56 protein-coding genes and 3 pseudogenes (2 of these 59 cut by a window edge) are annotated in these 54,760 nt (G+C 59.9%); 28 read left to right on the forward strand and 31 right to left on the reverse strand.

Features of this window, described 5'->3' with window-relative positions:
- Window positions 1–195 carry the 5' end (the start) of a TonB system transport protein ExbD gene (gene exbD, locus ASD95_RS01070; RefSeq protein ID WP_007975187.1) on the reverse strand. It extends 234 nt beyond the left edge of the window, so the window shows 195 of its 429 coding nt (coding positions 1–195); the start codon lies at window positions 193–195; the stop codon falls past the left edge of the window.
- A gap of 6 nt (window positions 196–201) precedes the next feature.
- The gene (exbB, locus tag ASD95_RS01075; RefSeq protein ID WP_056726846.1) at window positions 202–1,173 is read right to left on the reverse strand and encodes a tonB-system energizer ExbB; all 972 of its coding nucleotides are present in this window, start codon (window positions 1,171–1,173) and stop codon (window positions 202–204) included.
- A 188-nt stretch (window positions 1,174–1,361) separates the two neighbouring features.
- Between exbB and ASD95_RS01080 the strand changes: the two genes are divergently transcribed.
- Entirely contained in the window at window positions 1,362–2,219 is an 858-nt protein-coding gene (locus tag ASD95_RS01080; RefSeq protein WP_056726847.1) for an SDR family oxidoreductase, read from the forward strand.
- Window positions 2,220–2,307: 88 nt separating this feature from the next.
- Here ASD95_RS01080 and ASD95_RS01085 read toward each other — a convergent pair whose 3' ends face one another.
- The 6 genes from ASD95_RS01085 to ASD95_RS01110 all read right to left on the reverse strand — a co-directional run bounded on the left by ASD95_RS01085 (window position 2,308) and on the right by ASD95_RS01110 (window position 7,627).
- Entirely contained in the window at window positions 2,308–3,048 is a 741-nt protein-coding gene (locus ASD95_RS01085; protein ID WP_056726848.1) for a hypothetical protein, read from the reverse strand.
- Window positions 3,049–3,117: 69 nt separating this feature from the next.
- Window positions 3,118–3,498 carry a RidA family protein gene (locus ASD95_RS01090; RefSeq protein ID WP_003229509.1) on the reverse strand — a complete coding sequence of 127 codons (381 nt, stop codon included), beginning with the start codon at window positions 3,496–3,498 and terminating at the stop codon, window positions 3,118–3,120.
- Window positions 3,499–3,535: 37 nt separating this feature from the next.
- A complete protein-coding gene (spoT, locus tag ASD95_RS01095; protein ID WP_056726849.1) occupies window positions 3,536–5,641 on the reverse strand; it encodes a bifunctional GTP diphosphokinase/guanosine-3',5'-bis pyrophosphate 3'-pyrophosphohydrolase in 2,106 nt (701 codons plus the stop codon).
- A gap of 57 nt (window positions 5,642–5,698) precedes the next feature.
- Window positions 5,699–5,962, reverse strand: a complete 264-nt coding sequence (gene rpoZ / locus ASD95_RS01100; RefSeq protein WP_007921129.1) for a DNA-directed RNA polymerase subunit omega — start codon at window positions 5,960–5,962, stop codon at window positions 5,699–5,701.
- A gap of 167 nt (window positions 5,963–6,129) precedes the next feature.
- The gene (gmk, locus tag ASD95_RS01105; RefSeq protein WP_046038947.1) at window positions 6,130–6,750 is read right to left on the reverse strand and encodes a guanylate kinase; all 621 of its coding nucleotides are present in this window, start codon (window positions 6,748–6,750) and stop codon (window positions 6,130–6,132) included.
- Between the two features lie 13 nt (window positions 6,751–6,763).
- On the reverse strand, window positions 6,764–7,627 hold the full coding sequence (locus ASD95_RS01110) for a YicC/YloC family endoribonuclease (protein WP_056727032.1): 864 nt from the start codon (window positions 7,625–7,627) through the stop codon (window positions 6,764–6,766).
- A 267-nt stretch (window positions 7,628–7,894) separates the two neighbouring features.
- On the opposite strand from ASD95_RS01110, the gene rph reads away from it, so the two are divergent.
- The 3 genes from rph (at window position 7,895) to gltS (ending at window position 10,603) form a co-directional block, all read left to right on the forward strand.
- Complete coding sequence (gene rph, locus ASD95_RS01115) at window positions 7,895–8,617, forward strand: ribonuclease PH (protein WP_056726850.1); 723 nt, start codon at window positions 7,895–7,897, stop codon at window positions 8,615–8,617.
- Between the two features lie 28 nt (window positions 8,618–8,645).
- Window positions 8,646–9,014, forward strand: coding sequence for a DUF4870 domain-containing protein (locus ASD95_RS01120; RefSeq protein ID WP_056726851.1), 369 nt, complete (start codon window positions 8,646–8,648; stop codon window positions 9,012–9,014).
- 383 nt (window positions 9,015–9,397) lie between these two features.
- A complete protein-coding gene (gltS, locus tag ASD95_RS01125; RefSeq protein ID WP_056726852.1) occupies window positions 9,398–10,603 on the forward strand; it encodes a sodium/glutamate symporter in 1,206 nt (401 codons plus the stop codon).
- 105 nt (window positions 10,604–10,708) lie between these two features.
- On the opposite strand, the gene ASD95_RS01130 is transcribed toward gltS, so the two are convergent.
- The gene (locus ASD95_RS01130; RefSeq protein WP_003176915.1) at window positions 10,709–11,488 is read right to left on the reverse strand and encodes an exodeoxyribonuclease III; all 780 of its coding nucleotides are present in this window, start codon (window positions 11,486–11,488) and stop codon (window positions 10,709–10,711) included.
- 80 nt (window positions 11,489–11,568) lie between these two features.
- Here ASD95_RS01130 and pyrE point away from each other — a divergent pair, with 80 nt between their 5' ends.
- Window positions 11,569–12,213: an orotate phosphoribosyltransferase gene (pyrE, locus tag ASD95_RS01135; RefSeq protein WP_011336558.1), complete on the forward strand. Its 645-nt coding sequence runs from the start codon at window positions 11,569–11,571 to the stop codon at window positions 12,211–12,213.
- 184 nt (window positions 12,214–12,397) lie between these two features.
- Here pyrE and argB read toward each other — a convergent pair whose 3' ends face one another.
- The 4 genes and pseudogenes from argB to coaBC all read right to left on the reverse strand — a co-directional run bounded on the left by argB (window position 12,398) and on the right by coaBC (window position 16,631).
- Window positions 12,398–13,303, reverse strand: coding sequence for an acetylglutamate kinase (argB, locus tag ASD95_RS01140; protein ID WP_056726853.1), 906 nt, complete (start codon window positions 13,301–13,303; stop codon window positions 12,398–12,400).
- Window positions 13,304–13,320: 17 nt separating this feature from the next.
- Window positions 13,321–14,697 (reverse strand): annotated as a pseudogene (locus ASD95_RS01145) (phosphomannomutase/phosphoglucomutase); the annotation flags it as partial.
- 264 nt (window positions 14,698–14,961) lie between these two features.
- Entirely contained in the window at window positions 14,962–15,417 is a 456-nt protein-coding gene (gene dut, locus ASD95_RS01150) for a dUTP diphosphatase (RefSeq protein WP_007975171.1), read from the reverse strand.
- 5 nt (window positions 15,418–15,422) lie between these two features.
- Window positions 15,423–16,631 (reverse strand): bifunctional phosphopantothenoylcysteine decarboxylase/phosphopantothenate--cysteine ligase CoaBC, encoded by a 1,209-nt coding sequence (coaBC, locus tag ASD95_RS01155; RefSeq protein WP_056726854.1) that lies wholly within the window; start codon window positions 16,629–16,631, stop codon window positions 15,423–15,425.
- A 135-nt stretch (window positions 16,632–16,766) separates the two neighbouring features.
- On the opposite strand from coaBC, the gene radC reads away from it, so the two are divergent.
- Window positions 16,767–17,441: a RadC family protein gene (gene radC, locus ASD95_RS01160; protein WP_056726855.1), complete on the forward strand. Its 675-nt coding sequence runs from the start codon at window positions 16,767–16,769 to the stop codon at window positions 17,439–17,441.
- Between the two features lie 147 nt (window positions 17,442–17,588).
- Here radC and ASD95_RS01165 read toward each other — a convergent pair whose 3' ends face one another.
- Window positions 17,589–19,175, reverse strand: coding sequence for an ABC transporter substrate-binding protein (locus tag ASD95_RS01165; RefSeq protein ID WP_056726856.1), 1,587 nt, complete (start codon window positions 19,173–19,175; stop codon window positions 17,589–17,591).
- Window positions 19,176–19,620: 445 nt separating this feature from the next.
- On the opposite strand from ASD95_RS01165, the gene rpmB reads away from it, so the two are divergent.
- On the forward strand, window positions 19,621–19,854 hold the full coding sequence (gene rpmB, locus ASD95_RS01170; RefSeq protein WP_007975166.1) for a 50S ribosomal protein L28: 234 nt from the start codon (window positions 19,621–19,623) through the stop codon (window positions 19,852–19,854).
- An 11-nt stretch (window positions 19,855–19,865) separates the two neighbouring features.
- Window positions 19,866–20,021: a 50S ribosomal protein L33 gene (gene rpmG, locus ASD95_RS01175; protein ID WP_003177274.1), complete on the forward strand. Its 156-nt coding sequence runs from the start codon at window positions 19,866–19,868 to the stop codon at window positions 20,019–20,021.
- A gap of 111 nt (window positions 20,022–20,132) precedes the next feature.
- Here the strand turns inward: rpmG and ASD95_RS01180 are convergent, their stop codons facing one another.
- The gene (locus tag ASD95_RS01180; RefSeq protein WP_056726857.1) at window positions 20,133–20,495 is read right to left on the reverse strand and encodes a cupin domain-containing protein; all 363 of its coding nucleotides are present in this window, start codon (window positions 20,493–20,495) and stop codon (window positions 20,133–20,135) included.
- A 224-nt stretch (window positions 20,496–20,719) separates the two neighbouring features.
- Between ASD95_RS01180 and ASD95_RS01185 the strand changes: the two genes are divergently transcribed.
- A complete protein-coding gene (locus ASD95_RS01185) occupies window positions 20,720–22,213 on the forward strand; it encodes an aldehyde dehydrogenase (protein WP_056726858.1) in 1,494 nt (497 codons plus the stop codon).
- A gap of 189 nt (window positions 22,214–22,402) precedes the next feature.
- Complete coding sequence (locus ASD95_RS01190) at window positions 22,403–23,545, forward strand: MFS transporter (protein ID WP_056726859.1); 1,143 nt, start codon at window positions 22,403–22,405, stop codon at window positions 23,543–23,545.
- Between the two features lie 30 nt (window positions 23,546–23,575).
- Here ASD95_RS01190 and ASD95_RS01195 read toward each other — a convergent pair whose 3' ends face one another.
- Window positions 23,576–25,150, reverse strand: a complete 1,575-nt coding sequence (locus ASD95_RS01195; protein ID WP_056726860.1) for a phospholipase D family protein — start codon at window positions 25,148–25,150, stop codon at window positions 23,576–23,578.
- Between the two features lie 60 nt (window positions 25,151–25,210).
- Complete coding sequence (locus ASD95_RS01200; protein ID WP_056726861.1) at window positions 25,211–26,644, reverse strand: aminotransferase-like domain-containing protein; 1,434 nt, start codon at window positions 26,642–26,644, stop codon at window positions 25,211–25,213.
- Window positions 26,645–26,823: 179 nt separating this feature from the next.
- Here ASD95_RS01200 and ASD95_RS01205 point away from each other — a divergent pair, with 179 nt between their 5' ends.
- Entirely contained in the window at window positions 26,824–27,069 is a 246-nt protein-coding gene (locus ASD95_RS01205) for a DUF1127 domain-containing protein (RefSeq protein ID WP_056726862.1), read from the forward strand.
- Between the two features lie 127 nt (window positions 27,070–27,196).
- Here the strand turns inward: ASD95_RS01205 and ASD95_RS01210 are convergent, their stop codons facing one another.
- Window positions 27,197–28,504 carry an NAD(P)/FAD-dependent oxidoreductase gene (locus ASD95_RS01210; RefSeq protein ID WP_056726863.1) on the reverse strand — a complete coding sequence of 436 codons (1,308 nt, stop codon included), beginning with the start codon at window positions 28,502–28,504 and terminating at the stop codon, window positions 27,197–27,199.
- Window positions 28,505–28,651: 147 nt separating this feature from the next.
- Here ASD95_RS01210 and ASD95_RS01215 point away from each other — a divergent pair, with 147 nt between their 5' ends.
- Window positions 28,652–29,005 carry a YkgJ family cysteine cluster protein gene (locus ASD95_RS01215; protein ID WP_056726864.1) on the forward strand — a complete coding sequence of 118 codons (354 nt, stop codon included), beginning with the start codon at window positions 28,652–28,654 and terminating at the stop codon, window positions 29,003–29,005.
- Window positions 29,006–29,085: 80 nt separating this feature from the next.
- Here ASD95_RS01215 and ASD95_RS01220 read toward each other — a convergent pair whose 3' ends face one another.
- Window positions 29,086–29,574, reverse strand: a complete 489-nt coding sequence (locus tag ASD95_RS01220) for an Lrp/AsnC ligand binding domain-containing protein (RefSeq protein ID WP_007975155.1) — start codon at window positions 29,572–29,574, stop codon at window positions 29,086–29,088.
- A 157-nt stretch (window positions 29,575–29,731) separates the two neighbouring features.
- Between ASD95_RS01220 and ASD95_RS29010 the strand changes: the two genes are divergently transcribed.
- The 8 genes and pseudogenes from ASD95_RS29010 to ASD95_RS01250 all read left to right on the forward strand — a co-directional run.
- Window positions 29,732–29,929: FAD-dependent oxidoreductase (locus ASD95_RS29010; protein ID WP_156407392.1), on the forward strand; the 198-nt coding region annotated here is incomplete at its 3' end.
- A gap of 19 nt (window positions 29,930–29,948) precedes the next feature.
- A pseudogene (locus tag ASD95_RS29015) lies at window positions 29,949–30,247 on the forward strand (D-amino acid dehydrogenase); the annotation flags it as partial.
- Window position 30,248: 1 nt separating this feature from the next.
- Window positions 30,249–31,316 (forward strand): annotated as a pseudogene (gene dadA, locus ASD95_RS01225) (D-amino acid dehydrogenase); the annotation flags it as partial.
- Window positions 31,288–31,641: a RidA family protein gene (locus ASD95_RS01230; protein ID WP_056726340.1), complete on the forward strand. Its 354-nt coding sequence runs from the start codon at window positions 31,288–31,290 to the stop codon at window positions 31,639–31,641. The pseudogene dadA and the gene ASD95_RS01230, both read left to right, overlap by 29 nt.
- 99 nt (window positions 31,642–31,740) lie before the next feature.
- Window positions 31,741–32,814 carry an alanine racemase gene (alr, locus tag ASD95_RS01235; protein WP_056726341.1) on the forward strand — a complete coding sequence of 358 codons (1,074 nt, stop codon included), beginning with the start codon at window positions 31,741–31,743 and terminating at the stop codon, window positions 32,812–32,814.
- Between the two features lie 127 nt (window positions 32,815–32,941).
- Window positions 32,942–33,490 carry a cupin domain-containing protein gene (locus ASD95_RS01240; RefSeq protein WP_008023455.1) on the forward strand — a complete coding sequence of 183 codons (549 nt, stop codon included), beginning with the start codon at window positions 32,942–32,944 and terminating at the stop codon, window positions 33,488–33,490.
- Between the two features lie 182 nt (window positions 33,491–33,672).
- Window positions 33,673–34,095 (forward strand): c-type cytochrome, encoded by a 423-nt coding sequence (locus tag ASD95_RS01245; RefSeq protein WP_033047925.1) that lies wholly within the window; start codon window positions 33,673–33,675, stop codon window positions 34,093–34,095.
- Window positions 34,096–34,233: 138 nt separating this feature from the next.
- A complete protein-coding gene (locus ASD95_RS01250) occupies window positions 34,234–36,156 on the forward strand; it encodes an acetyl-CoA hydrolase/transferase C-terminal domain-containing protein (RefSeq protein WP_056726342.1) in 1,923 nt (640 codons plus the stop codon).
- 131 nt (window positions 36,157–36,287) lie between these two features.
- Here the strand turns inward: ASD95_RS01250 and ASD95_RS01255 are convergent, their stop codons facing one another.
- The gene (locus tag ASD95_RS01255) at window positions 36,288–36,860 is read right to left on the reverse strand and encodes a xanthine phosphoribosyltransferase (protein ID WP_046038985.1); all 573 of its coding nucleotides are present in this window, start codon (window positions 36,858–36,860) and stop codon (window positions 36,288–36,290) included.
- A gap of 195 nt (window positions 36,861–37,055) precedes the next feature.
- Window positions 37,056–39,065 carry a DNA helicase Rep gene (gene rep, locus ASD95_RS01260; RefSeq protein ID WP_056726343.1) on the reverse strand — a complete coding sequence of 670 codons (2,010 nt, stop codon included), beginning with the start codon at window positions 39,063–39,065 and terminating at the stop codon, window positions 37,056–37,058.
- Between the two features lie 264 nt (window positions 39,066–39,329).
- Here rep and ASD95_RS01265 point away from each other — a divergent pair, with 264 nt between their 5' ends.
- Window positions 39,330–41,003, forward strand: coding sequence for a putative bifunctional diguanylate cyclase/phosphodiesterase (locus ASD95_RS01265; RefSeq protein ID WP_056726344.1), 1,674 nt, complete (start codon window positions 39,330–39,332; stop codon window positions 41,001–41,003).
- A 139-nt stretch (window positions 41,004–41,142) separates the two neighbouring features.
- On the opposite strand, the gene ASD95_RS01270 is transcribed toward ASD95_RS01265, so the two are convergent.
- Window positions 41,143–42,540: a NorM family multidrug efflux MATE transporter gene (locus ASD95_RS01270; protein ID WP_056726672.1), complete on the reverse strand. Its 1,398-nt coding sequence runs from the start codon at window positions 42,538–42,540 to the stop codon at window positions 41,143–41,145.
- A 158-nt stretch (window positions 42,541–42,698) separates the two neighbouring features.
- On the opposite strand from ASD95_RS01270, the gene ASD95_RS01275 reads away from it, so the two are divergent.
- Together ASD95_RS01275 and ASD95_RS01280 are read left to right on the forward strand one after the other, a co-directional pair.
- A complete protein-coding gene (locus ASD95_RS01275) occupies window positions 42,699–43,619 on the forward strand; it encodes a LysR substrate-binding domain-containing protein (protein ID WP_056726345.1) in 921 nt (306 codons plus the stop codon).
- 141 nt (window positions 43,620–43,760) lie between these two features.
- Window positions 43,761–44,975, forward strand: coding sequence for an aldose 1-epimerase family protein (locus tag ASD95_RS01280; RefSeq protein WP_056726346.1), 1,215 nt, complete (start codon window positions 43,761–43,763; stop codon window positions 44,973–44,975).
- A 58-nt stretch (window positions 44,976–45,033) separates the two neighbouring features.
- On the opposite strand, the gene ASD95_RS01285 is transcribed toward ASD95_RS01280, so the two are convergent.
- From ASD95_RS01285 to ASD95_RS01290, 3 genes are all read right to left on the reverse strand, one after another.
- A complete protein-coding gene (locus ASD95_RS01285; RefSeq protein WP_056726347.1) occupies window positions 45,034–46,527 on the reverse strand; it encodes a YifB family Mg chelatase-like AAA ATPase in 1,494 nt (497 codons plus the stop codon).
- Window positions 46,528–46,700: 173 nt separating this feature from the next.
- Entirely contained in the window at window positions 46,701–46,871 is a 171-nt protein-coding gene (locus ASD95_RS29395) for a hypothetical protein (RefSeq protein WP_177336484.1), read from the reverse strand.
- Window positions 46,872–46,907: 36 nt separating this feature from the next.
- A complete protein-coding gene (locus ASD95_RS01290; RefSeq protein WP_056726348.1) occupies window positions 46,908–47,441 on the reverse strand; it encodes a hypothetical protein in 534 nt (177 codons plus the stop codon).
- 192 nt (window positions 47,442–47,633) lie between these two features.
- On the opposite strand from ASD95_RS01290, the gene ASD95_RS01295 reads away from it, so the two are divergent.
- Window positions 47,634–47,897 (forward strand): HigA family addiction module antitoxin, encoded by a 264-nt coding sequence (locus ASD95_RS01295; protein ID WP_056726349.1) that lies wholly within the window; start codon window positions 47,634–47,636, stop codon window positions 47,895–47,897.
- 11 nt (window positions 47,898–47,908) lie between these two features.
- On the opposite strand, the gene ASD95_RS01300 is transcribed toward ASD95_RS01295, so the two are convergent.
- Both ASD95_RS01300 and ASD95_RS01305 read right to left on the reverse strand, forming a co-directional pair.
- Window positions 47,909–48,433, reverse strand: coding sequence for a BRO-N domain-containing protein (locus ASD95_RS01300; protein WP_056726350.1), 525 nt, complete (start codon window positions 48,431–48,433; stop codon window positions 47,909–47,911).
- Window positions 48,434–48,836: 403 nt separating this feature from the next.
- Window positions 48,837–49,097 (reverse strand): accessory factor UbiK family protein, encoded by a 261-nt coding sequence (locus ASD95_RS01305; protein ID WP_046038993.1) that lies wholly within the window; start codon window positions 49,095–49,097, stop codon window positions 48,837–48,839.
- A 408-nt stretch (window positions 49,098–49,505) separates the two neighbouring features.
- Here ASD95_RS01305 and glnK point away from each other — a divergent pair, with 408 nt between their 5' ends.
- The 4 genes from glnK to sutA all read left to right on the forward strand — a co-directional run bounded on the left by glnK (window position 49,506) and on the right by sutA (window position 52,281).
- Entirely contained in the window at window positions 49,506–49,844 is a 339-nt protein-coding gene (glnK, locus tag ASD95_RS01310) for a P-II family nitrogen regulator (RefSeq protein ID WP_002555808.1), read from the forward strand.
- A gap of 35 nt (window positions 49,845–49,879) precedes the next feature.
- Complete coding sequence (locus tag ASD95_RS01315; protein ID WP_056726351.1) at window positions 49,880–51,217, forward strand: ammonium transporter; 1,338 nt, start codon at window positions 49,880–49,882, stop codon at window positions 51,215–51,217.
- A 213-nt stretch (window positions 51,218–51,430) separates the two neighbouring features.
- Entirely contained in the window at window positions 51,431–51,856 is a 426-nt protein-coding gene (locus tag ASD95_RS01320; RefSeq protein ID WP_056726352.1) for a secondary thiamine-phosphate synthase enzyme YjbQ, read from the forward strand.
- A 101-nt stretch (window positions 51,857–51,957) separates the two neighbouring features.
- Window positions 51,958–52,281: a transcriptional regulator SutA gene (gene sutA / locus ASD95_RS01325; protein WP_056726353.1), complete on the forward strand. Its 324-nt coding sequence runs from the start codon at window positions 51,958–51,960 to the stop codon at window positions 52,279–52,281.
- A gap of 126 nt (window positions 52,282–52,407) precedes the next feature.
- Here the strand turns inward: sutA and ASD95_RS01330 are convergent, their stop codons facing one another.
- The 4 genes in view from ASD95_RS01330 to dapF are tightly spaced (at most 13 nt apart) and all read right to left on the reverse strand, a layout consistent with a single transcriptional unit that may run on beyond the window.
- Entirely contained in the window at window positions 52,408–53,115 is a 708-nt protein-coding gene (locus tag ASD95_RS01330; RefSeq protein WP_056726354.1) for an HAD family hydrolase, read from the reverse strand.
- Window positions 53,112–54,011: a tyrosine recombinase XerC gene (xerC, locus tag ASD95_RS01335; protein ID WP_056726355.1), complete on the reverse strand. Its 900-nt coding sequence runs from the start codon at window positions 54,009–54,011 to the stop codon at window positions 53,112–53,114. Before xerC ends, ASD95_RS01330 begins: the two co-directional genes overlap by 4 nt.
- A 2-nt stretch (window positions 54,012–54,013) precedes the next feature.
- Window positions 54,014–54,739: a DUF484 family protein gene (locus tag ASD95_RS01340; RefSeq protein ID WP_056726356.1), complete on the reverse strand. Its 726-nt coding sequence runs from the start codon at window positions 54,737–54,739 to the stop codon at window positions 54,014–54,016.
- 13 nt (window positions 54,740–54,752) lie between these two features.
- Window positions 54,753–54,760: the final stretch of a diaminopimelate epimerase gene (dapF, locus tag ASD95_RS01345; protein ID WP_056726357.1), read on the reverse strand. The gene runs 823 nt beyond the window's last position; 8 of the gene's 831 nt are visible here — the last part of the coding sequence; the start codon falls outside the window, past its right edge; its stop codon occupies window positions 54,753–54,755.

Here is a 54,760-nt window from a genome sequence, read left to right on the forward strand (position 1 = left end):
CACCGGTTTCTCTGGCCGCGGCGCCGGTTTGGCGGTGGACGCAGGCAGGTCGACCTTGATGTCCACGGTGGCCAGCGGGGCCGCCACCATGAAGATGATCAACAGCACCAACATCACGTCGATGAACGGCGTTACGTTGATTTCGTGGTTTTCGGACAGATCGTCGTCTGCCCCTTCTTTCAAATGCAGGCCCATGGCCGATTACCCCACTTTCACCATGTGCGGTTGCGAGCTGCGCTCAGGCTGGTGGTCGAGGTCGCGGCTGACCAGCAGCAGGACCTGTGCCGACGCGTCGGACACCTGAGCCTTGTAACCGGCGATGGAGCGGGCAAAGACGTTGTAGATCACGACCGCCGGGATCGCTGCAACCAGGCCCAGCGCGGTAGCCAGCAGGGCTTCGGCGATGCCGGGGGCGACGACGGCAAGGTTGGTGGTCTGGGTCTTGGCGATGCCGATGAAGCTGTTCATGATGCCCCATACGGTGCCGAACAGGCCGACAAACGGGGCGGTGGAACCGATGGTGGCCAGCACGCCGGTGCCGCTGCTCATGTTGCGACCGCAGGCCGCGACCAGGCGCTCAAGACGGAAGCTGACGCGTTCCTTGATGCCTTCTTTCTCACGGCTGTTGACCGACAGGCGCATCTCTTCGAGAGCATCATGTACCAGCAGGTTGGCCAGGGTGCCTTCCTTCGCCGCGGTAGCGCTGGCTTCCTTGAGGGAGGCGGATTTTTTCAGTTGGGCGATTTCACCGCGCAGACGACGCTTGGCACCCATCAGCTCAAGCCCCTTGGCGATCCAGATAGTCCAGGTGATGATCGAGGCGATGGCCAGGCCGATCATCACGATTTTCACGATGATGTCGGCATTCTTGTACATGCCCCATGGCGACAGGTCGTGGGCCATGCCCAGGGTGTTGTCGGCTTCGAGGACTTCAGGGACGTCTTCACCCAGTGTTTCTGCCGGTGCGGCCAGGGCCGGATCGGTCGCAACCGGAGCTACGGCCGGGGCGGCGTGATCGGCCGGAGCCGGCGCGGTGGTGGCAGGTGTGGCTGGCGCCTGGGCATCGGCGAAAGCGGCGACTGGCGCGAGCATCAGGCTGAGGAGCAGGGCGGCCACTGCGCTCCAGGCGCGAGGTCGTTTGGTTGGCGAAGCGGAGAATTGATTGCGTGTCATGCTGGCCGGACCTGAGAGAAAAAACGGGTGATGTTCTTCCAGGCCTCGAAGGCCGAGAACAAAAGTGGGGAGGCATTATTGCAATTAATTCTTGTTAACAAAAGTAATAGCGTCTCTTTTTTTCCTGCATTGCTAGCCGCCTGTCTATTGCCGGCGCTAGTCTGTGGCTTTGCGATGGGAGTTTTCTGATGTCTGCGCCTACTGTTTTGATCGCCGGCTGCGGTGATGTCGGCAGCCGCCTGGCTACACAATTGCTGGCGGCGGGGTGGGAGGTCCATGGCCTTCGACGCGACGTTTCACGCCTGCCCAAGGGCGTCATCGGCGTGGCCGGTGACCTGTTCAACAAAGACTGCCCGGACACTTGGCCAATCGGCGCCGTGGATTACCTGGTGTATTGCGCGGCGGCCACCGATCACGACGAAGCCGGTTACCGCGCTGCGTATGTCCAGGGCCTGGAGCATGTGCTGGAGTGGCTGGACGACTACGGGCAGGTGCCCAACCGCCTGTTGTTCGTGTCCAGCAGCAGTGTCTACGGTCAGCAGAACGGCGAATGGGTCGACGAGGCCTCACCGGCCGTGGCGGCGGGCTATTCCGGGCGTGTGATGCTCGAAGCCGAGCAACTTGCCCTCAAAAGCGGCATTCCGGCGAGCATCGTGCGTCTGACCGGCATTTATGGTCCGGGCCGTGAGTGGCTGCTGACACAGGTTCGTCGGGGGTATCGCGTGGTAACCGATCCGCCGTTGTATGCCAATCGGATTCATGCCGACGACGCCGCGGGATTGATGGCATGCCTGCTTGAGGCGGATCGGCGTGGCGTAGCGCTGGATGATGTCTACATCGGCGTCGATGACGCGCCGGCAGCGCTGGCGGATGTGGTGGGCTGGTTGCGTGAGTATCTGGGTGTGACCGAGTGGGCCGATGACGACAGCGTGCGTCGCACCGGCAGCAAACGCTGCAGCAATGCACGGGCAAAAGCGTTGGGCTGGACGCCGAAGTACCCGAGTTTCCGCGAGGGGTATGCGGCGATTCTTGAGGGGCGCTGCTGATAGCAAAAGATCGCAGCCTGCGGCAGCTCCTACAGGTGTACATATAACCTTTGTAGGAGCTGCCGAAGGCTGCGATCTTTTCAGGGATTTATTGCTTTTCCAGCAGCCACTTGCGCTCACCCGGGGTGAACGAGGGCATCTCGTCCGCCTGCGCCGTGTTCACGGTCTGGAAAATCTCCAGCTCCTTGCCCTTGCGTGCAAAGATCCAGGCGTTGCCCTGGCCATTGAGTTGCAGCCACATGTTGTCATTGCCGCCACTCATGGATGCGCAATCGCCGGCCAGGCACAACGCATAGCGGTCGCTGCCTGGCAGGCCGGTCACCTGGCCGTCGGCCTGGAATTGAACCGTGTTGCCTTCGCCCGGGCCGTTCACGATTGTCCAGCCGCCGCCCATGTAGGCGGAATACAGCGCACGTTCGAAGCTGGCGCCCATGGGTGCGCCATCCGGTACCTGGATCTGTACGCGGTCGAAGACTTGCTCGGGCTCGTTGTCGCTTGCGGACTGGCTCAGTTGCTTGCCGTCACGCTTCAGCTCACTGGCCGAGCTGCCATAAAAGTCGACTTTCCAGGCGCCGGACTGTTCACCCAGCAGCTTGCCGTCGACATTTTCAAAACCGTTGGTGTAGCGGGCCTGACCGGCCTTGGTGTTGATGTCCCATTCCAGGTTCGGGCCATAGGCCTGGAGCGCTTCACGCAGGGGGACGCCTTTGGCGGCAGCATCGATCGCCACCTGGTTGATCCAGGTGCCGCTGATGTCGCGGTCGGCAGGGTTGCTGGCACATCCGCCCAGGAACAGGGCGAGCAGCGAGAGAGCAAGCGCGTTGCGCATGGGTGGAATCCTTTCAAGCATTCTTTTACAGCAGAGCAGTCGGCGCAGCCCGTGGCTGCGCCGTACGCTTTACTCGATGACCAGGATGGCATCCATTTCAACCTGCGAACCCTTTGGCAGGGCTGCTACGCCGATGGCGGCGCGGGCAGGGTAAGGCTGGTCGAAGTACTTGCCCATGATCTCGTTGACCTTGGCGAAGTGGCTCAGGTCGGTGAGGAAGATGTTCAGCTTGACGATGTCCTTGAACGAACCGCCAGCAGCTTCAGCCACGGCCTTGAGGTTCTCGAACACCTGGACGGTCTGGGCTTCGAAGCCTTCGACCAGTTCCATGGTTTTTGGGTCCAGGGGAATCTGACCCGACATGTAAACGGTGTTGCCAGCCTTGATCGCCTGGGAGTAAGTACCGATGGCGGCCGGGGCCTTGTCGCTGGTGATAACAGTCTTGGTCATTGATGACTCCTTGTAATGAGGTGGCTACGTTTGCGAGCTATGCACGCATGCGGGTGATGCGAATCACCCCGGTCAGGGCGCGCAGTTTCTTGATCACGCGGGCCAGGTGCACACGGTCGTGTACGCTGACCACCAACTGGACCACGCTGATGCGACCATCGCGTTCGTCCATGCTGATTTTCTCGATGTTGCCGTCGGCGGCGTTGACGCTGCTGGCCAACAGGGCGATCAGGCCGCGCTGGTGTTCCAGCTCGACGCGCAGTTCGACGTTGAATTCGCCGGTGACATCCTTGGCCCACGAGAGCTGGATGCATTTTTCCGGGTTGTGGCGGATTTCGCTGATGTTGCGGCAGTTGTCCAGGTGCACGACCATGCCTTTGCCGGCGGACAGGTGGCCGACAATCGGGTCGCCCGGGATCGGCGTGCAGCACTTGGCGTAGCTGAGCACCAGGCCTTCGGTTCCGCGAATCGCCAGCGGGCCTTCTGCACTTGGCAACTGTTCGCCTTCGCCCAGCAACCGGCGGGCCACCACATAGGCCATGCGATTGCCCAGGCCGATGTCTTCGAGCAAATCTTCGATCAGTTCCAGGCGGTACTCGACGAGCATGGCCTTGACGCGTTCGGCCGGGATTTTCTCCAGCGAGCTGTCGAAGCCGTTGAGGACCTTGTTCAGCAGGCGCTCGCCGAGGCTGATGGATTCGGAGCGGCGTTGCAGTTTCAGGGCATGGCGAATGTGCGTGCGCGCCTTGCCGGTGACCACGAAGTTGAGCCAGGCCGGGTTCGGCCGCGCGCCGGGAGCGCTGACGATCTCGACCGTGGAGCCGCTTTGCAGCGGTTCGGACAGCGGCGCGAGACGACGATTGATACGGCAGGCAATGCAGCTGTTGCCCACGTCGGTGTGAACCGCGTAAGCGAAGTCGACCGCCGTGGAGCCCTTGGGCAGTTCCATGATCCGGCCTTTGGGCGTGAACACGTAGACCTCGTCCGGGAACAGGTCGATCTTCACGCTTTCGATGAATTCCAGCGAGTTGCCGGCGCGTTGCTGCATCTCCAGCACGCCCTTGACCCACTGGCGGGCGCGGGCATGGGTGCCTTTGGGCTGCTCGTCGCCGCTGGATTTGTACAGCCAATGGGCGGCGATGCCGTTGTTGGCCATCTCTTCCATTTCACGGGTGCGGATCTGGATCTCGATCGGAACACCGTGCATGCCGAACAGCGTGGTGTGCAGCGACTGATAGCCGTTGGCCTTGGGGATCGCGATGTAATCCTTGAAACGCCCTGGCAGTGGTTTATATAAGTTATGTACAGCACCCAGCACGCGGTAGCAGGTATCGACCTTGTCGACGATGATCCGGAACGCGTAGACGTCCATGATCTCGTTGAAGGCCCGACGCTTGCCGCGCATTTTCTTGTAGATGCCGTAGAGGTGTTTCTGGCGACCGCTGACCTCGCCCTGGATGCCATCGATGGCCAGGCAGTGGCTTAAGGATTCTTCGATCTTGTTGACGATTTCCTTGCGGTTGCCCCGGGCGCGTTTGACCGCCTGGTAGATCCGCGCGGAACGCATCGGGTGCATGGCCTTGAAGCCAAGGTCTTCGAACTCTATGCGGATGGCGTGCATGCCCAGCCGGTTGGCGATGGGTGCATAGATTTCCAGGGTTTCCTTGGCGATGCGCCGGCGTTTTTCGCCGGACAGCACTTCCAGCGTGCGCATGTTGTGCAGGCGGTCGGCCAGCTTGACCAGGATCACGCGAATGTCGCGGGCCATGGCCATGGCCATTTTCTGGAAGTTTTCGGCTTGGGCTTCGGCCTTGGTCTCGAAGTTCATCTGGGTCAGTTTGCTGACCCCGTCGACCAGTTCGGCCACGGTTTCACCGAACTGCGCTTGCAGCGCTTCCTTGGCAATACCGGTGTCTTCGATCACGTCATGCAGCATCGCGGCCATCAGGCTCTGATGGTCCATGTGCATGTCGGCAAGAATATTCGCAACCGCGAGTGGGTGCGTGACGTACGCCTCGCCGCTACGGCGGCGTTGGCCGTCGTGGGCTTGCTCGGCGTAGAAATACGCTCGGCGGACCAGGTTGACCTGGTCCTTGCCGAGGTAGGCCGATAAGCGATCGGCGAGGGCGTCTATGCTCGGCATGATGTCTCCTGCCGTAAGCTTTTATCCCGCGCCGTGCTACGTCGACCAGGCATAGGCTTAGACGGCCTCGTTGGACTCGTCCTCGAATGCAGCAAAAAGCGGTTCATCTTCAACGATTTCGGCTTCGGCGATAGCTGCGTAGTCGATCAGGCCTTCAGCGATTTCACGCAGGGCGACGACGGTAGGCTTGTCGTTTTCCCATGCTACTTTCGGCTCTTTGCCGCCGGTGGCCAGTTGACGGGCACGCTTGGTAGAGAGCATGACCAGCTCAAAGCGGTTATCCACGTGTTCTAGGCAGTCTTCAACGGTTACGCGGGCCATGGTCTTCCTCGTAGCAAATGCAATATGCGCGCTGCCCGGATGGGCGAGCGGACTCGACAGTTTAAAAAATCACCAGCGTTTAGGGAAGCGCTGATTTTTTGACCAAGCCCTTCAACGCGCTGCAAGTGCCAATGTAAAGCCCTTGCAGCGGTTTTGGGAAGAGCTGATTAACCGAGCAATTCGGCCAGCAATTTGCCGTGACGCTGCTGCTGACGCTTCTGAATCAGCTGATTGGCGCGGAAAATCGCCTTCAGGTCGTGCAGTGCGTGGGCGAAATCGTCGTTGATGATCAGGTAATCGTAGTCGACGTAATGGCTCATTTCGCTGACGGCTTCGCGCATCCGGCCGTCAATGACTTCGTCACTGTCCTGGCCGCGATTGGTCAGGCGCTGGTGCAGGGCCTGCAATGACGGCGGCAGAATGAAGATCGAACGGGCCTGAGGCATCAGCTTGCGCACTTGCTCGGCACCTTGCCAGTCGATTTCCAGAATCAGGTCGTGGCCTTCGTCCAGGGTCTGCTGCAGGTGGCTTTGCGAAGTGCCGTAGAGATTGCCGAACACTTCAGCACGCTCGAGGAAATCCCCGTGTTCGATCATCTTCACGAACTCGCTGCGGTCGACGAAGTGATAGTTCACGCCATTCACTTCACCGGGGCGCATGGCGCGGGTAGTGTGGGAGACCGAGACGCGGATCTCCGGATTTGCATCGGTCAGGGCCTTGACCAGGCTGCTCTTGCCCGCACCCGAAGGGGCGGAAATGATGTACAGGGTGCCGGTGCTGTGTGTCATGTCGGGGGTAGCCTTACTCAATGTTCTGCACTTGTTCGCGCATCTGCTCGATCAACACCTTGAGGTTGACCGCAGCCTGGGTGCTGCGCGGGTCGAAGGCTTTGGAGCCCAGTGTATTGGCTTCGCGGTTGAGTTCCTGCATCAGGAAGTCCAGGCGCCGACCGGCGGCACCGCCGGATTTGAGCACCCGGCGAACTTCGATGATGTGAGTGCTCAGGCGATCCAGTTCTTCGGCGACGTCGCTTTTTTGCGCGAGCATGACCATTTCCTGCTCCAGGCGCTGCGGATCCATCTCGGCCTTCATGTCGGCGAAGCGGTCGAGGACTTTCTGGCGCTGGGTGGCGAGCATTTGCGGGACCAGTTCGCGCAAGGTCACCACGTCTTCCTCGATGGAGCTCAGGCGCTCGTTGATCAGCCGCGCCAGCTCCGCGCCTTCGCGTTCGCGGCCGGCTTTCAGTTCCTTGAGGCCCTGGTTGAACAGCGCCAACGCTTCGGCGTTCAAGGCTTGCGGGTCGGTGGCGTCGCCTACCAGGACGCCGGGCCAGGCCAGGACTTCCAGCGGGTTCAGCGCTGCCGGGTTCTTGATCAGGCTGGCGATGGTCTCGGCGGCGGCGACCAGTTGCGCGGCGCGCTCCTGATCGATTTGCAGCGACTTGCCGGTATTTTCTTCGGTGAAGCGCAGGGTGCATTCGAGCTTGCCCCGCGATACTCCCTGGCGCAGGGCTTCACGAACAGCGCCCTCGAGGTCGCGAAAGGATTCCGGCAGGCGCAGGTGGGGTTCCAGGTAGCGGCTGTTGACCGAGCGCAGTTCCCAGCTCAGGGTGCCCTGAACGCCGGCTTTCTCGACGCGGGCGAAGGCGGTCATGCTGTGCACCATGGAGGTACCTCGCAGGCAGATCGGCACAGAACCGAGGTTCCGGGAATCCGATATCAATGAATTAAAGCCGACTGGCAGCAAAGGCGCAGGATTGTAGCGCAGTGGCGCGGATGCGCCCAAACACACAGTGTGACAAAGAGCGGCAGGCCTGCACCGACGCGCGGTGCAGAGCCCTCGGTCGTCGGCGGAATTTTTTAGAAGTGCCCAGTGGCGGCCGTCGGCTCTATAATGCTCCGCAGTTTTCCGTCCCCAGTACAGGTACTCCCTATGATACGTCCAAGTGGTCGCGCTGCCGATCAGCTCCGCTCGATCCGCATCACCCGCAACTACACCAAACACGCCGAGGGTTCTGTGCTGGTCGAGTTCGGCGATACCAAGGTCATTTGTACCGTCAGCGTTGAACCGGGCGTACCGCGTTTCCTGAAGGGCCAGGGCCAGGGCTGGCTGACCGCCGAGTACGGCATGCTGCCGCGCGCTACCGGCGAGCGTAACCAGCGTGAAGCCAGCCGTGGCAAGCAAGGCGGCCGCACCCTGGAAATCCAGCGTCTGATCGGCCGCTCCCTGCGCGCTGCGCTGGACATGTCCAAGCTCGGTGACGTCACCCTGTACGTCGACTGTGACGTGATCCAGGCTGATGGCGGCACCCGCACCGCGTCGATCACCGGTTCCATGGTTGCGCTGATCGATGCCTTGAAAGTGATCAAGAAGCGTGGCGGCCTGAAGGGCGGTGACCCGATCAAGCAGATGATCGCTGCGGTTTCCGTGGGCATGTACAAGGGTGAGCCTGTGCTTGACCTCGATTATCTGGAAGACTCGGCCGCCGAGACCGACCTGAACGTGGTGATGACCAGTGCTGGCGGTTTCATCGAAGTCCAGGGCACTGCCGAAGGCGCGCCGTTCCAGCCTGAAGAGCTGAACGCGATGCTTGAGTTGGCGAAGAAAGGCATGAACGAGATCTTCGAATTGCAAAAGGCCGCACTGGCCGACTGACTGGAATGCCCCAGACAAGGAGGACACCATGAGTGACGAGCAACTGCCGCTGCCTACGCCGAGCCAAGAGGTGCGTCAGTGGGCCATGTTTTGCCACTTGTCCGCCTTGCTGGGGATCTGGATTCCGTTCGGCACGATCATAGGCCCGCTGATTCTCTGGCAGATGAAGCGCGAGATGGACCCGTTCATCGACGCTCAGGGCAAGGAAGCTCTGAACTTTCAGTTAACCGTGGCGATCGCCTCGGCTATCTGCTTCCTGCTGATGCTGGTGATTATCGGGTTCTTCCTGTTTGGCCTGATCGCGATCGGTGCGCTGGTGCTGACGATCATTGCCGGGGTGAAGGCCAATGAGGGGCAGCCTTATCGCTACCCGTTCACATGGCGGTTGATCAAGTAAGCCCAGGACGCTGATGCTGCTTTAAGCGCAGTTCAATACAAATGCCCCGACATGTTGGGGCATTTGTTTTTTTGCAATCAGATTAATCTCTAATGTTGCGAAATTGTTCGATCGCTATTCAATCGACGTCCACTAGTGTAAGTAATATTTCTTACACGTTTAGTCACAAACTGTAAGCCTCAGTACGGCTTGCAGGCTTGGCAATGGGACTTGGCGGTTGATAAGGTTGCTCCAAGTAATATTCATCAAGAAATATTTCGATATATTCGGACCATTGACGGCTTCTGAATCCAATACCAATCAGTGTTGAGATCCTCAACCTGTTCAAAAGGCGTGCCCAGGTAAAAAGTTCGCCACTGAATATATAAACAAGAATACCCAGAATGCTTCAGCTTGATTTTTACGGAACACTTGTCGCTGCCTCTTTAGTGCTTTTGCTGGGGCGCGCGCTTGTCTCTCGTGTCGGTTTTTTACGCACTTATAATATCCCTGAGCCTGTAGCCGGCGGCCTGGTGGTTGCCTTGGCTCTTCTCGCCTTGAGAACCCTCGATATTGAAGTTCGCTTTGATACTTCGCTCCAAACGCCCTTGATGCTGGCGTTTTTTGCCACCATCGGTTTGAGTGCAGACTTCGCCAGCCTGAAGAAGGGCGGGCGCGTCGTGGGGATCTTTCTGCTGGCGGTTGTCGGACTTCTGGTGATCCAGAATGCGATGGGCATCGGGCTTGCCACGGCGTTGGGACTCGACCCCTTGATGGGCTTGCTGACAGGCTCGATCACCTTGGCAGGCGGCCACGGTACAGGTGCTGCATGGGGGGCGACGTTCAGCGAGAAGTTCGGTCTGGCCTCTGCCTCTGAACTGGCCATGGCCTCAGCAACGTTTGGCCTGGTGCTGGGCGGCTTGATTGGTGGGCCTGTTGCCCGCCTGCTCATCAGTCGTGTCCAGACACCCGGCTGCGAGCAGGAAAAGCCACGGCTGCCCAAGGGCTTTGAACAACCGAACAAAGAACGCTCGATCACGTCGTTTTCGCTAGTCGAGACACTGGCTTTGATTGCTGTCAGCCTGCTGGCGGGCTCACTCCTGAATGGGTGGCTTCAGGGAACCGCATTTGAGTTGCCGACGTTTGTTTGCGTGTTGTTCGTGGGCGTGCTTTTACGCAACGGGCTTTCGGCGCTTGGCGTGTATCAGGTGTTTGAGCGAGAAGTTTCCGTGCTGGGGAATGTCAGCTTGTCGCTGTTTTTGGCAATCGCTCTGATGTCGCTCAAGTTGTGGGATCTGGCTGCACTGGCGTTGCCGATCTTTATCATCCTGGCTGCGCAAACGTTGGTCATGGCTCTGTTTGCGATTGTTGTGACATTCAGGATGATGGGCAGTAACTACGACGCGGCTGTATTGGCGGCAGGGCATTGCGGTTTTGGACTGGGTGCCACGCCAACGGCCATCGCCAATATGCAAGCGGTGACACAGCGCTATGGGCCTTCTCAGATAGCGTTCCTGGTGGTGCCAATGGTGGGCGCTTTCTTCATCGACATCATTAATGTCATCGTGATCAAGTTGTACCTTGCACTGCCGTTTTTCGCCGCGGTTTGAGGTTCAGGTCGCTGGGAGCCTCTGAATAGAGCGCATAAAAATGCCCGTATCTTGCGATACGGGCATTTTTTCGACCGTCTATCAGACTGCTCAGTGAAAAATCACTTAGATCGTCAGCGTCCAGTCGTAGTCCACGATCAGCGGCGCGTGTTGTGAGAACCGCGGCTGGCGTGGCAGGCGTGCGCTGCGTACAAAGCGGCGCAGGCCCGGCGTCAGCAGCTGGTAGTCGAAGCGCCAACCGAGGTTGAGCATCTCCGCCTGTTCGTTGTCCGGCCACCAGCTGTACTGGTCGCCTTCACGGCTGACTTCACGCAGGGCGTCGACATAACCCATGTTGCCGACAATCTCGTCCATCCAGGCACGTTCAGGTGCCAGGAAGCCCGGAGATTGCTGGCTGTCACGCCAGTTCTTGATATCCAGCTTCTGTTGCGCCACGTACAGCGAGCCACAATAAATGTACTCGCGGCGTTTGCGTCGCTGTTTATCCAGATAACGGGCGAAGTCGTCCATTAGCTTGAACTTCTGGTTCAAGTCTTCATCGCCGTTCTGCCCCGAAGGGAGCAGCAAGGTCGCGATGCTGACCTTGTCGAAATCGGCTTGCAGGTAGCGCCCGTAGCGGTCGGCCGTCTCGAAACCGAGACCGCTGATGACAGCCTTCGGTTGCAGCCGCGAATACAAAGCCACGCCACCTTGGGCGGGAACTTCGGCATCGCAGGCATAAAGGAAGTATCCATCCAGTTGGAAGGCTGGATCGTCCAGTTCAAAGGCGGAGGCGCGGGTGTCCTGCAGGCAGATGACGTCGGCATTCTGTGCCTGCAGCCAACTGAGCAAACCACGCTCGACTGCAGCCTGAATACCATTGACGTTCACACTGATGATCCGCATAAATGGCCCCAAAAATCGCGTGCGTGTATGATACACGGCGTCAAGCTAATTAGCTAAATCCGTGGTATTTGGGGTTTTTCATGCAAGCGTATCAGCGCGATTTCATCCGTTTTGCCATCGATCGCGGCGTTTTGCGCTTCGGTGAGTTCACCCTGAAGTCCGGGCGCACCAGTCCTTACTTCTTCAATGCGGGCCTGTTCAACTCGGGTTCGGCCCTGGCGCAGTTGGGACGTTTCTACGCTGCTGCCATTGCCGAGAGCGGCATTCCCTTCGACGTGCTGTTTGGCCCGGCCTACAAGGGCATCCCGTTGGCGGCGACCACCGCCGTGGCCCTGGCCGAGCATCACAACCGTGACCTGCCATGGTGCTTCAACCGCAAGGAAGCCAAGGCCCACGGCGAAGGCGGCAGCCTGGTTGGCGCGCCGCTGACCGGCGATGTTCTGATCATCGACGACGTGATCACCGCTGGCACCGCGATCCGTGAAGTGATGCAGATCATTGCCTCCCAGGACGGCGCCAAGGCCGCTGGCGTGCTGATCGCCCTGAACCGTCAGGAGCGTGGTAATGGCGAGTTGTCGGCGATCCAGGAAGTCGAGCGTGACTTCGGCATCCCGGTCATCAGCATCGTCTCGCTGAACCAGGTGCTGGAATTCCTGGCGGACGACCCGCAACTCAAGCAGCACTTGCCAGCCGTGGAAGCGTACCGCGCCCAGTTCGGCGTCTGACACGGCGACCTGTAGGAGCTGCCGAAGGCTGCGATCCTTTGATCTTGTTTTAAAATAGCCAAAGTCAAAAGATCGCAGCCTTCGGCAGCTCCTACTGGGATGTACAAAATCCCGCAGGGATCGCAGGCAAAAAAAGACCCCGCTCAGCCAGGCCGAGCGGGGTCTTTTTTGTATGCGCTATCGCTTAAGGACGCTTGCGATTGCTGATCAAGGTGCCAACGCCGGTATCGGTGAAGATTTCCAGCAGGATCGCGTTCGGCACGCGACCGTCGATGATCAGCGAGCTGCCCACACCGCCCTGGACCGCTTCCAGTGCGCAACGGATCTTCGGCAGCATGCCGCCGTAGATAGTGCCGTCGGCGATCAGGTCGTCGACTTGCTGGGTTGTCAGGCCGGTCAGGACCGTGCCCGACTTGTCCATCAGGCCGGCGATGTTGGTCAGCAGCATCAGCTTCTCGGCTTTCAGCGCTTCGGCGACTTTACCGGCCACCAGGTCAGCGTTGATGTTGTACGACTCGCCGTTGGCACCGACGCCGATGGGCGCGATCACCGGGATGAAATCGCCCTTGACCAGCAGGTTCAGCAGGTCGGTGTTGATGCCGACCACTTCGCCCACGTGGCCGATGTCGATGATCTCCGGGGTGATCATTTCCGGGGTCTGACGGGTAACGGTGAGCTTCTTCGCGCGAATCAGCTCGGCGTCTTTACCGGTCAGGCCGATGGCGCTGCCGCCATGACGGTTGATCAGGTTGACGATGTCTTTGTTGACCTGGCCGCCGAGGACCATTTCCACCACGTCCATGGTCGCGGCGTCGGTGACGCGCATGCCGTCGACGAAATGGCTCTCGATCGACAGGCGCTTGAGCAGGTCACCGATTTGCGGGCCGCCACCGTGAACCACCACCGGGTTGATGCCCACGGCCTTCATCAGCACGATGTCGCGGGCGAAGCCGGTTTTCAGCTCCTCGCTTTCCATCGCGTTGCCGCCGTATTTGATCACCAGTGTCTTGCCGACATAACGGCGGATGTAAGGCAACGCTTCGGACAGGACCTTGGCGGTGTTGGCGGCGGCTTCGCGTTCGAGGGTCATTCAGGGCTCCGGGTGAATCAGAACGGTAGTTGGAGATCAGGTGCAACACGCTTCAACTGGACTTTGAATACGTCCTTGATGCGCTGCAATTCAGCCTCGTCATCGGCCTCGAAACGCAGCACCAGCACCGGAGTGGTGTTGGAGGCGCGTACCAGGCCCCAGCCTTTGGCATAGTCGACTCGCACGCCGTCAATGGTGGTCAGGTCGGCGCCTTCGCCCCACTGCGCATCGTGCAATGCATCAATGATGCTGAATTTGCTCTCTTCGGTCACATGGATATTGATTTCCGGCGTAGAAATATCGTTCGGGAAGGTCGCGAACAGCTCTTCGGCCGATGATTTTTCCTTGCTGAGGATCTCCAGCAGCCGCGCGGCGCTGTAGATGCCGTCGTCGAAACCGAACCAGCGCTCCTTGAAGAAGATGTGCCCGCTCATTTCGCCAGCCAGCAGGGCGCCGGATTGTTTCATTTTCTTTTTGATCAACGAGTGACCGGTCTTCCACATTAACGACCGGCCGCCGTATTCCTTGATCAGCGGAATCAGGCGACGGGTGCATTTCACGTCGAAGATGATTTCGGCGCCCGGATTGCGCGCAACGACGTCGCGGGCGAACAGCATCAGCAGGCGGTCCGGGTAGACGATGCTGCCGGTGTTGGTCACCACGCCGACGCGGTCGCCATCGCCGTCGAAGGCCAGGCCGATGTCAGCGTTGGTTTCCTTGACCTTGGCGATCAGGTCCACGAGGTTTTCAGGCTTGCCCGGGTCCGGATGGTGGTTCGGGAAGTTGCCGTCCACTTCGCAGAACAGCGGGATGACTTCGCAGTTCAGCGCTTCGATCAGTTGCGGGGCGATCACGCCGGCCGCGCCGTTACCGCAGTCGACGACCACTTTCAGGCGCCGGGCCAGCTTGATGTCCTGGACGATTTCGGTGGTGTAGCGGTCGAGGATCTCGACCTGGGTGATGCTGCCCTGGCCGCTGCTCAGGTTGTTGGTCTTGAGGCGGTCGTGCAGGGCCTGGATCTGTTCGTTGGCCAGGGTGTCGCCAGCGATGACGATCTTGAAGCCGTTGTAGTTCGACGGATTGTGGCTGCCGGTGAGCATCACGCCGGATTTTCCGGCCAGTACGTTGGCGGCGTAGTAGAGCGCCGGAGTCGGGACCAGGCCGACATCACTGACGTGGCAGCCGCTGTCGGCGATGCCTTTGATCAGTTGTGCGACCAGCTCCGGGCCGGACAGACGGCCATCGCGACCGACGGACACGTTTGGCTCGCCCTGGGCCAGGCTTTGGGAGCCGACGGCGCGGCCGATCCAGTAAGCGGTTTCGGCGTTCAGGAATTCCGGGACTGTGCCGCGGATGTCGTAGGCGCGGAAGATGCTGTCAGGGAACTTGGGTGCGACTTTGGCCGGGGTGTTCATCTGTGGAAATGCTCCATCTCGAAAGTGGCTGGACAGGCCGCCAATTCATTCGGCGGCAGGTTCAAACTGAAGGGTATGACGGCGTTTTCCACAGAGAGTTCGTGGTATGAAAGGGCCATGACGCCCCGACGGCAGGGGGTTGACCGGGCAATGCCTTGATTTTCGGAGCTAAACCTTGCAGATGGCAATTTGAATTTTGTGGCGAGGGAGCCAGATCCCCCACCACAGAAGAGCGCGTCCGGATCAGCGGGTACCGGTATGGCCGAAACCGCCAGTGCCGCGCTCGGTTTCAACGAACTCTTCAACCATCTCGAAGTGAGCCTGCACCACCGGCACCAGCACCAGTTGCGCCAGGCGCTCGCCGACCGGCATGGTGAATTCGGTCTGGCCACGGTTCCAGCAAGAGACCATCAATGGGCCCTGGTAGTCGGAGTCGATCAGGCCGACCAGGTTGCCCAGTACGATGCCGTGCTTATGGCCCATCCCCGAGCGCGGCAGAATCAGCGCCGCCAGGTTCGGGTCACCGATATAAACCGACAGGCCGGTGGGAATCAGCACGGTTTCACCCGGCTTGATCACGGTGTCCTGTTCCAGCATGGCGCGCAGGTCGAGGCCGGCGGAGCCCGGTGTGGCGTATTGCGGCAGCGGGAATTCGGTACCGATGCGGGGGTCGAGGATCTTGGCTTGCAAAGCGTGCATGTAAATTAAACCTGGTTCAGACGTTCGGCGATAAAGGTGACCAGCTGGCGAGCAATCTTGCTCTTGCTGGTCTGGGCGAAAAGTGTGGCGTGAAGCTCGCGGTCGATGACGCTGCAGGCGTTTTCTTCGCTGTTGAAGCCAATGCTTGGGTTGGCGACGTCGTTGGCGACGATCAGATCGAGGTTCTTGTCTTTCAACTTGCGTGCAGCGTAATCGAGCAGGTGTTCGGTCTCGGCGGCGAAACCGACGCTGAACGGGCGGTCGGGGCGGGTGGCGATGGTGGCCAGGATGTCCGGGTTACGCACCATCTGTAGCAACAAGCCGTCGCCGTTCGTAGGATCTTTCTTGAGTTTCTGCGGGGCAACAACCTCCGGACGGTAATCCGCGACCGCTGCCGAGGCGATGAACAGGTCGCAAGGGATCGCCGCTTCACACGCTGCCAGCATGTCGCGGGCGCTGACCACGTCGATGCGGGTGACACGATCCGGAGTCGGCAGGTTCACGGGGCCAGTGATCAGTGTTACGCGGGCACCGGCCTCCACAGCGGCTTCGGCCAGGGCAAAGCCCATTTTTCCGGAGCTGTGGTTGGTGATGTAGCGCACCGGGTCGATGTTTTCCTGGGTCGGGCCGGCGGTAATCAGCACGTGTTTGCCGGTCAGTGCCTGACGCTGGAAGCAGTCGGCGGCGCACTGGGCCAGTTCAAGGGCTTCGAGCATGCGCCCCAGGCCGACGTCGCCGCAGGCCTGGCTGCCGGAGGCCGGGCCGAAAGCCTTGATGTCGCGGCTTTCGAGGGTTTGCAGGTTGGCCTGGGTCGCCGGATCGCGCCACATCGCCTGGTTCATTGCCGGTGCAACGGCGACCACGGCGTCGGTGGCCAGCACCAGCGTGGTCAGCAGATCGTCGGCAATGCCTTGGGCCAGGCGGGCGATCAGGTCTGCCGTGGCGGGGGCGATCAGCACCAGGTCGGCCCATTTGGCCAGTTCGATGTGGCCCATGGCCGCTTCGGCCGCCGGGTCCAGCAGGTCCAGGTGGACCGGGTGCCCGGACAGGGCCTGCATGGTCAGCGGGGTGATGAACTCTGCGCCGCCACGGGTCATGACCACGCGCACTTCGGCGCCCTGATCGATCAGGCGGCGAACCAGGTCGGCGCTCTTGTAGGCAGCGATACCGCCGCCTACGCCCAGAACAATGCGTTTCCGATACAGCCGCTGCATAGGCCTGCCTTTCAATTCGTTGGTGACATACGTGGCGAAACCCCCTCCCCAGGATGAATTCGCCCGCAAAAAAGATGGGCTACGATATCACAGCGACCGCTACGGAACAGCGGTGCCCACAGACAGGGAGGTGCTATGAGTATTCGCGATTGGCCGGCGGCGGAACGGCCGCGGGAGAAGTTGCTTGAGCAGGGTTCGGAGAGTCTTTCCGATGCCGAGTTGCTGGCTATCTTTCTACGAACCGGCGTGGCCGGAAAAAGTGCGGTGGACCTGGCGAGACATCTACTGAGTCAATTTGGCGGTCTGCGTTCGTTGTTGGAAGCCGATCTCAAAACGTTCAGTAAGCACTTGGGGCTGGGGCCGGCAAAATTCGCGCAGTTACAGGCAGTACTGGAAATGGGCCGGCGCCATCTGGCCGAACGTTTGCGTCATAGATCGGTGCTGGAAAATCCGCAGGCAGTACGTGAGTACCTCAAATCGATGCTGCGCCATGAGCCTCATGAAGTATTCGGTTGCCTGTTTCTGGATTCCAGGCATCAGGTGCTCACGTTTGAGGTGCTGTTCCGCGGTTCTATCGACAACACCAGCGTTCACCCTCGTCAGGTCGTCAAGCGGGCCTTGGCCCACAACGCAGCAGCATTGATCCTCTGCCACAACCATCCTTCGGGCAACACCGACCCCAGTCAGTCCGACCGGGTGCTGACCAAGCGCCTGCAAAAGGCGCTGGAGTTGATTGACGTGCGGGTGCTTGACCATTTCATCATCGGCGACGGCGATCCGTTGTCGATGGCGGAGTATGGGTGGATGTAGGGGTTGTGAAGTTAGCGAAACCCATGTGGGAGCGGGCTTGCTCCGGGTGGCGTTCCGACGAAAGCGGTGTATCAGTCGGCATTGATGGCGACTGACACTCCCTCTTCGCGAGCAAGCCCGCTCCCACAGGGTTTTGTGTGTGGCGGGTTATTTGATGTTGACCTTGGAATAGTCCTGTCGGCCGAACGGGCTGACCGAATACCCCTCGACATCCTTGCGCGTCAGCGCGAACGCAGTCGGATGGGCCAGGGGCAACCACAGCGCCTGCTGCTGGATCTGCGCCTGGGCCTGTTCGTAGAGTTTGCTGCGCACACCTTGCTCGCCGGTGGTCTTGCCGGCGCTGATCAGCTTGTCCAGGTCCTGATTGCAGTAGCGGGCGAAGTTGGTGCCGGACTTGACCGCGGCGCAGGAAAACTGCGGTGTGAGGAAGTTGTCCGGGTCACCGTTGTCACCGGCCCAACCCATGAACAGCAAGTCGTGCTCACCGGCCTTGGCACGGCGGATCAGTTCGCCCCATTCGATCACACGGATTTCGGCCTGGATGCCGATTTCCGCGAGATCAGACTGAAGCAGTTGAGCGCCCAGGCTTGGGTTGGGGTTAAGCAGGCTGCCGGAAGGGCGAGTCCAGATGGTGGTCTGGAAGCCGTCCTTGAGTCCGGCCTTGGCCATCAAGGCTTTGGCCTTGGCGATGTCGTGAGGGTAACCCGGCAGGCCTTTCGCGTAGCTCCAGGTGTTGGGCGGATACGGACCGTTGGCCGCCTCGGCGGTGTCTTCGAACACGGCTTTGACATAGTTGGCCTTGTCGAAGGCAAGGTTGATGGCCTGGCGGACTTCAGGTTTGTCCAGTGGCGGATGCTGACTGTTGATGCCGACGAATGCGGTCATGAACGCGTCAGTCTTTTCGACTTTCAGCGTCGGCTCCTTCAGCGCTTCCTGTACGTCCAGAGGCTTGGGCGACAGGGCGATCTGGCATTCGTTGCGGCGCAATTTCTGCAGGCGCACGTTGGCGTCCGGGGTGATGGCGAAGATCAGCGGATCTACAGAGGGTTTGCCACCGAAGTATTCGGGGTTGGCTTTGTAGCGAACCGAAGCGTCCTTCTGGAAGCGGGTGAAAACGAACGGACCTGTGCCGATCGGCTGGCTGTTGAGCTTCTCGGGTGTGCCTGCCTTCATCAGTTTGTCGGCGTATTCGGCCGAATAGATCGAAGCGAAGCCCATGCTCAGGGTCGCCAGGAAGGTCGAATCCGGGTGGTCGAGGGTGACGCGTACGGTCTGCGGATCAAGGGCGTCGATCTTCTTGATCAATGCAGGCAACTGCATCGATTGCGCATGAGGGAATCCGCTCTGGGCGACTTTGTGCCAGGCATTGGCCGGGTCGAGCATGCGGTCGAAGCTGAAAATCACATCTTCGGCGCTCAGGTCGCGAGTCGGGGTGAAATACTCGGTGCGATGGAATTTCACCTGCGGGTGCAACTTGAAGACGTACGTCAGGCCGTCGGGGCTGACTTCCCAGCTATCGGCGAGGCTGGCGACCACTTTGCCACTAGTCGTGTCAAAGTCCACCAGGCGATTCATCAGCACATCGGCCGAGGCGTTGGTGGTGGTCAGCGAGTTGTACTGCACCACGTCGAAGCCTTCAGGGCTGGCCTCGGTGCAGACGCTCAGGGCGGCGGCAAAGGCCTGTGGGCTCAGCAGAAGCGGGGCGAGCAATAGCGGTAGGGCAGCGAGGCGCATGGTCGGCTTCCTTTACAGATCGAAGGCCCATCTGCAAGTGCAGTCTGGAAAAGGCTTACCCTAGTGGGCTCTTTTGCAAATGACTATCCCCTTTTTCATTTTGAGGGGACTATAGCGCCTGAATTTGCTGTGAGGCGGGCGAGCAAAATCCTGATTTGGCCGGTTGGCCGATTCTCTGCGACGAGCGGTCGCCATCGATGATAGCCTTTGTCCAAGGCGCTCGGAGCCCGAAAAACGGGGTTTTTGTGAATTCAACGCATACTGAATGTTGTTGCTCTCCAGTCTTTCTGGTATAAAGCAGCGCTCTTTTCTAGGGGCCCGGTTCCTTCACTGTAGGTGTAGCCGGTAAGACCTCTAAAGAAACGCGGCGCCTGGCGCCAAATGACTGAGAGATTAAGCGGCCAACCCATGCCGGGTTGGGCATGTGGTTTTAGAGGGCTGAGGCATGTCTAGAGTATGTCAAGTTACCGGTAAGGGTCCGGTAACTGGGAATAACATTTCCCACGCAAACAACAAAACCCGTCGTCGTTTCCTGCCGAACCTGCAGCATCACCGCTTCTGGGTTGAAGAAGAGAAACGTTTTGTGCGTCTGCGCGTATCTGCCAAAGGCATGCGTATCATCGACAAGCGTGGCATCACTGTCGTGCTGGCCGAACTTCGCCGCGATGGCAAGGTTTAAGGGAGCTAATCATGCGTGAATTGATTCGTTTGATTTCGAGCGCCGGTACTGGTCACTTCTACACTACCGACAAGAACAAGCGTACTACCCCGGACAAAATCGAGATCAAGAAATATGATCCGGTTGTTCGCAAGCACGTGATCTACAAAGAAGGCAAAATCAAGTAATTGATTTTTCCCTCTTACGAAAAAGGCCCGTATCGCGAGATACGGGCCTTTTTTGTTGTGCTTGAAAAAGCGGGTAGCGCTTCAATCTGATCAAGTCACAGCACTTTAGTGCTAAGCCTTCTGTTCAAACGCCACGTAGATCTTGCGGCATGGCTCCAGCACTTCCCAGGTGCCTTTGAATCCGGCGGGGATCACGAAGCGGTCGCCTGCGCGCAGGGTCTTGGCATTGCCGTCTTTGTCACGCAACACCGAAACCCCTTGCTGGATCTCGCAGTACTCGTGCTCGGTGAAGTTCACTGTCCACTGCCCGACTGCACCTTCCCACACGCCAGCGTTCAGCTGGCCACAAGGGCTGTTGTAGTGGTTGTAAACGGCTTGTTCCGGGTCGCCCTTGAGCACTTTGGCTGCGTCCGGGCGGTAGCGTTCGGCGGCGGTGGTGGCCTGGCTGAAGTCGACGACGTTCTGGATATTCATTGTTGTTATCTCCCGTGATTACGTAGAAAGGCTCAAAGTCTATGTTTATTAAAATGAACATCGCAAGGCCGTTTGCCAGCGTTTTGTCAAATATATTGAAACTTCATATGCGGCTGGTTTAGGGTGGTGGATGCCTTGGGCCGAAAAGCAGGCTGGCCGGGCAGAATTCCTGACAGCGCCCGCGAAGAACGCGGGTGTCGTATCAATAAGAGGAGGACACTCGCATGACCACCCTGACCCGTGCCGACTGGGAACAACGTGCCCGCGACCTGAAAATCGAAGGCCGCGCCTATATCAATGGCGAATACACCGACGCCGTCTCTGGCGAGACTTTCGAGTGCATCAGCCCGGTCGATGGCCGTCTGCTGGGCAAGATTGCCAGCTGTGACGCCGCCGATGCCCAGCGCGCCGTGGAAAACGCTCGCGCCACCTTCAATTCCGGTGTCTGGTCGCGCCTGGCGCCGACCAAGCGCAAATCCACCATGATCCGTTTCGCCGGCCTGCTGAAACAGCACGCCGAAGAGCTGGCCCTGCTTGAAACCCTGGACATGGGCAAGCCGATCAGCGATTCCCTGTACATCGACGTTCCTGGCGCGGCGCAAGCCCTGAGCTGGAGCGGCGAAGCCATCGACAAGATCTACGACGAAGTGGCAGCCACTCCGCACGATCAACTGGGTCTTGTGACCCGTGAACCGGTGGGTGTTGTTGGCGCCATCGTGCCGTGGAACTTCCCGCTGATGATGGCGTGCTGGAAACTCGGTCCTGCGCTGTCCACCGGTAACTCGGTGATTCTCAAACCGTCCGAAAAGTCGCCGCTGACGGCGATTCGCATCGCCGAGCTGGCTGTCGAAGCCGGCATCCCGAAAGGCGTGCTCAACGTGCTGCCGGGCTATGGCCACACCGTCGGCAAGGCCCTGGCCCTGCACAACGACGTCGACACCCTGGTGTTCACCGGTTCGACCAAGATCGCCAAGCAACTGCTGATCTACTCGGGCGAATCGAACATGAAACGCGTCTGGCTCGAAGCCGGCGGCAAGAGCCCGAACATCGTGTTCGCCGATGCGCCGAACCTGCAAGACGCTGCCGAAGCCGCAGCCGGTGCCATCGCCTTCAACCAGGGCGAGGTTTGCACCGCCGGTTCGCGCCTGCTGGTGGAGCGTTCGATCAAGGACAAATTTCTGCCGCTGGTGATCGAAGCACTGAAAACCTGGAAGCCGGGCAACCCGCTGGACCCGGCGACCAACGTCGGTGCGCTGGTGGATACCCAGCAGATGAACACTGTGCTGTCTTACATCGAGTCGGGTCACACCGACGGCGCCAAACTGGTAGCCGGTGGCAAGCGCATCCTCCAGGAAACCGGCGGCACGTATGTTGAGCCGACGATTTTCGACGGTGTGAGCAACGCGATGAAAATCGCTCAGGAAGAAATCTTCGGGCCAGTGTTGTCGGTCATCACGTTCGATAGCGCTGAAGAAGCCATCGCCATCGCCAACGACACGCCTTACGGCCTGGCCGCGGCGGTGTGGACTGCCGATATTTCCAAGGCTCACCTCACCGCCCGTGCGCTGCGCGCCGGTAGCGTGTGGGTCAACCAGTACGATGGCGGCGACATGACGGCACCGTTCGGTGGATTCAAACAGTCCGGCAACGGTCGCGACAAATCGCTGCACGCGTTCGACAAGTACACCGAGCTGAAGGCGACCTGGATCAAGTTGTAAGCCTGTGAAGGAAGCCTGTTGAGAATCAGGCTTCCCAATCGACGCAAACCCCTTGTGGGAGCGGGCTTGCTCGCGAATGTGGTGTATCAGCCAACATTGATGTTGGATGTGATGGCCTTTTCGCGAGCAAGCCCGCTCCCACATTTGTTTGTATGGCCTGAAAAATAATTATCCACAGGAGCGTGGAGCATGCGTTGGGCGACTTATTTCGCCGTTTTGGCATCTGTCCTGAGTGTCGGCCTGGCCCTGGGGGTCAGCATGCCGCTGGTGTCGTTTCGCCTGGAAAGCTGGGGCTACGGCTCGTTTGCCATTGGCGTGATGGCGGCGATGCCGGCCATCGGCGTTCTGTTGGGGGCGAAAATCTCCAGCCATCTGGCGGCACGATTCGGCACGGCCAACCTGATGCGCCTGTGCCTGTGGGCCGGGGCGGTTTCGATCGGTTTGCTGGCGCTGTTGCCGAGCTATCCGGTCTGGTTGGTGCTGCGGCTGATGATCGGGGTGATCCTGACACTCGTATTCATCATCGGTGAAAGCTGGATCAATCAACTGGTGGTCGAGCAATGGCGCGGGCGGCTGGTGGCGCTGTATGGCAGCAGCTATGCATTGAGTCAGTTGGCGGGGCCGGTGTTGCTGGGCTTGCTCGGTACCGAGCATGACTATGGCTTTTGGGTGGGTGTCGGTTTGCTGATGGCTGCACCGTTCCTGTTGCTGGGCCGCAGTGGCGCGCCGAGCAGTGAAGCCAGTAGCGTGACCCTGCGTGATTTGCTTGAGTTCTGTCGTGGCCTGCCGGCGATTGCCTGGGCGGTGTCGCTGTTTGCCGCGTTCGAGGCGATGATCCTGACGCTGTTGCCGGTTTATTGCTTGCGCCAGGGCTTCACCACGGAGATCGCCCTGGCGATGGTCAGTACGGTGGTGGTCGGCGATGCGGTACTGCAATTGCCGATTGGTGCGTTGGCCGATCGCTTGTCGCGACGGGCGTTGTTCACCGGCTGTGCGGTGGTCCTGCTGATATCGAGCCTGGCCATCCCGCTGCTGATCGACACGCTGCTGATCTGGCCGTTGTGGGTGCTGTTCGGCGCCAGCGCTGGCGGGTTGTTCACCTTGTCGTTGATCCTGATCGGCGAGCGTTATCGCGATGATGCGCTGGTGCGGGCTAACGCGCACATTGCCCAGCTATGGGGGGTCGGTTGTCTGATCGGGCCGCTGCTGGCGGGTGCTGGCAGCCAGTGGATCAGCGGCCATGCGTTGCCGTTGCTGATGGCGGTAGGGGCCTTGGGCGTGTTGATTGTGGTGTCGCGGCAAGGGGCGTTTGGTACCGCTCAGCCAGCCTGATGAGCACCGGAGAGCTATGGCGGTCGAGTCTTACAGCATCTTCTCCAGCCCAACCGTATTGCTCAGCCAGGCATTGAAGCGCCGCCACCAACTCCCTGGCTCCTTGCTCAGTGTGTGCATTTTTCCGTCGTCTTCGGTGGTCCAGACGATCTGATCGTTTTCCAGTTCCACCTGATAACTCAGGGCCGGTGCCATACCCTGCAGCGCCAGTTCGCGGACCCGTGCGGCCAATTCCGGGCTGTCCACCAGCACGCCGACTTCGGTGTTCCAGAGCACCGAGCGCGGATCGAAATTGAACGAGCCGATAAAGGATTTCTGCTGGTCGAAGATCATCGCCTTGCTGTGCAGGCTGGAGTCAGAGCTGTGATAGGCGCTGCTGGAAAACAGATGTGGCCCGCTACCGCTGCCGCCTCCCTCGCCGGGCTGGCTACGCAACTCGTACAGCTTCACGCCGTGCTCCAGCAGCGCCCTGCGATAGGGCGAGTAGCCACCGTGTACGGCGGGAACGTCCGTGGCTTCCAGTGAGTTGGTCAGCAAACTCACGGAAACGCCGGCATCGGCACGCCCGGTCAGGTACACCAGTCCCGGCTGGCCGGGCACAAAGTAGGCCGAGATCATGATCAGCTCTTTGCTGACGCTGTTGAGTTCAGGTGCCAGTTGCGTGGTCAGCAGCAACTGCGGATCGGGCTCGCCCTTGGCCAGCACCTTGCTCGGCGCATCCCACAATGCCTGGTTCCAGGCCCAGATCAGTTCACTGCGCCAGATGTCCAGTCGTGGGTGGGTGGTGAAGGTCATCAGGTGTTTGTAAAGCGTGTGATTCTGTTTGCGCGTTTCCGCCAGGGACTCTTCCAGTCGGGTGCGGGTGTTTTCCAGGTCTTGGGGTGTGGGTTTGCTCGACAGGAATTCGTCGATCGGTTTGCTCAGGGCGCTGTTCCAGTACTGGTCGAAACTGTGCCCGAGTTGCTCGGCGACCGGGCCGACACCGAGCATGTCGATGTCGGTGAAATTCATGTTGGGCTTGGCATCGAAATACTCGTCCCCGAGATTGCGGCCGCCGACAATGGCCATGCAGTTGTCCGCCAGCCACAGCTTATTGTGCATGCGTCGATGCTGTTGCGACAGGTTGAACAGCCGGCCCACGGTGCGCGTCACCCCTGTACTGCGGCCCAGATTCAGCGGGTTGAACACACGGATCTGGATGTTCGGGTGTGCGGCGAGAGTCGCGATGACCCGGTCCAGGCCATCGCTGGCAGTATCGTCGAGCAGTACCCGCACCCGCACGCCCCGGTCGGCGGCCTTGAGCAACTCCTCGATCAACATGCGCGTGCTGATGCCGTCGTGCACGATGTAGTACTGCAAGTCGAGGCTGCTTTGGGCGTTACGGATCAGTTCGGCGCGGGCGGTGAAGGCCTCGGTGCTGTCCGATAACAGGCGAAAGCCCGATTGGCCCTTGTAGGGAGCGGCTTGCGCCTGGACCGAGCGACCGAATGCGGAGTCTGAGGCCGGCAACGCCTGACTCGGTACGCGCTGTACGTCGAGGTTGGCGCAACCGCTCAGGAACGCGGCGAGTAGCAGAAGAGCAAGCAGGGGCTGTCTGACTCTCACGTAGGATCGTTCCGTTTGGCGGCGCAGATAGGCATATGGACGCTGATTCCCGAAGAAAAGTCAGTCGCTGAGCTGATCGGTTTCCGCCAACAGTTTGATCGCTGTCGCACCGACCTTGCGCACCGCGTCTTCGATCTGCGGTGTTGGCTTGGCAGCGTAGTTCATGCGCAGGCAATTGCGGTACTTGCCCGAGGCGGAAAAAATGCTGCCCACGGCAATCTGTACGCCCTGGTCGTGCAATGCCCGATTCAGTTTCAGGGTGTCGAAAGCTTCCGGCAGTTCGACCCACAACATGAAGCTGCCTTGTGGGCGACTGGCGCGGGTGCCGGCCGGAAAGTAGCGGGTCACCCAATCAATCATCGCGTCGCGATTGCGTTGGTATTGCGTGCGCATCCGCCGCAAATGCGGTTCGAAGTGGCCGCCCTTGAGAAATTCGGCGATGGCGATCTGCGGTTGTGGCGCGGTGGATCCGGTGCTGATGTACTTCATGTGCAGCACCCGCTCCAGATAGCGGCCGGGCGCGACCCAGCCGATACGCAGGCCCGGCGCCAGGGTCTTGGAAAACGAGCTGCACAACAGGACGCGACCGTCCTCGTCGAAGGACTTGATCGTGCGCGGACGCGGGTAGGTGTAGGCCAGTTCACCATACACATCGTCCTCGATGATCGCCACGTCATAGCGCTGCGCAAGCGTCAACAGCGCGCGTTTGCGCGACTCGGGCATGATGTAGCCCAACGGGTTGTTGCAGTTGGGGGTCAACTGTATGACCTTGATCGGCCACTGTTCCAGGGCCAGTTCCAGCGCTTCGAGGCTGATGCCGGTCAGCGGGTCGGTGGGGATTTCCAGGGCTTTCATGCCCAGGCCCTTGAGGGTCTGCATCGCGCCGTGAAAGCTCGGCGAGTCCACTGCGACAATGTCGCCGGGTTCGCAGATCGCGCGAATGCTGGTGGACAGCGCTTCGTGGCAGCCGGTGGTGACCACCAGTTCGCTGGCGCTCAGCTGGCAGCCGGAATCGAGCATCAGGCGAGCGATCTGTTCGCGCAGTTCGAAGTTGCCGTGGATGTTGTCGTAATACAGGCCGGGCATGTCCTGCCGCCGGCTGATTCGCGCCAAGTCACGCAGCAGCGGTTTCATGGTCGGACTGTTGATATCCGGCATGCCGCGGCCCAGTTGCACCACGTCTTTGCGCGGTACGGCGCGAATCAGCTCCAGCACTTGATCCCATTGGGAAATGTCCACCGGCCGTTGGGCCGGGCGGCCGACTGCCGGCAAGTCCGGCAGTTCGCGGCTGGCCGGGACGAAGTACCCGGATTTCGGCCGTGGCATGGCCAGCCCGCTGTCTTCCAGCACCCGATAGGCCTGTTGCACTGTGCTCAGGCTGACGCCGTGCTCGACGCTCAGCGCCCGTACCGAAGGCAGCCGGTCACCGGGGCGATAGAAGCCCTGTTCGATACGTGTGCCGAGCAATTCGGCGAGGTTGACGTAAAGGGTCATGGTGCAGCCTCGATAGGGGTGACTCGGTTAACCAGTACAGATCGGGCAAAAAATCGGGATTCAGTGGCGGAATCGGCAGAACTGTATGGGGTTAATACAGTTGCTTTGAATCTGTAATGCTTTTGCGCGCACACGCATCATGGAACCTCTGGCTACCCAAGTAAACAGGAGCATCCAAGATGAACGGTTTGAGCGATGTGCGGCTGACGTTACACAGTCAGGAACTGGCGACCGGGCAGAACAACGGCACGCGGGAGGCGGGCATGGGCAATGCGTCGTCCGACCTGAGTCGCTGGGACCGGTTCTGGCGTCGCCTGCACACGCGCAAGGCCTTGCTGGCCCTGACGGCTGACCAGCTCAAGGATATCGGGCTGACACGGGAGCAGGCGCGGGAGGAGGGGCTGAAGCCTTTCTGGCGGATCTGAAATCCATGGTGATTTTCAGGCCCATTCGCGAGCAGGCTCGCTCCCACAGGGGGTTTGCGTATGACCACAAATCCAATGTGGGAGCGAGCCTGCTCGCGATGGCGTCAGAACTGCCACAAACAATCCTTCAGACCAACTCTTTAAGCCGATGCCACAACATCCCCAACGCCAGCAACGGTGAGCGCAAATGCTTGCCGCCGGGGAAAGTGATGTGCGGCACCCTGGCAAACAAATCAAAGCCACCACTGTGCTGCCCGCTGATGGCTTCGGCCAGCAGCTTGCCGGCCAGGTGCGTGGCATTCACGCCATGACCAGAATAGGCCTGGGCGTAGTACACGTTCGGCTGGTCCTTGAGTCGCCCGATCTGCGGCAGGCGGTTGGCGCCGATGCCGATCATGCCGCCCCATTGGTAATCGATCTTCGCTCCAGACAGTTGCGGAAAGACTTCCAGCATTTTCGGACGCATGTACGCGGCGATGTCTTTCGGATCGCGGCCCGAGTAATGGCAGGCGCCGCCAAACAGCAGGCGCCGGTCCGCCGAGAGCCGGTAGTAGTCCAACGCCACTCGCTGGTCACAGACCGCCATGTTCTGCGGCAGCAGGGCGTGGGCCTGTTCTTCGCTCAGTGGTTCGGTGGCGATGATGTAGCTGCCGGCGGGCAGGACTTTGCCACTGAGTTCCGGGTTGAGGTTATTGAGGTAGGCATTGCAACCCAGTACCAGGGTTTTGGCGCGCACCGAGCCCTCGGTGGTATGGACCTTGACCTCTGGGCCATAGTCGATGCGGGTCACGGCCGAGTGCTCGAACAGCCGGACCCCCAGTCGTTGTGCCGCTGCGGCTTCGCCCAAGGCCAGGTTCAGTGGATGCAGGTGCCCCGAGCCCATGTCGATCAGGCCGCCGACGTAACGCGTGGAGCCGACCACGGTGTGCATCTCGTTGGCTTGCAGCAAACGGGTTTCGTAGCGATAGCCGAGGCTGCGCAGTTCTTCGGCATCCTCGGCGAAGCCTTCAAGGTCACGGGGCTTGTTGGCGAGGTCGCAGTAACCCCAGGTCAGGTCGCAGGGGATCTGGAAGCGCTCGACCCGTTGCCGGACGATTTCCACGGCTTCCAGGCCCATGAGTTTCATTTGCCGAACGCCTTCGGCACCGATGACGCTGGTGAACTGATCGAGGCCGTGGCCGACGCCACGAATCAGCTGCCCGCCATTGCGTCCACTGGCACCCCAGCCTATTTTGTGGGCCTCAAGCAGCACCACGCTGAGGCCGCGTTCGGCCAGCTCAAGCGCCGTGTTCAACCCCGAAAACCCGCCGCCAACCACACAGACATCGGCCAGCACTTCGCCTTTGAGCGCCGCAAGTTCGGGCTGCGGCAGGCTGCTGGCGGCGTAGTAGGACGCGGTGTGGTTCAGGGCAGGCTGCTGAGCACGGGCATTCATGTGCGTGTTCCTGGTTCTTGCGTTTGGAAAACCTGACGGAGCATAAGCCGGACCTTCCCGGGCGGGCAACATTGGTCGGCTGGTGCTGTCTGGATCGGTGCTTTTGCGTCAGAATCGCGCTCTATTCCGCTATTGGTCACCGCTTCAATGAGCTGCAACAGCCAGACAATCCGCACATTGCGACAGCAGATTCCCTCGTTCGAGTGCGTTCCCGGCTGCCATGACTGCTGCGGGCCGGTGACCACCTCGCCGGAAGAAATGTCGCGCCTGCCGCGCAAGTCCCGCGCCGAGCAGGATGCCGCCATGGAAGAGCTCAACTGTGTGCATCTGGGGCCGAATGGTTGCACGGTGTATGACGAGCGGCCGCTGATCTGCCGGTTGTTCGGCACCACCAAGACCTTGCCGTGTCCCAATGGACGCGGGCCGGTGGAGCTGATTCATCCGCGGGTGGAGAAGCAGGTGTTCGAGTACATGGCCAGCACTCGGCAGGTGTTGGTTTAAGAGATCGCAGCCTGCGGCAGCTCCTACAAAAAGCGTGTGTACACCTGTAGGAGCTGCCGCAGGCTGCGATATTTTGATCTTCAATCCGGAATCGGCAAAGTCAGGCTCTCCTTCACCTCTTCCATCACGATATAGCTCTTGGATTCCCGTACATGAGGAAGTTTGAGCAGGATGTCGCCCAGCAACTTGCGGTACGAGGCCATCTCGGAAATCCGCGCTTTCACCAGGTAGTCGAAATCCCCTGACACCAGATGACACTCCAGCACATGGGGCAATTTCAGCACCGCGCGTCGGAACTCTTCAAAAGTATCGCCGGATTTGTAGTCCAGGCTGATTTCGACGAACACCAGCAGACTACCCTTCAGGTGCTGCGGATTGAGCCTGGCGTTGTAGCCCATGATGATCCCTTCGCGCTCCAGACGCCGGACCCGCTCAGTACAGGGCGTGGTCGAGAGCCCGACCTTTTCTCCAAGCTCCGTAAAGGAAATCCGCCCGTCCGCTTGCAGGATCCGCAGGATGTTGCGGTCGATCTTGTCCAGCTCACGTTTGGTCTGAGTGTTGGTACGCATAGGGGATGCGCCTCCGTGAAAAGGGTTTTTGCCGAGAATTGTCGCCAAATATAGGCGCTTATATAGTGAAAAGCACTGGCAAATCTTTTTTACACTGCGCGCATCTAAAGCTCTGAATAACAAACGTCAGCGGTTAGCCGCGATGAGGGATATGAAAATGCGCGTCATGGTCTTGGGTAGCGGCGTCATCGGTACCACCAGTGCTTATTATCTGGCCCGTGCCGGGTTTGAAGTGGTGGTTGTGGACCGGCAGCCAGCTGCTGCCATGGAGACCAGTTTCGCCAACGCCGGGCAGGTTTCGCCGGGTTATGCCTCGCCGTGGGCCGCGCCGGGTGTGCCGCTCAAGGCCATCAAGNACGAAAAAGCCATGAAGGGTGGATCGGCAGCCGGCTGCTGCCATGGAGACCAGTTTCGCCAACGCCGGGCAGGTTTCGCCGGGTTATGCCTCGCCGTGGGCCGCGCCGGGTGTGCCGCTCAAGGCCATCAAGTGGCTGTTGCAGCGCCACGCCCCCCTGGCGATCAAGGCCACTGCCGACATCGACCAGTACCTGTGGATGGCACAGATGCTGCGCAACTGCACCGCCAGCCGTTATGCGGTGAACAAGGAGCGCATGGTCCGTCTGTCCGAGTACAGCCGCGACTGCCTCGATGAACTGCGGGCCGAAACCGGCATNCCTACAGCGGCAAGAGCGACCCTGTGGATGGCACAGATGCTGCGCAACTGCACCGCCAGCCGTTATGCGGTGAACAAGGAGCGCATGGTCCGTCTGTCCGAGTACAGCCGCGACTGCCTCGATGAACTGCGGGCCGAAACCGGCATCGCCTACGAAGGCCGCAGCCTGGGCACCACCCAACTGTTCCGCACCCAGGCTCAACTCGACGGCGCCGCGAAAGACATCGCCGTGCTGAAAGAGTCCGGCGTGCCGTTCGAACTGCTCGACCGCGACGGCATTGCCCGCGTTGAGCCGGCGCTGGCCAGTGTCACCGACATCCTCGCCGGTGCCCTGCGCCTGCCGAACGACCAGACTGGCGACTGCCAGATGTTCACCACCAAGCTCGCCGAGATGGCCGCGAGCCTCGGTGTGCAGTTCCGTTTCGGCCAGGACATCCAGCGCCTCGACTTCGCCGGTGATCGCATCAACGGTGTATGGATCGACGGCAAGCTGGAAACCGCCGACCGCTACGTGCTGGCCCTCGGCAGCTACTCGCCGCAACTGCTCAAGCCACTGGGGATCAAGGCGCCGGTGTACCCGCTCAAGGGCTACTCTCTGACCGTGCCGATCACCAACCCGGCGATGGCCCCGACTTCGACCATTCTCGACGAGACCTACAAAGTCGCGATCACCCGTTTCGACAACCGCATCCGCGTTGGCGGCATGGCCGAAATCGCCGGTTTTGACCTGTCGCTGAACCCGCGTCGCCGGGAAACCCTGGAGATGATCGTCAACGACCTTTATCCTCAGGGCGGCGATCTGGCCCAGGCCAGTTTCTGGACCGGCCTGCGTCCGACCACCCCGGACGGTACCCCGATCGTCGGTGCCACACCATTCAAGAACCTGTTCCTGAACACCGGTCACGGCACGCTCGGCTGGACCATGGCCTGTGGCTCCGGTCGCTTGCTGGCAGACCTGATGGCGAAGAAAAAGCCGCAGATCAGCGCCGAAGGCCTCGATATTTCCCGTTATGGCAAAAAAACCCAGGAGTCTGCAAAGCATGTCAGTCCAGCGCCAGCTCACCAATGAGCGCATGAGTCAGATCGTCACCCATAACGGTACGGTTTACCTGGCCGGACAGGTCGGCGATGACATGAATGCCGGGATTGAACAGCAGACCCGCGAAACACTGGCCAACATCGAGCGTTTGCTCGACCTGGCCGGTACCGACAAGCATCATCTGCTGTCGGTGACGATTTACCTGAAAGACATCGACGCGCATTTCGAAGGCATGAACGCGGTATGGGATCAGTGGCTGCCAAAAGGCGTCGCCCCGGCCCGTGCCACCGTTGAATCGAAATTGTGCGAACCGGAAATCCTGGTCGAGCTGTCGGTTGTAGCCGCTCTGCCATAAAGCTTGTCAGAAAGATCCCTCTCCCGGTGCTGTTGGCGGTTCACGCTACCAGCCAGCGCCGGTTTTTCTTCCCGAAAACCCGACCAGAAGTCTGCCGCCATGCGTCCTGCCCGTGCCCTGATCGACCTTCAAGCCTTGCGCAACAACTACCGAATCGCCCGTGAACTCACGGGGGCCAAGGCCCTCGCTGTGATCAAGGCCGATGCCTATGGCCATGGCGCGGTGCGTTGCGCCCAGGCGCTGGAAGCCGAGGCGGACGGGTTTGCAGTAGCCTGCATCGAAGAGGCGTTGGAGCTGCGGGCGGCGGGCATTCGCGCGCCGATCCTGCTGCTGGAAGGTTTTTTCGAAGCCGATGAGCTGGCGCTGATTGTCGAGCATGATTTCTGGTGCGTGGTGCATTCGTTGTGGCAACTCGAAGCCATCGAGAAAGCGGCGTTGAGCAAACCGATCACCGTGTGGCTGAAGCTCGATTCGGGCATGCACCGCGTGGGGCTGCACCCGGCGGATTATCAGGCGGCCTACCAGCGACTGTTGGCCAGCGGCAAGGTCGCGAAAGTGGTGCTGATGAGCCACTTTGCGCGTGCCGATGAACTGCACGAGCAAGCCAGTGCCGATCAGGTGGCGGTATTTGAAGCCGCGCGCAAGGGCTTGTCCGCCGAGGTCAGCCTGCGCAACTCGCCGGCGGTGCTCGGTTGGCCGCAGATTCCGAGCGATTGGGTGCGCCCAGGCATCATGCTTTATGGCGCGACGCCCTTCGAAGAGGCCAACGAAGCAGCATCGCGGCTGCAACCGGTCATGACCCTGGAATCGAAAGTGATCAGTGTGCGCGAGTTGCCGGCTGGCGAGCCCGTCGGTTACGGCGCCAAATTCATCACCCCTAAACCGATGCGCATTGGTGTCGTGGCCATGGGTTACGCCGATGGCTACCCGCGTTTGGCACCGACCGGCACGCCAGTGCTGGTTGCCGGGCAGCGCAGCCAGTTGATCGGCCGGGTATCGATGGACATGCTCTGCATCGACCTGACCGATGTCCCGCAGGCCGGCCTCGGTTCGACCGTCGAGTTGTGGGGCAAAAACATCCTCGCCAGTGATGTGGCCATGGCTGCCGGCACGATTCCTTACCAGATCTTTTGCAACCTGCGCCGGGTGCCACTGCTCTATTCCGGGGCTTAGTGCGCAGGGCTCCAGACCGGAAGTCGCCTCGCTGAGCAGGATTCAGGTCAAGGTGTTGTAAATACTGAACGCTGTCGCCATGATAACGCTCACTATTCCAACAATCTGAATCCTGGAGGCGCAAGCTTTGGACGTCGGTGAACGACTGCAATCCATCCGTAGGCTCAAAGGCCTTTCCCAGCGTGAGCTCGCCAAACGGGCGGGGGTCACCAACAGCACGATTTCGATGATCGAGAAGAACAGCGTCAGTCCCTCGATCAGTTCGCTGCGCAAAGTGCTGGGTGGGATTCCCATGTCCATGGTCGAGTTCTTTTCCGAAGAAATCCTGCAGGAAAAACCGACCCAGATTGTCTACAAGGCCAACGAGCTGATCGATATTTCCGATGGCGCGGTGACCATGAAGCTGGTCGGTCGGGCGCACCCGAGCCGGGCCATCGCATTCCTCAATGAAATCTATCCGCCAGGCGCCGACACCGGTGACGAGATGCTCACCCATGAGGGCGAGGAAACCGGCATCCTGGTCGAAGGAAAACTGGAACTGGTGGTCGGTCTCGAAACTTTTGTCCTTGAAGCCGGCGATAGCTACTACTTTGAAAGTACCAAGCCACACCGTTTTCGTAATCCGTTCGATGTGCCGGCGCGACTAATCAGCGCAGCCACACCGGCGAATTTCTAAGAAAAGAGGCGTCCTGCCAGCATCGCAGAGGCGCCCGGGCTGTTTTTCCGTCGCGGCCTAAGACCCCTTCGACTTTGGGGTTGTTTCAGTGCGACGGGCTTACCGCTATACTTGCGCCCGCCTGCGAACCGTGGCCGTAGGCGTGACTAGCCACCATTGAGGGTGAACGCGTGAACCTAATTATGAAAATGCTGGCTGCACCAGCAACCGTATTGGCCCTATGGGCTGTCAGTGTCAGCGCTCAAGCTGCGACCAATGACGATATCGCCAAACGCCTTGAGCCAGTCGGCCAGGTTTGTGTTCAGGGTAAAGAGTGCAAGGGCATGGAAGTGGCCGCTTCCGCTGGCGGCGGTGGTGGTGCGAAAACTCCGGATGAAGTGATTGCAAAACATTGCAACGCTTGCCACGGTTCAGGCCTGCTGGGCGCACCGAAAATCGGTGATGCCGCTGCCTGGAAAGAGCGTGCCGATCACCAGGGCGGCCTTGACGGCATCCTGGCCAAAGCCATTACCGGTATCAACTCGATGCCGCCTAAAGGTACCTGCGCCGATTGCTCCGACGCCGAGCTCAAAGGCGCCATCCAGAAGATGTCCGGCTTGAAATAAGCCTGAGTCTTGCTGCTGGAAAAGCCGCTTTCGAGCGGCTTTTTTGTGCCTGTGATTTAACCCGGATGGCTGTTCATTGCAGCAAAGACCCGGCAAGCTCGGTCCAGGCCCAAGTCATGGAACGTGAGGGAGGATCCGATGGTTCAGTTGTGCTCTATCGAACAGGCAGTCGATGACGTCTTGGCACGGTTGCCGGCGCATATCCACATGGGCCTGCCTCTGGGGTTGGGCAAACCTAATCACTTCGTCAACGCGCTGTATCGGCGGATCGCACAGTCGCCCGAACGACGGCTGACGATCTACACCGCGTTGTGCCTGGGGCGCCCGCCCTTGGGCGATGGTTTGCAAAAGCGCTTTCTCGAACCCTTTGTCGAACGGGTCTTCGGCGACTATCCGGAGCTGGAATTTCTCGCCGACCTGCGCCGCGATAGTCTGCCGGACAACATCCACATCCAGCAGTTCTTCATGCAGCCCGGCAGCCTGCTCAACAGTGCCGCGGCGCAACAGGATTACGTCAGCAGCAATTACAGCCATGCGGCGCGGGACATCAATGCCGCCGGGTTGAATCTGGTGGCGCAGCTGGTGGCCAGCCACGCCGAGCATCCTGACCGTTTGAGCCTGAGCTGCAACCCGGACATCACCCTCGACCTGTTGCCGATGATCGCCAGGCGCCGCGCCGCCGGAGAAACCATCCTGATGGTCGGCCAGGTGCACAACGACCTGCCTTACATGCCCGGCGATGCGGAAGTCGGCATCGACACCTTTGACCTGCTGATCGATGAGAAGGACAACACCACGCTGTTTTCCACGCCGAACATGCCGGTGGGGTGTCAGGACCATTTCATCGGTCTGCACGCCAGCACCCTGGTGCGTGATGGCGGTACCTTGCAGATCGGCATCGGCTCCATGGGCGATGCGCTGACAGCGGCGCTGCTGGCGCGGCAAGCCGACAACGACGGATACAGGGCTTTACTGGCAGACGTAAACCTCAGCCACTGGGCGCAACTGATCGAGCGCGAAGGCGGCATCGACCCCTTCGCCAAAGGCCTGTATGGCTGTAGCGAAATGTTCGTCAACGGCTTGCTGGTGCTGGCCGATGCCGGGATCGTGCAACGCAAGGTCTATCCGGATGTGGCGACCCAGCAGCAGGCGAATGCCGGCACCCTCGACGAGGCTGCACAAACCGATGGCATCTCGGTGCACGGTGGTTTCTTTCTCGGTTCGCGTAGCTACTACGAGCGCTTGCGCGAATTGCCGCAAAGCAAGCGGCTCGAATTCAACATGACCCGCATCAGCTACATCAACGAGCTCTACGGCCAGGAAGAACTCAAGCGCTTGCAGCGCCTGGATGCGCGGTTCATCAACACCGCGTTCACCGTGACCTTGCTCGGTGCCGCGGTGGCGGATCAGCTCGAAGACGGACGTGTGCTCAGTGGCGTAGGCGGGCAGTACAACTTCGTGGTGCAGGGGCATGCGCTGGCAGGTGCGCGCTCGGTGTTGCTACTGCGCAGCTGGCGTGAGTCCGGCGGCGACGTCAGCTCGAACATCGTCTGGGAGTATGGTCACTGCACGATTCCCCGGCACTTGCGGGACATCGTGGTCACCGAATACGGCATCGCCGATCTTCGTGGCAAGACCGATGCGGCAGTGATCGAGGCCTTGCTCAATATCAGCGACTCGCGTTTTCAGCCGGGATTGATCGAGCAGGCGCAGAAAGTCGGCAAACTGCCCAAGGACTTCTGTCTCGATCCGCGCTTCACCGATAACAATCCGCAGCGTTTGTTGGCGATTCAGGCGCGGCATCCGCAGCTGTTTCCGGAGTATCCGCTGGGCTGTGATTTCACCGAGGTCGAGCAGGATCTGTTGCGGGCGCTGAACTGGCTCAAGAGCAAGTTCAAGCTGAGTGAGGTGCTGGAGTTGGGCAAGGCAGCGCTGGACGCGCCGGAGCCTGCGTTGTTCCAGGAGCATCTGCAACGCATGCAACTGGCCAGTCCGGAGGGGATGAAGGAGGATTTGTATCAGCGCCTGCTGCTCACAGGCCTCAAGGCGACTGGGCAGTAACTGGTCACCGAAAACATCAGTGGGAGCGAGCTTGCTCGCGATAGCGGTGTATCAGTCAACGAAGATGTCGACTGACACTATGCAATCGCGAGCAAGCTCGCTCCCACAGGGGGATGTGCGTTGTGGTGGCTTTATTCGATAAAGGTCACAACACCGTCGGCCAGCGACTTCACTCGGGCCAGGGACTCTACGCGATAACCCTGCGAGTCCAGTTCCGCACGGCCGCCCTGGAACGACTTCTCGATCACGATGCCCAGGCCCGCCACGGTGGCGCCAGCCTGCTTGATGATCGAAATCAGTGCCTGGGACGCCTTACCGTTGGCCAGGAAGTCATCGATGATCAGCACGCGGTCGCTACTGGTCAGGTGGCGCGGGGAAATGGCCACGGTGCTTTCGGTCTGCTTGGTGAACGAGTACACGGTCGCCGACAGCAGGTTTTCGGTCAGGGTCAGGGACTGGTGCTTGCGGGCGAAAATCACCGGCACACCCAGGTTCAGACCGGTCATGATCGCCGGGGCGATGCCCGAGGCTTCGATGGTGACAATCTTGGTGATGCCCGAATCCTTGAACAGCGTGGCGAATTCGTCGCCGATCAGCTTCATCAGGGCCGGGTCGATCTGGTGGTTCAGAAAGGCGTCGACTTTCAGGACCTGATCGGAAAGCACGATGCCTTCTTCGCGAATTTTCTTGTGCAATGCTTCCATGAAGCTGTCCTCAGTTGGCTCCAGACACTGTGAAAACTACTGCGCTCGGTAATCCTGCGTTAAAAACAGGCTCGGAATGCTCATTTACAGCCAGTAAACTCCGCTTCCTCGCCTGTTTTTGCCTTGTCTTACCTTCGCTCGCTACGTTTTCACAGCGCCTGGCTATGCCGATGTTCAATTAAAAAGTGGTCAATTCTAGCGCTTTAACATCGCGCGTATATCCGCCAATGCATTGTTGCCACGCACGGCTTTGACTTCGGTCGGTGTGTCGTCGTTGCCTTCCCAGGCCAGATCGTCCGGCGGCAGTTCATCGAGGAAGCGGCTTGGTGCGCAGTCGATGATCTCGCCGTACTGCTTGCGCTTGGCGGCGAAGGTGAAGGCCAGGGTCTGGCGCGCGCGGGTAATGCCCACGTAGGCCAGGCGACGTTCTTCTTCGATGGTGTCGGCTTCGATGCTGGAACGGTGCGGGAGGATTTCCTCTTCCATGCCCATGATGAACACGTAGGGGAATTCCAGGCCCTTGGAGGCGTGCAAGGTCATCATCTGCACGCCTTCGGCGCCATCTTCCTCTTCCTGCTGACGCTCGAGCATGTCGCGCAGGACGAGTTTGCCGATGGCGTCCTCGACGGTCATTTCGCCTTCTTCGTCTTTTTCCAGGGTGTTCTTCAGCGCCTCGATCAGGAACCAGACGTTACCCATGCGGTAGTCGGCGGCCTTGTCGCTGGAGCTGTTGGTGCGCAGCCAGTTCTCGTAGTCGATGTCCATGACCATGCTGCGCAGGGCCGAGATCGGGTCTTCGCCGGCGCACTGCTCGCGCACCCGGTCCATGAAACGCTTGAAGCGCGACAGGCGATCGGTGAAGCGGCTGTCCAGATGCTCGCCCAAACCCATCTCGTCGGTGGCGGCGTACATCGAGATCTTGCGCTCGGTGGCGTAGTTACCCAGCTTCTCCAGCGTGGTCGAGCCGATCTCGCGGCGCGGCACGTTGATCACCCGCAGGAACGCGTTGTCGTCGTCCGGGTTCACGATCAGACGGAAGTAAGCCATCAGATCTTTCACTTCCTGACGTCCGAAGAAGCTGTTGCCGCCGGAGAGGCGATACGGCACCTGGTGATGCTGCAACTTCAGCTCGATCAACTTGGCCTGGTAGTTGCCGCGATACAGGATCGCGAAATCGCTGTACGGGCGGTCGGTGCGCAAGTGCAGGCTGAGGATTTCCATGGCCACGCGCTCGGCCTCGGCGTCTTCGTTGCGGCAACGGATCACGCGGATCTCGTCGCCGTGACCCATTTCACTCCACAGCTGCTTTTCGAACTCATGGGGATTGTTCGAGATCAGTACGTTGGCGCAACGCAGGATGCGGCTGGTGGAGCGGTAGTTCTGCTCCAGCATCACCACTTTCAAGGACGGGTAGTCGTCCTTGAGCAGCATCAGGTTTTCCGGGCGAGCACCGCGCCAGGCGTAGATCGACTGGTCGTCGTCGCCTACCACGGTGAACTGGTTGCGTTTGCCGATGAGCATTTTCACCAGCAGGTATTGGCTGGCGTTGGTGTCCTGGTATTCGTCGACCAGCAGGTAGCGCACCTTGTTCTGCCACTTTTCCAGGATGTCGGCGTGCTCTTCGAACAGCTTCACCGGTAGCAGGATCAGGTCGTCGAAGTCCACCGCGTTGAACGCCTTGAGCGTGCGCTGGTAGTGGGTGTAGACGATGGCGGCGGTCTGTTCCTTGGGGTTGCGCGCGTTTTCCAGGGCCTGGGCCGGCAGGATCAGGTCGTTTTTCCAGGCGCCGATCATGTTCTTGATCTCGTCGACGCCGTCGTCGCCCGAGTATTCCTTCTGCATGATGTCGGTCATCAGGGCCTTGACGTCGGTCTCGTCGAAGATCGAGAAACCCGGTTTGTAGCCCAGCCGCACGTGTTCCTTGCGGATGATGTTCAGGCCCAGGTTGTGGAACGTGCAGACCGTCAGCCCGCGCCCTTCACCGGCACGCAGCAGGGTGCCGACCCGTTCCTTCATTTCGCGGGCGGCCTTGTTGGTAAAGGTCATGGCGACGATGTACTGGGCGCGAATGCCGCAGTTCTGGATCAGGTGCGCGATTTTGCGCGTGATCACGCTGGTCTTGCCGGAGCCCGCGCCGGCGAGCACCAATAGAGGGCCGCCGACGTAGTTCACGGCTTCTTGCTGCCGGGGATTGAGTCGGGACATAGGTAAATTCAGGAGTCAGTCACGAAATGGGCCGGCATTTTAACAGGCTCAGCGAATTGTGCTGCTCTGTCCGACTTGTGACGTAGCGCGCTATCTGTAATTGCCGGTTTTGTTACTTTCACGCAGGATGCGCAACGAATTTGCGGCTAATGTTCGTAATTGCGGATACAAAGGGTTCGTTTTGCTCACTGATGTCATTGTCATTGGTCATCGGAACGGCATAATGCCCGTCGCCTACATCTTTGCAGAGTCTAGGGAGCTAGCTTGTCTACGCCTGTCGAACCCTTGCGTTTGCTGCTACTGGCCGAAGAGCCAGCGTGGGCAGCGTTGTTGCGCGAGTGTCTGGCTCCTATGGGGAGCTCGGCCGTGCTCATCAGCGCGCCGAGTTGGGAGTCGGTCAGCAGCCTGTTCGATGACAACCACAGCGCGGTGTTATTGACCATCCCGCAACTTCAACCGGCGCCGGGCCGTTGCAGCCTGCCGACGGTGTTGTTGCTCGACCATGAGCCGCTGACCCCGCCCGACGGCGTGAGTGACTGGCTGGTGCGCGACCTGCTCGATCCCGGCATGTTGCGCCGTTGCCTGCGTCATGTGCGCGAACGCGGCGTCCTGGAAAACACGCTGCAACGCCTGGCCGAGCAAGATCCGCTGACCGGCATCGCCAACCGTCAGGGCTTCCAGACCCTGTTAACGGCACGCCTGGCGGAAAACGACGGTCGTGGCCTGGCCCTCGGTCATCTCGACCTCGACAACTTTCGTTATGCCAACGACGCCCTCGGCCATCAGGCCGGTGACCGCCTGATCCTGCAAGTGGTGGCGCGGCTCAAGAGCCAGCTTGAGGTCGGCGATCAACTGGCGCGCCTGGGCAGTGATGAATTCGCTCTGCTGATCGACACCCGTCGCGCTCCCCAGCGTGCGGAGTGGATGGCCGAGCGCATCAGCGAAGCGCTGGCCGAGCCTTATTGGGTCGATGGCGAAAGCCTGCTGATCGGCTCCAGCCTGGGCATCGCCTACGCCCGGGCCCAGACCGGCGCGGATCCGCTGATGTGGCATGCGCACATCGCAATGCAGCAGGCCAAAAGCACCCAGGGCTGCACCTTTCACATTTTCAACGAGCGTATCAACCGCAATGCCCGCAGCATCGCCGACCTGGAAACCGAGCTGCGCCGGGCGCTGCGTCGCGATGAGCTGGAGCTGCATTACCAGCCACGGCTGAACCTCGAAGACGGGCAAATCGTCGGCCTCGAAGCTTTGGTGCGCTGGCGGCATGCCGAGCGCGGCTTGCTGCCACCGAGCGAATTCGTGCCGCTGGCCGAGCAAAGTGGTCTGATTGTGCCGCTGGGCTACTGGGTGATTTCCCGGGCCCTGCGCGACATGCAGGCGTTGCTTGAACTTGGAATGCCGCCGTTGCACATGGCAATCAACCTGTCGTTCCGGCAGTTCCAGGACAGCCAGTTGCTGTCGACCCTGAGTCGCCTGATTGCCGAGCGCGGTGTCGAGGCGCAGTGGCTGGAGTTCGAGCTGACCGAGACCGCCGTGATGCGCCGCAGCGATCTGGTCAAGCAGACCATGGACGCCCTAGGGCGCCTCGGCGTGCGCTTCTCCCTCGACGACTTCGGTACCGGGTTCTCGTCGTTTGTGCACCTCAACAGCCTGCCGATCACTTTGCTGAAGATCGACAAGAGCTTTGTCGGCGGTATGGAGCAGCGTGAGGAAAACCGCAAACTGGTCCACGCGATGATCAACCTGGCGCACAACCTCAACCTCGAGGTGGTCGCAGAAGGCGTGGAAACGCCGGAGCAACTGGATCTGCTGCGCGGGTTTGAATGCGATCAGGTGCAGGGGTATTTGATCAGCAAACCATTGCCGCTGGCCGAGCTGGTGGAGTACCTGACGTTTGGCTCCAGTCAGCAGCCGATGCTGGAAGTCGTGAGCTGACCGCGACCTTTCAGTTGGTCCAAAACCTGTGGGAGCGAGCTTGCTCGCGATGGCGGTGTATCAGTCGAAATGGATGTTGACTGACCTGGCCTCATCGCGAGCAAGCTCGCTCCCACAGAGGATTTCCCACAGGGGGATCTCAATCTGGCTGAGCGACTGTGAAGCCATTCTGTGACGTCGACTCGCGCCGAATCATCCGCTTCATCTTCCACTCAAACCCCAGCGTCAGGCTCACCGCCGCACACGCCAGCCCCAGCGCAAGGCCCCACCAGACGCCCGTTGGCCCCCAGTCCAGGTGGAACGCCATCCACCACGCCGCCGGTGCGCCAATCAGCCAATAGCAGCCCAGGCCGACGAGGAAGGTGGTCTTGGCATCCTTGAGCCCACGAATGCAGCCCATGGCAATGGTTTGCACGCCGTCGAACAGCTCGAACCATGCCGCCACCGCCAGCAGGCTCACGGCAAGGTTGATGACATCGCGAAACGCCGGGTCGTTGTGGTCGAGAAACAGGCCGACCAACTGATTTGGCAGTAGCCAGAAGACCATGGCGAAACACAGCATCGCCGCCGCCCCGAACGCAATGCCGACCCGCCCGGCCAGCCGTGCATCCAGCAATTGTCCGGCACCGTAGTGCTGGCCGATGCGCATGGTGATCGCATAAGAAATCCCCGCCGGGACCATGAACGCCACCGAGACGATTTGCAGGGCAATCTGATGCGCCCCCAACTGCGTGCTGCCCATGGTGCCCATGCACAGCGCGGCGAAGGCAAACAGCCCGACTTCCACCGCGTAGGTGCCGCCAATCGGTAGGCCCAGGCGCCACAGTTCCTTCAGGTACGGGCGGTTCAGCCGCGACAGACCCTGGCGTAGCGGATAGGCGTTGTAGGCCGGATGCCGACGAATGTGCCAGGCCAGCGCCAGCGCCATGAGATTGGCGACAATCGCAGTCACGAGCCCAATACCCATCAGCCCCGGTTTCGGCAGGCCGAACATGCCGGTGATCAACGCATAGTTGAGCAAAAAGTTGGCAACCGTCCCGCCCACGCTGATCACCATTACCGGTGTTGCGCGGCCGATGGCGCTGGTGAACCCGCGCAGGGCCATGAAGCTCAGATAGCCGGGCAGGGCGAACGGCAGGAAGATCAAAAATTGACCGGCCGCGTTGACGTTGGTTTCGGTCTGCCCGAACAGCAGCAAGACCGGTTTGAGGTTCCACAGCAGCAAACCGGCAACCAGCGCCATCAACCACGCCAGCCACAGCCCGGCCTGGGTCAGCCGGGTAGCCCCGACAATATCGCCAGCACCCTGACGGATCGCCACCAGAGTGCCGACTGCTGCAATCACGCCGATGCAGAAAATCGACACGAACGAATAGGTTGCCGCACCGAGCCCACCACCGGCCAATGCCTCGGGACTCAGGCGCGCCATCATCAGGGTGTCGGTGAGGACCATCAGCATGTGTGCCAACTGTGAGGCAATCAGCGGCCCCGCCAGCCGCAGGATGGCCCAGAGTTCAGTACGTGCTGGATGCTGCATGGTCATCACGCTCGATTATCAAAGGGAACAGGAAAGAACCGATTCTCGGCGCTTTGCGGGGTTTGCACAAAGGGATAAAAAGGATGGATGGCATGATTCAAACTCATGCTGGAGAGTTTCTGCTAGGGTGGGCGAACCCCGCAGTAGGAGCTTTCCCAATGTCCCGTCGTCTTCCTCCCTTGTATGCTCTGCGCGCATTCGAAGCGGCGGCGCGACACAGCTCGTTTACCCGTGCGGCCGAAGAACTGTCGATTACCCAAAGTGCGGTCAGCCGGCATATTCGTACGCTCGAAGAGCATTTTGCCTGCCGCTTGTTTCACCGCAGTGGCCGCAACCTGCAACTGACCGAGTCGGCCCGTTTGTTGTTGCCGGGCATTCGCGAAGGCTTCACCGCGCTTGAGCGGGCTTGCAATACCTTGCGCGCCGAAGACGACATCCTGCGCATGAAAGCTCCCTCGACCTTGACCATGCGCTGGTTGCTGGCGCGCCTCAGTCGCTTCCGTCATCTGCAGCCGGGCAACGAAGTGCAATTGACCAGTGCGTGGATGGACGTCGATTCGGTGGATTTCAACCATGAACCTTTCGACTGCGCCGTCATCCTCAGCAACGGGCATTTTCCACCGGACTGGGAAGCGACTTTCCTGTTCCCCGAGGAGTTGATTCCCGTGGGCGCGCCGAATCTTCTGAAGGATCAACCGTGGGACGTTGCGCGTCTGGCCAGTACTGAGCTGCTGCATCCGACCCCGGACCGCCGCGACTGGCGCAACTGGCTGGAGCGCATGGGGCTGGCCGATCAGGTGTCGCTCAAGGGCGGACAGGTGTTCGATACCCTGGAGCTGGGCATGATCGCCGCCGCGCGGGGCTATGGCGTGTCCATGGGCGATCTGCTGATGGTGGCGGAAGATGTAGCCCAGGGACGCTTGAGTTTGCCTTGGCCGACCGCCGTCGCCAGTGGTGAGAATTATTACCTGGTCTGGCCGAAAACCCGCCCCGGCGGCGAGCGTTTGCGTCGCCTCAGCGATTTCCTGCAAGGCGAGGTCCGGGCCATGGAGTTACCGGATGTCGAACGCCTTGGCTGAATCGATGGCATCGACTCAATTCCGTTTTCCCCCCCCATCTACGTATCAATTGTCTTTCTTGGCATTTTCTCGACTTATGTTCTTGCTGAAACGTTTCATCAAGTTTATAAAAATGGCACAACTCCAACAAAGGCGATTGCCATGACCCCACTCAAACTCGTCGTTGCCCTTAGCGCACTGTCCGCTGCCTCCCAAGCACTAGCCTGGGATTACGTTCTGCTCGACACCGACAAAGCCGCCCAGAACTGGCAAGTCACCAGCCAGCAACTCGGCATAAAAACCGACAAACCTTTCAGCGTGACCCTGCGCACCTTGCACGGCGGTCGGCAGGAAGGCGTCAGCATCGTCGACATCGATAACGGCACGATGAAACTTTCGGTAGTTCCAACTCGTGGCATGAACGTCCTGCAGGCCTCGGTCGGTAACGTGCGCATGGGTTGGGATTCACCAGTCAAGGAAGTGGTCAATCCGTCCTTCATCGAGCTCAACGGCCGTGGTGGCCTGGGCTGGCTGGAAGGCTTCAATGAGCTGGTCACCCGCTGCGGTTACGAGTGGGTCGGCCACCCCGGCATCGACAACGGCGAACTGCTGACCCTGCACGGTCGCGCTGCCAATATCCCGGCCAACAAAGTCACCTTGCACATTGATGAAAAACCGCCGTACGCCATCAGCCTGCGCGGCGAACTGAAAGAGCAGGCTTTCAAGAAAGTCGACTTCTCGGTCGCGACCGAACTCGTCACCGAGCCCGGCAGCATAGCGTTCGCCCTCAACGACACCCTGACCAACAACGGCGACTATCCGAAGGAATACCAGGCGCTGTATCACAGTAACTTCAGCACCCCATTCCTGGAGCAGGGCGCCCGCTTCGCTGCGCCGGTGAAACAGGTGTCGCCGTTCAACGATAAAGCCAAAAGCGATTTGCCGGACTGGCAAACCTATCGCGGACCGACCAAGGACTACGACGAAACGGTTTACAACGTAGTGCCCTACGCCGATGCCAAGGGCGATACATTGACCGTCCTGCATAACAAGGCCGGCAGCCTGGGCGTCTCGGTTGGTTTCAACACTCAAACACTGCCCGTGTTCTCCCTGTGGAAAAACACCGATACCCAAGGGCAGGGCTATGTCACGGGACTGGAGCCAGGCACGAGTTTTTCCTACAACCGCCGGTATCAGCGGCCTCTGAACCTGGTGCCAATCATTGGGCCGAAGGAGCAGAAGCAGTTCCGCATCAGCTACGGCTTGCTGGCGGATAAGACCGCTGTGGATAAGGCGTTGAAGCAGGTCAGCGAGATTCAAGGTGGGCGGGATACTGAGGTGCGGCAGACGCCGTTGGTTGACCTTACCAAGGGTTGATTTTCGCCGTCTTTGCGAAAAGCCGCTTATTGGCCGAAAAAACGCTTACAAATTTGAGCTACTGGCTTGTTGGCCGATATTGCAGTGCTTCGGCCAAGTGCTCGCGTCTGATTTCATCGACTTGTTCAAGATCCGCAAGAGTGCGCGCTACTTTGAGCAGTCGATGGGCCGCTCGCAGTGACAAGGTCAGTCGTTCACACGCCGTCTCCAGCCAGGTTTCGTCTGTTGTGGATAACTTGCAGTGTCTGCGCAGGCCCGGCAAGTCGAGAAAGGCATTGGCACAGCCTTGGCGCTTTTGTTGCCGTTCTCGTGCATCGGCAACCAACCCGGCGGCGGTGGCAGTGTCGTCGCCGGGTTTTAACGCAGGATTCAATGCCGTGGCTTCGCGAGCAACCGTCAGGTGCAGATCAATACGATCCAGCAGTGGCCCCGACAGTTTGTTGCGATAGCGCTGAACCATGTCCGGCGTACAGGAACAACGGCCACTCGGTTCGCCAAGATATCCACAGGGGCAGGGATTCATCGCGGCGACCAGTTGAAAGCGAGCCGGGAAGCGTACGCGGTCCTTGGCGCGGGAAATCACGATGTGGCCGGATTCGAGTGGCTCTCTCAACACCTCCAATACCTTGCGATCAAATTCCGGGAGTTCATCGAGGAACAGCACGCCATGGTGAGCGAGGGTGATTTCTCCCGGTTGCGGTTTTGAGCCACCGCCCACCAGTGCCGGTCCTGAGGCGGAGTGGTGTGGCTGTCGGAAGGGGCGCTGTGGCCAGTGGCTCAGTGGTACACAACTGGCGACGGATTGAATCGCTGCGACTTCCAGTGCTTCGCTCTCGGCCAGGGGTGGCAGCAGCCCTGGCAATCGGCTCGCCAATAGCGTCTTGCCTGTACCCGGCGGCCCGCTGAACAGCAGGTTATGCGCACCCGCTGCCGCAATCAGCAGTGCGCGTTTGGCTGCCATTTGCCCCTGGACTTCATTCAAGTCGGGATAGGGTTTGCTGGCGTAGAGCAAACCATTGGAGGCGTAAGGCTCGATGGGTGTGTGCCCATTGAAATGCGCCACCGCCTGCAGCAGATGGTCCACTGCGATGACCTTCAACCCTGACGCCAGGCAGGCCTCTTCGGCATTCGCCTGCGGCACCATCAACCAGCGCCCGGCCTTGCGCGCCGCCAATGCCGCCGGCAGCACCCCACGGACGGGCCGCACTGCACCGGAAAGCGCCAGCTCCCCCAGGCACTCCACGTCATCCAGTGTCAGCGTCGGCACCTGCACGCTGGCCGAGAGAATCCCCAAGGCAATCGCCAGATCGAACCGCCCGCCATCCTTGGGCAAATCCGCGGGCGCCAGATTCAACGTGATCCGTCGCGCCGGAAATTGCAGCCCCGAATTGATGATCGCGCTGCGCACCCGGTCCTTGCTTTCCTTCACTGCGGCTTCAGGTAGACCGACCATTGTCAACGACGGCAAGCCGTTGGCCAGATGAACTTCTACGGTAACGGCAGGCGCTTCCACGCCCACCTGGGCGCGGCTGTGGACGATGGAGAGGGACATGGTCGTTCCTTGAAATTACGGGGAGCCGCTTCCTGCGGTTTTTCAAGGGTAGTCAGGAGATGAGCATTTCGCGTGGTGTCAGGGAAGGTGAATTTTCGCAGGATGTTGCGAGCTATCGCCGGACGGGCGGGCAGCAAAAAACCGCCATTCAAGCGGTTCTTTGGTAAACAGTTTCAGACTCTTTTACCGGCAAGTAAGCCCGGAGGTTCAAGGTCTTTGCCGTGAGCCGCAGCGACATCAAGAAATCGTTGTTGATTGGCTGAAATCTTGCCGCCTAGCCGAAGTGCTTCAGCATGATATTGAATAATGAGTAAAAGCTTGGCTTTTCGCTTTCTTTGAATCATGGACACCTCCTGTGCCTTGGAGTGAGATCGATACTATTAATCGTCCAGGTAAATGACAAGTCGATTGTTCTGGTCGAAGCTGAATCCGAGGTTCTGGTAGTAGGGGACGACATTTGGGCCAGGATCCTGAATCTCTATTTCTTTGCACCCCAGCATTCGTGCATAGGTATCTGTAGCCAGCAGTGCCATCGGAGCGATCAAGCCACGAAGAGGATGAGACCTGTCTGGGTGACCCTGCAAAAGAATGATCTTTATGCAAATAGCGCTTTTACGCGGAGTGGCATAACACAGACCACATAGTTTCTGTTCGTACCAGATGGCCAAATCCAGTCCCTTGGCATCTTTGCACTTCCAGTTCGACACGCTTTCCCATGGGAAGAGTGCAGCTTCCAACCACGGGAGGCAGGCAGTAATCGCAGCTGGAGTTATTGGGTCGAACCTAACCGCCTCGGTGTTGAGTTTCCTGGCCCGAGATTTACAGTCCTTGACGAACATTTTATATGCGAGCTTTCGTGCATCTGATTTGTAAGTCTGGTTTCGAAGTTCGGTGCCTTTTCCTTTTCTTCTCATTGCTGGCGTCTATCGAGTAACAAGGCGAAAAGCGTAAAGAAAAGGGTGAGGACTGATAAATCAGGCCGGAGCGCCGCTTTTTGTAGGACCCTGCCGAGAAAGATGAAGGACGTCGGTGAAAGAGCGTGGATGGTCTTGCCGGATGAAGGTTGCTGCTTATGATCTCGCTGAATGCAGCCTTAGGAGGCGTGAATGAACAGGAATGGGATGCGCCCGATTCATCCTGGCGAAATTCTCAGCGAGGAGTTTTTGAAGCCACTGGGCGTTACAACCGATGCTCTGGCTCGCTCGTTGAACGACCCGGAGGCGGAAATAAGCGATGTTGTGAATCAGCGGAGCGGTGTCAGTGTTGGTCTGGCGCAAAAGCTATCCATCAACCTGAACACCACGCCCGAGTTCTGGCTGAATCTGCAATCGACCTACGAGTTGCGCTCGGCCCAGATCGAGCGTGGTTGAACGTTAAATATTCAAAGCGACTGCAAGACGAGTGAAGCCCGCTTCCACCACGGTTTTACCGGGCGTCTTGCCTGCTCCTGCTCTGTCATCATCTGCGGCACATCCTGCAACCGAATCCACGGCTGGTTGTTCCAGTGCAGCAGGCTCAACGACATTTCCGGCCAGTTGAGCAGGCTCAGTTGCGGGCGTTCGGTTGTGGTGGGGTATTGGGCATCTCGCAGGGCGGGAACAACTTCGTGGGTGAGCCATTCACGCAGAGCTCGGTACTCGGGGCAGTAGTGGTAGACCAGTAATGCGTAGACGCCGGATTCGCTGACCAGCAGGGTGTTTTCGATATGTCCGTGGATGAGGGTTTTGGCTGTTTGGTATTGGTCGGGGTCGAGTTTTCGGACTTGGCGGTCGTTGAGGTAGATGCGTAGCAGTCGCCCTAGGTCGCGGGCGCTGAACCAGGGTTGGTTTTGTATAAGGAGGGCGTGGAGGTGGAGTTTGTGGCGGGTGAAGACTTGCGGAATCAGGTAAGCATCATCTCGATTCATTGATACAGCTCCTTTTGCTTAAGGGCTGCCGGCAATTGTCGCCAAACAATTGGGTGGCAGTTGTACGCGGGTTGGCGAACCGGAGCAAAAGGAACCCGGCAGACCCGGAGATCTCCCACGCACAACCGCCATGACTTGCGTCGATGGTCGTCATGCTCCTTTAGCTTCCGGGTCGCCAAACCCAGTGCTGAACATTCAGCTGAGGGTGAGCTTAGGAACCGGAGATCTGCGGCGCAATCGGACGGCGGTGTGATGTTTGTAGGACGTTGCCGGGATTGTTGCGGGGCTTGCGATCAAAAGATCACAGCCTGCGGCAGCTCCTACAGGTGAAGTGCAAGGTCGTGCCGACCTTCAATCGCGAGCAGGCTCGCTCCCACAGGGGGACTGCATTTCACATCAGAATTTATTCAGTCGGCGGATTCAGCTTCGCTTCCAGCTCCGCCACCTTCGCCTCAAGGCTCTCCAGCCGAGCCCGCGTGCGTGCCAGCACGACCATCTGGCTATCGAATTCTTCCCGGCTCACCAGATCCAGTTTGCTGAAGCCGCTCTGCAGCAGCATTTTGAACTGGCTTTCGATTTCAGCTTTCGGCAGAGGCGTGTCGCCGCTGAAGAGGCGGGAGGCGGTGCCGGTGAGGGCGTCGAGGAAGTCTTTTGGCGCAAGCATGGGCAATGTCCTGGAAACAATGACGGGCAGTGTATCACGCAGTGTCTATAGTCATTTGCGCGGGCAAGGGATGCACACTTTTCGCGCATGGGGACGGACGGTGTCGCACCGTTGTTGTGCGTATCGCGTCGGGTGTTGTTGCGAAGTAGCAGTCATCTGCGGGTAAAGGCTTGAAAACAGTAGTTTTTGTGGAGATGGCAAGCTTTCTGCTTAGACCCTGATGACCCATGCACTGATGCAGTCACTGTGACGAACGCAGTGCGCCAAGCGAAGCGGGGGAGTGTTTCGTGAGGAGCGTCGGACGGGCAGGTCAGGGCCGACGATGCGTTACAAAGCCAGGCACTGCGCTTAGACTTGAGACGGGTTTGTTTTCCTGGGGCAAGTCCACCAATTCGGGAGAGAGTTTTCATGAAGCTAGTCACTGCCATCATCAAGCCGTTCAAGCTGGACGACGTACGCGAGTCGCTGTCCGAGATCGGCGTGCAGGGCATTACCGTCACTGAAGTCAAAGGCTTTGGTCGGCAGAAGGGTCACACCGAGCTGTATCGCGGCGCGGAATACGTGGTCGATTTCCTGCCCAAGGTGAAGATCGACGTCGCCATCGACGACAAGGATCTGGACCGGGTAATCGAGGCCATCACCAAGGCTGCCAACACCGGCAAGATCGGTGACGGCAAGATCTTCGTGGTCAATCTGGAACAGGCGATTCGCATCCGTACCGGCGAAACCGATACCGACGCAATCTAAGCCGCCACAAACCCAACGCCCCAGGAGAAAACAATATGACTCTGCGTAAATTCGCAGGGCTAGGAGCCCTGTTGTCCATCGTAATGCCCAGCCTTGCTCTGGCGGCAGACGAAGTGGCGGCCCCAGTCCTCAACTCCGGCGACACCGCCTGGATGATGACCTCGACGGCCTTGGTGCTGTTTATGACCATTCCCGGCCTCGCGCTGTTCTACGGCGGCATGGTTCGGTCGAAAAACATTCTTTCCGTGATGATGCAGTGCTTCGCCATTACCGGTCTGATCAGCGTCCTGTGGGTCATTTATGGCTACAGCATCGCGTTCGACACCACGGGCATGGAGCAAGGCGTCGTCAACTTCAACTCGTTCTTCGGCGGCATGGGCAAGGCATTCCTCGCCGGCATCACGCCAGCCAGCCTGACCGGCCCTGCGGCGCTGTTCCCTGAGGCGGTATTCGTCACCTTCCAGATGACCTTCGCGATCATCACCCCGGCGCTGATCGTCGGTGCGTTCGCCGAGCGGATGAAGTTCTCCGCGATGCTGGTGTTCATGGGCATCTGGTTCACCCTGGTGTATGCGCCGATCGCGCACATGGTCTGGTCCGGCAACGGCGGCCTGATGTGGGACTGGGGCGTGCTCGATTTCGCCGGTGGCACAGTGGTGCACATCAACGCCGGTGTGGCTGGTCTGGTTGCCTGCCTGGTGCTGGGCAAGCGCAAGGGCTTCCCGACCACGCCGATGGCTCCGCACAACCTCGGTTACACCCTGATGGGCGCGGCCATGCTGTGGGTTGGCTGGTTCGGTTTCAACGCCGGTTCCGCCGCTGCGGCCAATGGCACCGCCGGCATGGCGATGCTGGTAACTCAGATTGCTACCGCCGCTGCCGCACTGGGCTGGATGTTTGCCGAGTGGCTCACCCACGGCAAGCCTAGCGCACTGGGCATCGCTTCGGGCGTGGTTGCCGGTCTGGTGGCAATCACCCCGGCTGCCGGCACTGTCGGCCCGATGGGCGCGCTGGTAATCGGTCTGGCGGCTGGCGTGGTGTGCTTCTTCTGCGCCACCACCCTCAAGCGCAAGCTCGGCTATGACGACTCCCTGGACGCCTTCGGTGTGCACGGTATCGGCGGTATCCTCGGCGCAATCCTGACCGGTGTGTTCGCTGCTCCGTCCCTGGGTGGCTTCGGCACCGTGACCGACATCGCCGCGCAAGTGTGGATTCAGTGCAAAGGCGTGGGCTTCACGGTGATCTACACCGCGATCGCTACATACATCATCCTCAAGGTGCTGGATGCGGTCATGGGCTTGCGTATCAACGAAGAAGAAGAGGCGGTCGGCATCGATCTGGCGCTTCACAACGAACGCGGCTACAACTTGTAAGCAAGCGCTAAAAAAACTGCCCGGCTTGCCGGGCATTTTTTTGTCTGGAATTTGTTGTTGAAGGCTGGGCTGAAAGGTTTTTTCCTACAGGTTTTACGATGTTTACGTCGGGTGTTTTTGTGCAGCCAAAGGCTTACAGGATTGAAGGAATATTAGGGCCTTTGTTTTTTCCCAGAGCGCGCTAGAATGCGCCCCGAACGTGCGGAGAACTGTATGTGGCAACAGACTCTGATTACCTTGCGGGCGAGGCCCCGGGGCTTTCATCTGGTAACGGACGAGTTACTCGCCGGCCTGCCTGAACTCAAGGCGTGTCGGGTCGGTCTGTTGCATTTGTTGCTGCAGCATACCTCGGCGTCGTTGACCATCAACGAGAACGCCGATCCGGCGGTACGTCGCGACTTCGAACGATTTTTCAATCGTCTGATCCCACAAGGAACAGACGGCTATGAGCATAACGACGAAGGCCTGGACGACCTCCCGGCGCACTTCAAGGCCAGCGTGCTTGGCTGTCAGCTCAGTTTGCCGATTTCGGCAGGCCAGCTGGCGTTGGGGACCTGGCAAGGCGTTTATCTGGGCGAGCACCGTGATCATGGCGGTGCCCGTAAAGTCCTCGCCACCGTACACGGTGAAGAGGCATAGCCGCTGGTCAGCAGCGGCTGTTGAATTTTTTCCTGCTGCCTTCGACAGAGGGCAAAGCTGGGCTATAACTAATCTGCTTTTCGCAAGTCATGAGGTAGAACATGAGCGACGATGATCTGGAAAACGACGACCTCGAAGTAGGCGACGACGACGAAACCGAAGAAGGTCTGGAAGCAGCGGCGGAAGACGTCGCTGAAGACGACGGCAGTGATGCGCCGGTTCCGGCTGCCAAAGGCAAGGCCAAGGCAGCGGTATCGGTCGATGAATTGCCAAGCGTCGAAGCCAAGAACAAGGAACGCGATGCTCTCGCGCGGGCCATGGAGGAGTTTTTGGCCAAGGGTGGCAAGGTGCAGGAAGTGGAGGCCAATGTGGTCGCCGATCCGCCCAAGAAACCGGACAACAAGTACGGCAGCCGGCCTATCTGAGCCTGCTACCCGCTTGCTGAAAAAGCCCGCCGTCGCTGCGGGCTTTTTCATGCCTGAAACAAAAATATGAAACCTGTGGTGATCCCTGTGGGAGCGGCGGTGCGGCGATCCCACATTGGTTCTGTGTCAGGCTGAGGCCTTGTTCCACCGCGCCAACAGCGCCGGCAAATCGGTCAGGCTGCGAATCTCCGCATCCGGCAACCGTTCGGCTTCCCAGACCTTGCCCGCCGGGTTGAACCAGATTGCCCGCATTCCCGCCTGCTGCGCACCGGCAATGTCATCGCCCGGATGATCGCCAATGTGCACCGCCGTTTCAGCGGTCGCGCCACCACGCTGCAAGGCCTCCTGAAACAGTCGCGCATCGGGTTTGGCGATGCCGATGTCTTCGGCGCACAACGCAAACTTGAAGTAATCCGCCAGGCCCAGCCGACGCACATCGGCGTTGCCATTGGTGATCACGCCGAGAGCGTAATGGTTGGCGAGAATTTCCAGGGTCGGTTCGACCTCTGGAAACACTTCGATCTGATGCCGGGCATGCAGGAACACTTCAAAGCTCTTGTCCGCCAGATCCGAGGCTTCTGCATGGGTGTAGCCAGACTCTTCGAGTGCATGGAACAGCACCCGCCGACGCAATGCGCTGATGCGGTGCTTGAGGCCAGGCTCGTTGCTCAACACGCGCTCACGAATGGTCCACAGATGCTCCACCGGCACCGCCCCAAGGTTGGGTGCGTACTCGGTCAGCCATTCACGCAAAACGGCTTCGGCGCTGACGATGACGGGGGCGGTGTCCCACAAGGTGTCGTCGAGGTCGAAGGTGATCAACTGAATGCTCATGAATCGTCGCCCTTAATGCGTTTGGCCCTTGGGTGGGCGTTGTCGTAGACCGTGGCCAGGTGCTGGAAGTCCAGGTGGGTGTAGATCTGCGTAGTCTTGATGTCCGAGTGGCCGAGCAGTTCCTGTACTGCGCGCAGGTCCTGGGAGGATTCCAGCAAATGGCTGGCGAAGGAGTGCCGCAACATGTGCGGGTGCAGGTTCTGCCCCAGTTCGCGCTCGCCGGCAGCCTTGACCCGCACCTGGATCGCCCGGGGGCCGAGGCGGCGGCCTTGCTGGCTGACAAACACCGCATCGTCTGCCGGGTTGGCCATCGCCCGCAGCGGCAACCATTGTTCCAGTGCTTCGCGAGCCTTTTTACCCACCGGCAACAGTCGGGTCTTGCTGCCCTTGCCGAGCACCTGGACCATGCCGTCGGCCAGGTCGAGCTGATCGAGATTGAGTCCGGTCAGCTCCGACAGGCGCAGCCCCGAGGAGTAGAACAGTTCCAGAATCGCCTGGTCCCGGCGTGCGAGAAAGTCGTCCTCCACACCACCTTCCAGCAGTTGCAGGGCGCGGTCGGTATCGAGGGTTTTCGGCAGGCGGCGTTCGCCTTTGGGCGGTGCGAGGCCATTGGCTGGATCGTGGTCGCACAGGCCTTCACGGTTCAGGTAGTGATAGAGCCCGCGAACGGCTGACAGCAATCGCGCCAGGCTACGGGACGATTGGCCTTGGGCATGCAGGCGGGCAACCAGGCTGCGCAGGCGCTGGATGTCCAGCGCCGTCCAGCTGCCGATGTTCTGTTTGATGCACCAGCCCAGCACTTTATCGAGGTCGCGGCGGTAGGCCGACAGCGTGTGTGGCGACACCTGCCGCTCACTGCGCAGGTGTTCGCAGTAAGCGTCCAGTTGTCGTTCCATGTTCAGCGTACCGAGCGCAGGGAGTTGTTGACCCGTGGCAGCACGCGACCCATGACTTCAGCGATGTAGCTCAGGAACAAGGTGCCCACCGAGCTTTTGTAGTGTTGCGGATCACGGCTGGCGATGGCCAGGATGCCGTGGATGCCTTGATGGCTGATGGCAACGACCGCGGTGGAGCCGATCTGCTTGCGCTGTTCTTCGCCGAACAGGAAGTCCAGCTCATGCTCGCGCAGGCTGCCACTGACACTTTTGTCTTCCGAGAGCAAACCGCCGATGGCCACCTGGGCTTCCGCGTGAGTGACCCAGCGGCCCACCGGCATGGCGTTGTCGCCGAGCAGGATGAGGCTGACGAAGGGCACCTGGAATTCCTGGCGCAGGCTGTCTTCGACGCACATCACTACATCTTCCAGGCTGGCTGCGTCCATCAGCGCCAGGATCAGGCGACGGGTCTTTTCGAACAATCGGTCGTTGTCCCGGGCCACGTCCATCAAATGCGACAGGCGATGACGCAGTTCAATGTTGCGGTCGCGCAGGATGGTCATCTGACGCTCCACCAGCGACACGGTATCACCGCGACGATGGGGAATACGCAGGGACGGGAGCAGCTCTTCGTGCTCGACGAAGAAGTCCGGATGAGCCTCCAGGTACGCGGCAATAGCCGCCGCCTCCAGGCTTTCGGACGGTGATTCGTCAGCTTGTCGCGCGGGTACCTGAGGCTTGTCGGTCATAGGTTTCGCTCACTCAAAGAC

Origin of the sequence: Pseudomonas sp. Root71, assembly GCF_001429045.1 — a bacterium.
GTDB lineage: Bacteria > Pseudomonadota > Gammaproteobacteria > Pseudomonadales > Pseudomonadaceae > Aquipseudomonas > Aquipseudomonas monachiensis.

Excerpts from the sequence above, each read along its gene's own strand:
- ASD95_RS01230 (WP_056726340.1), top strand. The coding sequence starts at position 31,288 with ATGTCAGTCCAGCGCCAGCTCACCAATGAGCGCATGAGTCAGATCGTC.
- ASD95_RS01215 (WP_056726864.1), top strand. The coding sequence starts at position 28,652 with ATGAGCTGCAACAGCCAGACAATCCGCACATTGCGACAGCAGATTCCC.
- rpmG (WP_003177274.1), top strand. The coding sequence starts at position 19,866 with ATGCGTGAATTGATTCGTTTGATTTCGAGCGCCGGTACTGGTCACTTC.
- dut (WP_007975171.1), bottom strand. The coding sequence starts at position 15,417 with ATGCACGCTTTGCAAGCCAAGATCCTCGACCCCCGCATCGGTACCGAA.
- sutA (WP_056726353.1), top strand. The coding sequence starts at position 51,958 with ATGAGCGACGATGATCTGGAAAACGACGACCTCGAAGTAGGCGACGAC.
- ASD95_RS01200 (WP_056726861.1), bottom strand. The coding sequence starts at position 26,644 with ATGACCCTTTACGTCAACCTCGCCGAATTGCTCGGCACACGTATCGAA.
- ASD95_RS01210 (WP_056726863.1), bottom strand. The coding sequence starts at position 28,504 with ATGAATGCCCGTGCTCAGCAGCCTGCCCTGAACCACACCGCGTCCTAC.
- ASD95_RS01090 (WP_003229509.1), bottom strand. The coding sequence starts at position 3,498 with ATGACCAAGACTGTTATCACCAGCGACAAGGCCCCGGCCGCCATCGGT.
- rpmB (WP_007975166.1), top strand. The coding sequence starts at position 19,621 with ATGTCTAGAGTATGTCAAGTTACCGGTAAGGGTCCGGTAACTGGGAAT.
- ASD95_RS01220 (WP_007975155.1), bottom strand. The coding sequence starts at position 29,574 with ATGCGTACCAACACTCAGACCAAACGTGAGCTGGACAAGATCGACCGC.
- radC (WP_056726855.1), top strand. The coding sequence starts at position 16,767 with ATGAGTATTCGCGATTGGCCGGCGGCGGAACGGCCGCGGGAGAAGTTG.
- ASD95_RS01080 (WP_056726847.1), top strand. The coding sequence starts at position 1,362 with ATGTCTGCGCCTACTGTTTTGATCGCCGGCTGCGGTGATGTCGGCAGC.
- ASD95_RS01320 (WP_056726352.1), top strand. The coding sequence starts at position 51,431 with ATGTGGCAACAGACTCTGATTACCTTGCGGGCGAGGCCCCGGGGCTTT.
- ASD95_RS01330 (WP_056726354.1), bottom strand. The coding sequence starts at position 53,115 with ATGAGCATTCAGTTGATCACCTTCGACCTCGACGACACCTTGTGGGAC.
- xerC (WP_056726355.1), bottom strand. The coding sequence starts at position 54,011 with ATGGAACGACAACTGGACGCTTACTGCGAACACCTGCGCAGTGAGCGG.
- ASD95_RS29395 (WP_177336484.1), bottom strand. The coding sequence starts at position 46,871 with ATGATTCAAAGAAAGCGAAAAGCCAAGCTTTTACTCATTATTCAATAT.
- ASD95_RS01290 (WP_056726348.1), bottom strand. The coding sequence starts at position 47,441 with ATGAGAAGAAAAGGAAAAGGCACCGAACTTCGAAACCAGACTTACAAA.
- ASD95_RS01165 (WP_056726856.1), bottom strand. The coding sequence starts at position 19,175 with ATGCGCCTCGCTGCCCTACCGCTATTGCTCGCCCCGCTTCTGCTGAGC.
- ASD95_RS01120 (WP_056726851.1), top strand. The coding sequence starts at position 8,646 with ATGAGTGACGAGCAACTGCCGCTGCCTACGCCGAGCCAAGAGGTGCGT.
- ASD95_RS01295 (WP_056726349.1), top strand. The coding sequence starts at position 47,634 with ATGAACAGGAATGGGATGCGCCCGATTCATCCTGGCGAAATTCTCAGC.
- ASD95_RS01315 (WP_056726351.1), top strand. The coding sequence starts at position 49,880 with ATGACTCTGCGTAAATTCGCAGGGCTAGGAGCCCTGTTGTCCATCGTA.
- rep (WP_056726343.1), bottom strand. The coding sequence starts at position 39,065 with ATGTCCCGACTCAATCCCCGGCAGCAAGAAGCCGTGAACTACGTCGGC.
- exbB (WP_056726846.1), bottom strand. The coding sequence starts at position 1,173 with ATGACACGCAATCAATTCTCCGCTTCGCCAACCAAACGACCTCGCGCC.
- ASD95_RS01180 (WP_056726857.1), bottom strand. The coding sequence starts at position 20,495 with ATGAATATCCAGAACGTCGTCGACTTCAGCCAGGCCACCACCGCCGCC.
- ASD95_RS01185 (WP_056726858.1), top strand. The coding sequence starts at position 20,720 with ATGACCACCCTGACCCGTGCCGACTGGGAACAACGTGCCCGCGACCTG.
- gltS (WP_056726852.1), top strand. The coding sequence starts at position 9,398 with ATGCTTCAGCTTGATTTTTACGGAACACTTGTCGCTGCCTCTTTAGTG.
- ASD95_RS01300 (WP_056726350.1), bottom strand. The coding sequence starts at position 48,433 with ATGAATCGAGATGATGCTTACCTGATTCCGCAAGTCTTCACCCGCCAC.
- ASD95_RS01305 (WP_046038993.1), bottom strand. The coding sequence starts at position 49,097 with ATGCTTGCGCCAAAAGACTTCCTCGACGCCCTCACCGGCACCGCCTCC.
- rpoZ (WP_007921129.1), bottom strand. The coding sequence starts at position 5,962 with ATGGCCCGCGTAACCGTTGAAGACTGCCTAGAACACGTGGATAACCGC.
- ASD95_RS01270 (WP_056726672.1), bottom strand. The coding sequence starts at position 42,540 with ATGCAGCATCCAGCACGTACTGAACTCTGGGCCATCCTGCGGCTGGCG.
- gmk (WP_046038947.1), bottom strand. The coding sequence starts at position 6,750 with ATGACACACAGCACCGGCACCCTGTACATCATTTCCGCCCCTTCGGGT.
- ASD95_RS01190 (WP_056726859.1), top strand. The coding sequence starts at position 22,403 with ATGCGTTGGGCGACTTATTTCGCCGTTTTGGCATCTGTCCTGAGTGTC.
- ASD95_RS01085 (WP_056726848.1), bottom strand. The coding sequence starts at position 3,048 with ATGCGCAACGCGCTTGCTCTCTCGCTGCTCGCCCTGTTCCTGGGCGGA.
- spoT (WP_056726849.1), bottom strand. The coding sequence starts at position 5,641 with ATGCCGAGCATAGACGCCCTCGCCGATCGCTTATCGGCCTACCTCGGC.
- glnK (WP_002555808.1), top strand. The coding sequence starts at position 49,506 with ATGAAGCTAGTCACTGCCATCATCAAGCCGTTCAAGCTGGACGACGTA.
- ASD95_RS01275 (WP_056726345.1), top strand. The coding sequence starts at position 42,699 with ATGTCCCGTCGTCTTCCTCCCTTGTATGCTCTGCGCGCATTCGAAGCG.
- ASD95_RS01280 (WP_056726346.1), top strand. The coding sequence starts at position 43,761 with ATGACCCCACTCAAACTCGTCGTTGCCCTTAGCGCACTGTCCGCTGCC.
- rph (WP_056726850.1), top strand. The coding sequence starts at position 7,895 with ATGATACGTCCAAGTGGTCGCGCTGCCGATCAGCTCCGCTCGATCCGC.
- pyrE (WP_011336558.1), top strand. The coding sequence starts at position 11,569 with ATGCAAGCGTATCAGCGCGATTTCATCCGTTTTGCCATCGATCGCGGC.
- ASD95_RS01255 (WP_046038985.1), bottom strand. The coding sequence starts at position 36,860 with ATGGAAGCATTGCACAAGAAAATTCGCGAAGAAGGCATCGTGCTTTCC.
- ASD95_RS01205 (WP_056726862.1), top strand. The coding sequence starts at position 26,824 with ATGAACGGTTTGAGCGATGTGCGGCTGACGTTACACAGTCAGGAACTG.
- alr (WP_056726341.1), top strand. The coding sequence starts at position 31,741 with ATGCGTCCTGCCCGTGCCCTGATCGACCTTCAAGCCTTGCGCAACAAC.
- ASD95_RS01340 (WP_056726356.1), bottom strand. The coding sequence starts at position 54,739 with ATGACCGACAAGCCTCAGGTACCCGCGCGACAAGCTGACGAATCACCG.
- ASD95_RS01110 (WP_056727032.1), bottom strand. The coding sequence starts at position 7,627 with ATGGTGCACAGCATGACCGCCTTCGCCCGCGTCGAGAAAGCCGGCGTT.
- argB (WP_056726853.1), bottom strand. The coding sequence starts at position 13,303 with ATGACCCTCGAACGCGAAGCCGCCGCCAACACCGCCAAGGTCCTGTCC.
- ASD95_RS01130 (WP_003176915.1), bottom strand. The coding sequence starts at position 11,488 with ATGCGGATCATCAGTGTGAACGTCAATGGTATTCAGGCTGCAGTCGAG.
- ASD95_RS01285 (WP_056726347.1), bottom strand. The coding sequence starts at position 46,527 with ATGTCCCTCTCCATCGTCCACAGCCGCGCCCAGGTGGGCGTGGAAGCG.
- coaBC (WP_056726854.1), bottom strand. The coding sequence starts at position 16,631 with ATGCAGCGGCTGTATCGGAAACGCATTGTTCTGGGCGTAGGCGGCGGT.
- ASD95_RS01245 (WP_033047925.1), top strand. The coding sequence starts at position 33,673 with ATGAAAATGCTGGCTGCACCAGCAACCGTATTGGCCCTATGGGCTGTC.
- ASD95_RS01250 (WP_056726342.1), top strand. The coding sequence starts at position 34,234 with ATGGTTCAGTTGTGCTCTATCGAACAGGCAGTCGATGACGTCTTGGCA.